We start from the raw sequence: 57671 nt of genomic DNA on the forward strand, positions 1-57671 counted from the left end.
TTACCCAAGATAGAGAAATTATTATTGACGGTGTATTGCAAACTTATCTGATGACCAGCTATTCGGCACGTAAGATGGGCTTAAAAACGACCGGGCACGCAGGCGGTATTCATAACTGGTTAGTCAAGCCAAATCGTACAGGCGGTTTGGATACGCTTCTAAAAGAGATGGGAACCGGTTTATTGGTAACTGAATTTTTAGGCTCGGCAATTAATGCGGTAACCGGCGAATATTCGCGCGGTGCGGCAGGTTTTTGGGTGGAAAACGGCGAGATTCAGTATCCGGTGGCGGAAATTACCATTGCCGGTCAATTGCAAGAAATGTATAAAAATCTGATTGCGGTGGCGGATGATATCGAGCATCGTTCGAATATTCAAACCGGTTCGATTTTATTGGATAAGATGAAAATTTCCGGCGAATAAAAATTTACAATATTGAGAATAATTCTTATTGACATTATTAATAAGATTTCTTAGAATGAACCCAGTTACATTGTTAGGGTAATGTAACAAATGCTAAATAACTTTATCGTCATCTAAAGTTATAAAGCAATTAGGGTAAAAGTAAATTCGTTAGGTTCAAATAGCTAATCCGAAAGGATTAGCTATTTTTTTACAAAAAATTGAGCGAATTTAACCGCTTGTCTTTCAGTTAAAACAAAAGGCGAACAATGCGTTCGCCCTGTAAAATGTTATAAACAGTTTTTATCGCCGCGAGAAAGACTAATAACGCCGGATCGTACGATTTCGACTATTGTCGTTTCTTGTTTTACCGCTTCAATAAACGCATTCAGTTTTTCACTGGTGCCGGCTAATTGCACGGTATAAAGTTTCGGCGTAATATCAACAATTTGCCCGCGGAAAATATCGACCATTCGTTTTAATTCGTCACGAGATGAACCTGTCGCACGCACTTTTAATAATAAGACTTCACGTTCAATATGCTCGGTAGGGCTTAAGTTTGAAACTTTGAACACGTCAATCAATTTATGCAATTGCTTTTCGATTTGCTCAAGGACGTTTTCATCGCCTTGGGCAACGATTGTCATACGTGAAAGCGTTTCATCGTCAGTCGGCGCAACGGTTAAACTTTCGATATTAAACCCACGTTGAGAAAAAAGGCCTACCACACGGGATAATGCACCCGATTCGTTTTCGAGTAATACTGATAATGTTCTACGCATCTGTTCTCTCCGTTTTGCTTAAAATCATCTCATTCATCGCACCGCCACGAATTTGCATCGGGTAAACGTGCTCGGTTTCATCTACTTTTACATCGACAAACACTAATTTGTCTTTGATAGCAAAGGCTTGGGTGAGTTTTTCTTCCAATTCGTTCGGGTGATCAATCGTAATGCCGACATGACCGTAAGCTTCGGCTAATTTGGCAAAATCAGGCAGTGAATTCATATATACCTGTGAATGGCGACCGGAGTAGATCAGATCTTGCCACTGCTTCACCATACCTAAGAAGCGATTGTTTAAGCTCACAATCACAACCGGCGTATCATATTGTTTCGCCGTAGAAAGCTCTTGAATATTCATCTGAATCGAGCCGTCACCGGTTACACATACTACAGTTGCTTCCGGATGGGCGAATTTTACGCCGATTGCTGCCGGTAAACCGAATCCCATGGTACCGGCTCCGCCCGAGTTGATCCAGCGACGAGGTTTTTCAAACGGATAATGGAGTGCGGCAAACATTTGGTGCTGACCGACATCCGAAGCCACATAAGCCTCACCATCGGTAATTTTATGAATTAATCGAATGACTTGCTGCGGTTTGATTACATCTTTACTTACTTCAAAATTTAAGCACTGACGAGCTTTCCATTCATTGATTTGTTGCCACCAAGCGGTCAAATCCGCTTGATTTTTTGCAAGATTTTCTTCTTCTAAAAGGCTGAGAAACTCTTCCAAGACGTTTTTTGCGCTACCTACAATCGGAATATAAGCCGGAACGGTTTTTGAAATAGAAGCCGGATCAATATCCACATGAATGACTTTTGCATTCGGGCAATATTTCGCTAAATTATTCGTGGTACGGTCATCAAAACGTACGCCAATGCCGAGAATCAAATCGCTTTCGTGCATTGCGTTATTCGCTTCGTAAGTACCGTGCATACCGAGCATACCTAAAAATTGTTTGTTTGATGCAGGGAAAGCGCCTAAGCCCATTAACGAACTGGTTACCGGTAAGTTTAACTTCGTTGCAAAGTCGGTAAGTTGCGTTGCACATTCCGCAGAGATAATCCCGCCACCAATGTATAACACCGGTTTTTTTGCCACTAATAGGGCTTTTAATGCCTTTTTAATTTGCCCTTTATGCCCTTGTACGGTCGGGTTATATGAACGTAGCGATACTTCTTTCGGATATTCATAGGTAAATTTATTCGCCGGATTTACCATATCTTTCGGAATATCAATTAAGACCGGACCGGGGCGACCGGTTGAAGCAATATAAAAGGCTTTTTTGATTATTGAAGGAATATCTTCCGGATTTTTGATCATAAAACTGTGTTTAACCACAGGGCGTGAAATACCGAGCATATCACATTCTTGGAAAGCATCCGTACCGATTAAAGCGGAAGGCACTTGACCGGTTAAGATCACAAGCGGGATGGAATCGGCATAAGCGGTGGCAATACCTGTGATCGCATTGGTTGCACCGGGACCGGATGTTACTAATACACAACCGACTTTACCGGTTGAGCGAGCGTAACCGTCCGCCATATGGACCGCGGCTTGCTCATGGCGCACAAGAACGTGGTTAATATTATCCAGCGTATGAATGGCATCATAAATATCTAATACCGAACCACCCGGATAGCCGAAAACGTACTCTACGCCTTCGTCTTTCAAGGATTGAACAACCATTTCTGCTCTGGAAAGTTTTTTCATTGAATCCTCCAACGATTTTTAAGTGAAATATTGTGTTTGCTTTATAATGAAAATGATTCTGCAAAAAAATAAAATGTTTGTCTAGGGGGCGGAAAGCTTTTTTGAAAGCGATATAAGCGGTTTAAAATACTTTTTATTTTGTATATTTGGTATTTTATAAAATGAAATAGTATGATTTAGGCGTAAAAAGTATTTTTAACCAGATTTTATAAAATGAGAAGGATTTAATTTTTTTGTTAAGAAAGGTAAAAATATTCGGAATAGGTAGCGAGAAAAGAAAATAGTGTGAGATTTATCACACTATTTTTAAATACGGTTAATCAATATGATTATTTTCAATTGGATTTGATTGTTCGACGGGTTTATTGGCGATCATTTCTTCCACTTCCGTCGCAAGTTTCGCAATCGCATTTCGATAAGTAATTTCGAGTGTTTCCGTACTGGTTGCGATTACCCCCTGATCAATTAAGAAACCGTCATTAACATCATATACCCAGCCGTGAATCGAGAGTTTCTTACCTCGCTTCCAAGCGGCGGTAACAATAGAACTGCGCCCTAAGTTATAAACTTGCTCGGCAACGTTTAAGCGGGTAAGCATATTGGCACGTTGCTCGGAGGGAAGATTACCGAGTAAATAGCTGTGTTTAAACCACAGATCACGAATATGCAATAACCAGTTGCTGATTAAACCGTAATCTTCGACAGTACCAATTGCCGCTTGGATACCACCGCAGTTGGTATGACCGCAAATAATAATATGTTCGATCTCCAATACATCTACCGCATATTGCACGACGGAAAGACAATTCAGATCGGTATGTATAACTAAATTTGCCACGTTACGATGAACAAAAAGCTCGCCCGGACCTAAACCGGTTAATTTTTCGGCCGGAACACGACTGTCCGAACAGCCAATCCAAAGATAAGTCGGCTTTTGATGCTCGGCAAGTTGTTTAAAATAATCCGACTGTTCGTCTTTCATCCGAGTTGCCCAAGCATGGTTATTGGCAAACAATTTTTCTATCTGTTTCATGGTTCAGCCTTGTTAAAAATTTGTTACTAAATCTTTCTGCATTCTAGCATAGAATAAAAAAGCGGTCGAATTTGTAAAAAATTATACAAATTCGACCGCTTGTAAATCGGGTTTTGAATTATTCAACTAATGATATTTTAGCGGCTGATGCACCGCGTTCACCGTTAATCAGCTCAAATTGTACCTTTTGACCTACTTTAAGGGAACGATATCCTTCGCTCTGAATTTCGGAAAAATGCGCAAAAATATCGCCTTCGACATTATCGCTTGTAATAAATCCGAATCCTTTCGCACTATTGAACCATTTCACGATGCCAACTTCCATAATTCTCTCCTATCTTACGGCATTGATATTACGCGGTGCATTGTAGTCAAAAAAGTGAACCTCACAATCGGAAATGTTTTAAAATTCGAACAAGATCACAAAATTTTTTAAAATACGGAGGTTTCTAAACGCAACGATCCTTTTTCTACAATAATCGCCTTACCGAATTTCTTAACAAGCACTTCTTTCGCTTTAGTTTCGTCGAGCGTATATATCGGCGTAGAGTTTAAAATGCGAGTTAAGCCGTCCATTAGCACCGGTAAAAACATTTGTAATTCGTCTTGGTATTTTGCTGGAGTAGCGGAATAGTTAAGCAAACGTACATCTTGCAAATATAGCGTACCTTTTTCCGCATCATAGTAGGGAACCGTATCCATATTCAGATAAATTTGGGCATCGTATTTTTTCCCTTTGGCTTGCAAGATACCGTCGATCACACCTGAAACGGCGACTTTCTTTTCATCGGTCTGCCCGATTTCGGTAGCAAGATTGTAAAGATGATAATCCAATTGAAATAGCCCCGGGATACCGACTTTGTCTTTTAATGGGATTTTCTCCGCCAAACGGGTTTCAAGATATCGATTGATTTCCTCTTGGCTGATAGTGAATGCCTTTACATTGGCTATTAAGAACAATGAAAACGATATAGCGGTAAAGAGGAGTGTTAAGCACTTTTTCATGATATTTCCTTGTATTCAAGACGGCTTATTCTAGTTTTGTTGTGTGAAAAAGGGTAAAATAATTCTTTTTTAATTTGGATGGGACTATAGCAATTTCATTCAATGAAGGAAATAAAATGATTAAAAAATTTGTCATCTGTCTCTGCGTTTGTGTGATTGCCGGCTGTGCTGTCGGCGGTAGTGCGAGTGTAGGCGGAGGCTCAAACGGTGTAGGTGCGGGTTTCAGTTTAGGAACGGGGATCCGCTTTTAATTTGCAAATCATAAGCGGAATATGACCGCTTGTTGATATGTTTATAGACTGTTTATCTATAAGGAATTTGAATGAAATATGAATTAAAAACGACCAGCGGCAATGCGCGTCGCGGTCGTTTGACGTTTTCTCGCCCGAAAGGCGAATATGTGGTTGAAACGCCGGCATTTATGCCGGTCGGTACATACGGCACGGTAAAAGGAATGACGCCGGAAGAAGTAGCGGCAACCGGTGCGCAAATTTTATTAGGCAATACTTTCCATCTGTGGCTGCGCCCGGGGCAAGAAGTAATGAAATCACACGGTGATTTACATGACTTTATGCAATGGCACGGTCCGATTTTAACCGATTCGGGCGGTTTCCAAGTATTCAGCTTAGGCAAATTACGTAAAATCAAAGAAGAAGGGGTAACTTTCCAAAACCCGATTAGCGGTGAGAAAATTTTCCTTTCGCCGGAAAAATCGATGGAAATTCAATACGATCTCGGTTCGGATATCGTGATGATCTTTGATGAATGTACGCCGTATCCGGCAACCTTTGATTACGCTAAAAACTCAATGGAAATGTCATTACGTTGGGCGAAACGTAGTCGTGATCGTTTTGACGAGTTACAAAATCCGCGTGCGTTATTCGGTATTGTACAGGGCGGTACTTATGAAGAATTGCGTAAGATTTCGGTTGAAGGCTTAGTTAATATCGGCTTTGACGGTTATGCGGTTGGTGGTTTGGCGGTAGGCGAACCGAAAGAAGAAATGCACCGTATCCTTGAATTTACCACACCGTTATTACCGCGAGATAAACCGCGTTACCTAATGGGCGTAGGTAAACCAGAAGATCTGGTTGAAGGTGTACGTCGCGGTATTGATATGTTCGACTGCGTAATGCCGACCCGTAATGCACGTAACGGGCATTTATTTGTCAGTAACGGTATCGTGAAAATTCGTAATGCGAAATATAAAACGGATACCACACCGTTAGATCAGGAATGTGATTGCTACACTTGCAAAAACTATACGAAAGCCTATTTATATCACTTAGATAAATGCGGTGAGATTTTAGGTGCGCGTTTAAATACGATTCACAATTTACGTTATTATCAACGTTTAATGGCACAGATCCGCCAAGCGATTGAAGAAGATCGTTTTGATGATTTTGTAGTGGAATTTTATGCCAAAATCGGTAAGGAAGTTCCGCCGTTACAATCGGAAGTGAATAAATAATTCCAAATTTCTTACTGGCACAAGTTTAGGCTTGTGCCTTTTTGTCAATAAGTGATTAGATAGAGAGGTGATTATGCAACAACTTGAACCGCAACAATTCGCCAGCTGGGCGGAACCGATAGATATGTTGTACGCTTGCCACAGTAAGGTAAAACGTTTTTGTAAACAGCTACAAATTTTACCTGAATATTTGGCAAAAAATGGGGTAAATCAGGCGGTTAAAAACGATGTGCAGCAAATTATCAATTATTTTAACCTTTCCGCACCGTTACATCATGAAGATGAAGAATGTGATTTTTTTTCCGGCATTAATTCAAGTGCAACCGCAGGCTCAAGCCGATATTGATGAACTGGAGAGCCAGCATGAGTCGTTACATCAAAATTGGGCGTTACTATCCGAACAATTGGAAGCATTGGTTGCCGGTACTCGTAGCGATATTGATGTCGATCTTATTGCTCGTTTTGTAGCAGGATATGATGTACATATTGCGATTGAAGAGCCGTTATTTGAACTCGGTCGGACCCATTTGGCGCAATCCGAATTAGAGCGTATGGGTAAAATTATGGCGGAACGTCGTAAAGTCGCTTAATAGATAATGATAAAAACGTATCAATTGGATTTACGTCAATACCGCTGCCCGTTACCGCTATTAATGACTAAAAAAGCATTAAACCGACTAGCGTTAAACGAACGGTTGGTATTATTGCTTGATTTAGCGAGTAGCGTACAAGATTTTGAATTGTTGTGTGAGGAATACGGTTATGAACTCGTGCAAGATACGCAAATCAGCCGGTATCATTCCTTGAGTATTCGCAAAAAGTAAGCGGTTGTTTTTACAAACTTTTTTGCAAAAATAACCGCTTAATTGATAGAAGACTATGACCAACCGTTATGACGTTTACGACGCGGTAAGATAAACGGAATAATTAATCCGAGTAATAAACCTACCGCAAGTACCGAACCGCCATAGATAAACCACTGAATCACAATTTCTCGTTTGGCAGAGTCATGCATCGTTTCCAAATCTCGATTCTTGTTTTTCAGAATATCCAACTCTCGCTTCAATTGAGCATTTTGATCGAGAAGTTGGCTACTTTGCTGTTCGGCTTGTTGGCTGCGGCGTTGCATTTCTAACGTACGTTGTTGCCAATCCGCATCAATCTTACCTAATTTACTACTTAAATCCTGTACTTGCTGTTGCAGTTGAGGAATTAAATCTTTCGGGCTTGCAGTCTGAGAAATTTCAGAGGCAAGCACCCATCCCTCTCGATTTCTGCTATCACGAATTAAAACAAAGCGATCTTTCCGGTCTAATACCGTTACTTTTTCACCGGCTTGAACAGCACCTGAAATTTTGTATTGATCACCCGCACCTTTTCGCATATAAGTACTGAGATTCTCCGTAATATAATCTGCGGAAAATACCGGAGAAGAAAGACCAAGTAAGGTATAAGCAATTAGGATTAACTTCCGTTTTAACATAATCGAGTCCTTTTAGATGAAAGGGAAAGATATGTTTAAACATACTTTCCCTGAACGATAAAATTAATAAAAAATCATTAATAAGATTTCATAGATAACAATTGCAATGATTGCGCCTGCCGGTAATGTGACGACCCATGAGGCAACAATATTACGAATAATACCTAAGTTTAAGGCTGCAATACCGCGAGCAAATCCGACACCTAAGATTGCCCCTACAATGGTTTGTGTCGTTGAAATAGGTAAACCGGTACCTGAAGCGATTACTACGGTAGTCGCACAAGCAAATTCGGCAGAGAAACCGCGGCTTGGCGTTAAATCCGTAATACCGGTACCCATCGTTCCCATTACTTTATAGCCCATGATAAGCATACCGGCTGCGATACCCGCCGCACCTAACGGTAGAATCCATGAAGCCAATGCCGCTTTCCCTTCCACGACACCGCCGCTATGCACGATAGATACCACTGCGGATAACGGACCGACCGCATTTGCCACATCGTTCGAGCCGTGTGCGAATGCCATTGAACAAGCGGTTAAAAGCATTAAAATACTGAATACTTTTTCTACACCACCAAATGCAGCACCTTGAGCGCGTTTTGCAAATGCTTCGCTACGGAAATAGAAGTAACAAGTTACTACGGCGACGGCTGCGATGGCTGAGGAAATAAGTACGGTTTCCGTTGTGGTTAAATGCAAACCGACATGTTTTAAGCCCTTAGTCATAGTCACGATACTTAAAATAAAAGCGGTAAGTGCCATATAGAACGGACCGTACTTTTGTGCATTTTTCATCGGTTCATCAGTATCGAAAATAAGTTTTTGCGTACTAATAAAAATCCAATAAGCGACAAAACCGGCGATAACAGGTGTAATAAACCAGCTACCAACAATCCCGCCCAATTGTTTCCACTGTATGGCTTCGCTACCGACAGTTAAACAGCCGAAACCAATAATTGCCCCGATAATCGCGTGTGTTGTAGAAACAGGCCAACCCATTTTGGATGCGACTAATAGCCAAAAACCTGCGGCGAAAAGCGCCGACATCATGCCTAATACCAGAATATCCGGCTTATCGGCAAAAAATGAAACATCAATAATACCGCTTTTAATTGTTTCGGTTACTTCTCCACCTGCAAGATAAGCACCGGCAAATTCAAAAATCATCGCAATTACGATAGCCTGGCGGGCGGTAATCGTACCGGAACCTACCGATGTTCCCATTGCGTTAGATACGTCGTTAGCCCCGATACCGAAAGCCATAAAAAAACCAAAAATTGCAGTAATAATGACTAAAATATTGCCATATTGCTGAATGAGTTCCATTCTTTTCTCCTACGCTTTAGCTAACATTAGCTCGATTCGTGAACCGACACGTTGAGCTTGATCAGCTAAAATGCTCACTCGTTCAATACATTTATATAAAAACATTACATCAATCGGATTCAGATTTTTTTCTAAACCTAATAGCGTATGACGTAAACTTACTTGAAGTTGATCCGTATCGTCTTCAATTTGATCAAGTTCTAAAATCATATTATTAACAAAATGACGTTCTCGACCACGGAAACCGGTTTCAAGTAATTCGTCCATTTCATCTAACACTTTACGAATTTGGCGACTGGAATCCAGACTACGGAAGAGAAATTGGCGGAATGCGGGCTGCATAATTTCCGGTATGACTAACTGGCGACCGATAATTCGGCCGGAAATATCTCTAGAATAATTAGCTAATTTATCTAATTGCGTAACAATCTCTAATAGATCGCCACGTTCTACGGGTAAAAATAAACCGCGCGGAAGTTTTAAACGAATTTCGCGTTTTAAAGCATCAGCTCGGCGTTCTAAATCAATAATTTGCGCTCTAATATCCGCAGCTTTATCCCAATCACGGTCAAAAGTCGCTTCAAAAAAAGGTTCGAGTAATTCACTACATTCCGTTACTTTAAAAGCAAGTTTTTGTAGTGGAGTAAGCGGCGATTGTGCGAATAAACCAAAAATGTTATTCATTGCCATAAGGTATCTCCGTTGTGAATAAAATTTTACTTGATTTCGTTTTAGACAAAATCTTGTATATTTTACTTTATATAAAATAAAAGATCACGGGGAGGAAGTTAAAAATATGAGAATAAGCGACCTGTTTTGTAAGATTTTTTATACAGTTAAGTCGCTTGATTTTGGGATGCGGTTTATTTCGATTTTGATTAAATATGGTGTATCACCAACCGTTTACCGTGCAAGGTTAATACTTCGGCATCAAGATTGTATATATTTTTTAAATTTATCGGCGTAATAATTTCTTCGGGCGTACCGACCATGGCTATTTGTCCGTCTTTCATCGCTACAATCGTATCCGCATAAGCCGCCGCCATATTGATATCATGAACAACCATAACGGTTGTCAGATTAAGCTCATCGGTTAATTCTCTTAGTAATTTCATCAATACTTTAGCGTGAAACATATCCAGATTATTAAGCGGCTCATCGAGCAAAATATGATGAGTTTTTTGGCAGAATGTCATAGCGATTAACGCTCTTTGTCGCTGTCCGCCGGAAAGTTCATTTAAGAATCGATCTTTTAATGCGGATAGTTCGAAACGTTGTAACGCTTCTTCTACGATGTTTTTGTCTTCTTCACGGATTCTTCCTTGATGATGCGGATAACGTCCGAACATCAGTAAGTCGTTTACCGTAATGCGACTATGAATGACATTATCTTGCGTTAAAATTGCTAAATTTTGAGCGATAATTCGAGAATCGGTAGAGCTGATATCGTAATGATCCAACAAAATTTGACCGCTTTGAATGGATTGCAAACGCGCAATAAGCGAGAGTAGCGTCGATTTACCCGCTCCGTTAGCTCCGACTAGTGCAGTAATACCGCCGTTAGGAATATGTAAGTTGATATTATTTAAAATAGTGGCTTGACCAATTTTATGTGTAATATTTTTAACTTCGATCATCTTATTTCTTCTGCTTTAAAATTAAATAAATGAATACGATCCCGCCGGCAAATTCAATAACAACACTTAACACGCCTTGCATTTTAAGTAACTGCTCAAAGACAGCCTGTCCAAGCACAAGAGTGATAGAGGAGATAATCACCGTCATCGGTATTCTGACACTATGGGCAATTACGGGGCTGATTGCATTCACTAATGCGCATACCAATAATCCTAAAAATAGAATAGGACCGACTAAAGCGGTTGAAACGGCAACCAACAACGCACAACAAACGAGTAATTGTCGTGTAAATTGAGAATAGTTTAATCCTAATCCGATCGCTCTATCTTTACCAAGTAATAAAATGTCTAATTTATGGCGATGATGCCAAATCCAACAAGCGCTTAATATCGTAATACTGACGCTAATCCAAAGCAATGTAGGGTTAGCGGTATTGAAACTTGCAAATGAGGTACTTTGCGCAACCGCGAATTCTTCGGGATCAATCATTCGTTGCAGTAAATTATTTAAACTACGAAATAACACACCGAATATAATGCCGACTAAAATCATTCTGGCAAGATCGGTATTATTTTTATTCAGCGTGCGGAACAATAAGAGTGAACCGAATAACATAAGCGAAGTTTCGATCCCGAATTTACTGATAAGATCCAATTGCGTAAACCCAACACCGCCTAAAGTAAATACTAAAGCCGTCTGTATTAAGAGATATAACGAATCGAAGCCTAAAATACTCGGAGTTAAAATAGGATTATTGGTTAATGTTTGAAATAATAATGTTGAAACGCCGATAGTATAAGCAATGGTTAAGAGTAGAACTAATTTTTTGCCTCTGAACGGTAAGACAAAATCCCAGTTGCCGTTAGCGTTATATGCCATAAAGAATAGGCTACTGGCGAATAAGATTCCGGTTAAAAAAAACAATATATTAGAGGTACGCATTATTTTTTCCCTCTAAACAGTAAATAGAGAAAAACAATCGTTCCGCAAATCCCGAAGATGGTCGAGATAGGTACTTCATAAGGCGCATTGACCACACGTCCGATAATGTCACAAAGTAAGACTAAGTTCGCGCCGAGTAATGCTACTGAAGGTAAATTCTGGCGTAAACGGTCACCGGCTAAACGAGAAATGATATTAGGTACAACTAATCCGATAAACGGAATTTGTCCGACCGTAACTACAACCACCGCGGTAATCATTGCAACCACAATTAACGCAAACCAAGTCATTTGGCGGTAATTGATACCTAAACTGGTACTGATATTTTGACCTAATCCGGCAATGCTGAGTTGTTCCGCCATAATATATACAAGGACGGCTAGCCCGGCTGTTAGCCATAATAATTCGTAACGCCCTGCTAAGATACCGGAAAAGTCGCCTGAGAACCAAACGGATAATAATTGTAAAGAGTCGGTTTCGTATGCGACGAAAGTAGTAATGGCCTCAATAATATTACCGAATACGATTCCGATGAGCGGAACCATCAACTTTTGATGGGGGGGTAATCGACGAAGCAACAGCATAAAAATCCCCATACCGATTAATGCGCTTAACGTTGCAAAGGACATTTTCATAATAAGCGGTGTGGCAGGAAACATTAAGCTGGCAATTAAGATACCGATTGCCGCACTTTGGCTGGCTCCAATCATACTGGGTTCAATAAAACGATTTTTAAGTACGATTTGAAGTACCATTCCGGCAATACCAAGTGTGGCACCGACAAGTACAACGGCAAGCGTTCTGGGTAATCGACTGATAAAAAGTAATTCAAGCTGTTCGGTATGGGTGAAAAGATCTCTCCATTGGAAATCGGCAACCCCTACTGAAATACTCAATAGAAAAAGTAAGACCAGAAATAAAAAATTTAAAGCGGTTAGTTTTTGCATTATTTTTATAGGGATATTAATAATCAACGATGGCACATATATTGAGATATGTGCCATTTATCTATCTAACGGTTAAACTTTTTAAGTTATTTTGAAAATGCTTTTTTGATATTCGTCAGATCTTCACGCATTTGAGTTACACCGCCTGCCGCTAAATATGCGGAGCTACTTAAATAAACCACTTGATTATTTTTCCAAGCGTTTGTTTGATGTACTAATGCATTATCCAGTACTTCGCGAGCCGTTTTGCCTTCTTCACCGATTGCAGCGGTACGATCTAACACGAATAACCAATCCGGATTCACTTTTTGTAATAATTCGAATGATACCGGTTGTCCGTGACTTGTCCCTTTTTGTCCGACGTTTTCAATCGCCATCGGAATATCAAGAGCGGAGTGGATCCAACCTAAACGCCCTTTATTACCGAAAGCAGACATTTTTCCACCGTTTACAATCACAATTAAACCGTTACCTTTGCCTTTTACCGCCGATTTGGTTTCTTGAAGTAATGCTTCGATTTCCGTTTTTAATTGTGTCGCTTTTTCTTCTTTATTGAATAGCTTACCTAAATGTTCGATTTCTTGTAAGCCTGCTTGTAGCGTATTTAAATTGGTCGGAATACTTAAATCAATCGCATTTGAAATGGTTTTTACATCATCTAATTTTGCGGCGGAACGTGTCGCGACAATAATAAGATCCGGTTTTAACGAATTTAATGCTTCTAAATTCGGCTCGAAAAACGTACCGATATTTACCGCTTTTTCAACCGCAGGTTTTAAATAAGGAAGGGTTTTAGTTACATCGGGACTACCTGCGATAGGCACGTCCAAATGAGATAAAATATCAATGGCAACCGCATCAAAAACGGCTAACTTAGCCGGTGTTTGAGTAAACGTTACATCGCCGCGAACAGTCGGAATAGTCACTTCTTTAGCCAATACGGATGTCGTAAGTGTCGCTGCAAGCGTTAAGCCGAATAATACTTTTTTAAACATAATGTACATTCCTTTAGTGAGTAGATGTAATGAAAATGATTAGCAATAATTCTATTCGGATTTTTTATAATGTAAAGTAAAATTTAAGCGGTCGATTTTCACTGAATATTTGCAAATTTCAATTTATGCAAAATTCCGTTAAACTAATTACTTATATCACTAACTAAAAGAGTATGAATATGCCTGAATACACGCCAACTAATAAAGAGAATTCAAGAGACAAGCAAGTGGAACAAATTGCGATTGCTCCTCACTCTATCGAAGCGGAACAAGCCGTATTAGGCGGTATTATGCTCAATAACGAACATTGGGATAACGTATCCGAACGTATTCAAGCCGGTGATTTTTATAACTATGCACATCGTACTATTTTCGAGCAAATGGTGGAGTTGGTACGCCATAATCAACCGATTGATATTATTACGTTAGATCAAGCGTTGAAAGATAAAGGCGTACTACAAGATGTAGGCGGTTTTGCCTATTTGGCAGAGTTATCTAAGAACACGCCGAGTGCGGCGAATATCCTTGCTTATGCCGATATTGTCCGTGACCGTTCGGATCTACGAGGGGTGATTTCGGCCGGTAATCAAATTGCGGAAATGGCCTATCATACCAAAGGCAGAAGTTCAAAAGACGTGCTGGATGAAGCTGAGCGAATTGTGTTTGAAATCGCAGAGAAACGTAATTCGGCGAATGAAGGCCCGCAAAAGATTGATGATATTTTAATTAATACGCTTGCTCGTATCGAAATGCTTTCTAAAAATCGTCATAACGGCGGAGTAACGGGGGTTTCAACCGGTTTCCTCGATTTAAATAAAAAAACCGCAGGTTTACAACCGTCGGATTTAATTATCGTTGCGGCGCGTCCGTCTATGGGGAAAACTACGTTTGCGATGAACTTATGTGAAAATGCTTCGTTACTGGATGTAGAAGATCCGAATGATTTGGACGAATACGGTAATCCTCGCAAAAAGCCGGCGAAACCGGTACTGATTTTCAGTCTTGAGATGCCGGCGGACCAAATTATGATGCGTATGTTGGCTTCGCTCTCTCGCGTGGATCAAACGAAAATCCGAACCGGACAAATTCATGACGATGAAGATTGGGCGAAAATATCCAGTACGATGGCAATCTTGCAAGAGCGCAAAAATATCTATATTGACGACAGTTCCGGCTTAACGCCGACCGAATTACGTTCTCGTGCAAGACGTGTATATCGTGAGAACGGCGGGCTAAGTATGATCATGGTGGACTATCTACAGTTAATGCGTGCGCCGGCGTTTTCCGATAACCGAACCCTAGAGATTGCCGAAATTTCTCGATCTCTGAAAGCGTTGGCAAAAGAATTACAAGTGCCGGTTGTCGCACTTTCTCAGTTAAACCGAAGTTTGGAACAACGCGCCGATAAACGACCGGTAAACTCGGATTTACGTGAATCCGGCTCTATCGAGCAAGATGCGGACTTAATTATGTTTATTTATCGTGATGAAGTGTATAACGATAATTCCGATTTAAAAGGTATTGCCGAAATTATTATCGGTAAGCAGCGTAACGGTCCGATTGGACGAGTGCGTTTAACTTTCCAAGGACAATATTCAAGATTTGATAACTATACAGGCGGAGCCTATGACGATGAGTACTAATCTCTGTGCGATTTATAAAAGCCCGAAAAGAGAAGGAATGTTTCTGTATGTGGCAAAACGAGACCAATTTGACAATGTTCCAGAAGCGTTACGTCAAATGTTCGGTAAACCGCAATTTGTGATGCTTTTTAATTTAAACGGTGAAAAGCAGCTCAAGCGGTCAAAAAATGAAGAAGTTTTGCAAGCGATCCAAACACAAGGCTTTTTCCTACAGATGCCGCCTCCACCGGAAAATTTGCTCAAAACATTCCTTGAACAGCATAAAGGGGGGAACTAATGCACTGCCCGTTTTGTGCCGCGGAAGAAACCAAAGTTGTAGATTCTCGTCTTGCTGCGGACGGTTATCAAATTCGTCGCCGTCGTGAATGTACCAGCTGTAAAGAACGTTTTACGACATTTGAGTCTGCGGAATTAGTCGTACCTTATATTGTAAAAAATAACGGTAACCGCGTTCCGTTCGATGCAAATAAATTACGAGTCAGCTTAAATCGTGCGCTGGAAAAGCGTCCGGTTAGTGCGGATGATGTGGAAAAAGCTATCAGTAAAATTATTATTCAGCTTCAATCAACCGGTGAGAGAGAAGTACCGAGTAAATTAGTCGGTAGCCTTGCTATGGATGCGCTAAAGCAATTGGATAAGGTTGCCTATATTCGATTTGCTTCGGTATATCTCAGCTTTGATGATATTGAAGAGTTTACTAAAGAAATTGAGAAGTTAAGAGAATAGAGAATATTACGAGCATACGACGGTATTTTTGTCGTCTCTTTTAGCGCTTCTATCGAAATGCAAGCGGTTGATTTTTGTTAAATTTTTACAAAAATCAACCGCTTGTTTATATTTGGAGTTTACGTTTATTCAAATAGTCCGGCGTGAAGTGCGCGAACCACTTCGTCCGCTTCGTCATTTTTAATAAGCGTACAAACGTTGTTTGTGCTTGCGCCGTAGCTAATTAAGCGAATATTGAAATTCTCAATCGTATGGAATAACTGTTTAGCCACACCGGCTTGCGTATGTAAATTATTACCGATAATTGCGATTAACGCTAAATCGTTTTCCACTTGTACGTGGCAATAAGCGTTTAATTCGTCCAGTAATTCTTTTGATAACATATCCGCACCGGATGATGCCGAACCGGTTTTATCCAAAGTTAATGCTACGCTGACTTCCGATGTAGTAATTACATCTACCGAAATTTTGTGTTTTGCCAGAATAGCGAACACGTTAGCTAAAAAGCCCTGAGCGTGAAGCATTGATAGGCTGGATAGCGTTAATAATGTTTGGTGACGACGTAACGCAATTGCACGGAACGTCGGGCGCGGTTGCGGATCACGCGTTACCCAAGTACCGCCTTGTTCCGGTGCTTTGCTTGAGCCGACATATACAGGAATGTTGCTGCGTACGGCAGGTAATAAAGTTGCAGGATGTAGCACTTTTGCACCGAAAGTCGCCATTTCCGCCGCTTCGTTAAATGCCATGGTATCAATACGCTGTGCATTTGGTACGACACGCGGATCGGTTGTATAAATACCCGGTACGTCCGTCCAAATTAATACGTCATTCGCATTTAGCACTTCCGCTAATAATGCCGCAGAGTAATCCGAGCCGCCACGACCTAAAGTGGTCGTTTTACCCTCATCATCTCGACCGATAAAACCTTGAGTAATCACGACATTACCTGCTGCAATTAGCGGTTTAATAATCGCATCGGATTGCTGTTGCGTTTTTTCGTCATTTGGTGCGGCTTTTCCATAATTGCTATTTGTCGCGACAATGTCACGCACATCTACCCATACTGCCGGGAAATTACGTTCTTTTAGCAACTGAGTAAAAATTTTAGTGGACATCATTTCACCGTGACAGATTAATTCATCGGTTAAAGCGTTGGATGTCGCAAGACTTGCAGATTCCGCTAATGCGGCGATATGTTGTAATAATTCGTCGATTTCAGCGGAAACTTCACTTTGATTTTGTAATTTTTCAATGATGTTGTATTGAATGGTACGTACCGCATCCAAGATTTCTTCACGACGTTCTTTTTCACAACCGTTCGCTAATTCTACTAAATAATTAGTTACGCCTGCAGACGCAGAAAGTACGACAACACGCGTATTGGCATCTGATGTTACGATATTCGCACAAGATGTCATTGCGTCGAAATTTGCTACACTGGTTCCACCGAATTTTGCAACCGAAAGATGAGACATAATAAGAATTTCCTATAAATCAAAAATAATAGATGATATGTGTAGTGGATATTCGAAAGGAAATTGAGTAGATTAGGCGGTTTGATTTAAGAACCAATTAATCAGAGCACTCCATTTAAACTTGCGTTAAATGACAGCTGATAGGATTCAACCTGACTCAGCCGATGTTCATTCCAGTCTAGTGAATTCACACCTCGGCAAGCACTCCCATCATTTAATCCTCAAACGGCCCTAGTTGCCTTGGATTAAACTGCCTGAGTGTTGCGCCTCTCCCGCAATGATAAAATCATTACTTCCTTCCGTAATAGTACGGAAAGCACGTATAGAAATACCTTTTTCTTATAAAGGTGTCAAACGATATTTATTCGGAATGATAAGAATGCTTAAGGATTGGGCTAATTTGAGAAGAATTAGGCTTGAAAATAAAAGAGGTCGGATCTTTAATTCGGCTTTATAAAAAAATTAAATGTTTCCGGCCTCGATAAGGGAGATTAATTATTTTTCATTTTTTTCCGATGCGGCCGTTTTATGCGCCGCCATTTTTTGGCGGATTTCACGGCGTTGTTTTGAAAGTTCGGCATTGCGAATCATATAGTCGTCCACACGATTTTCATAATCGTCACGCATATTCGCAATAATGGCACGAATGTCTTCCACCGTCATCGAATCGCTAATATATTGATTCAAGTTATCTAAAAGTAATACGCGTTTTTGGTTATCGCGAATTTTGCGATCATTGTCCGCCGTTTCACGATGGAGTTTGTTTTTTAAACGGTATAGATGAACATAATCCAACATATCTTGGAAAGATTGTTTTTTAACATCAGCCATTTGAAGATCCTCTTGGTTAGTAAATATTAAAACTAATCGAATCCTAGACTTTTTAATTTGATTCGTCAAAATGTTTTATTCCACTTTACTTATTTGTTCAAAGAAACAACGATACCGTCAAATTAATGAAGAAATTTTCTATCGATTCGTAGTAAAAATGATAGAATCTTAATATTTATCTTCATCGTTTGTTTATAAGGATATTTTTATGTCGTCGTCTAAACAATTAATGCCGAGAGAGTTTGCTGCGATCGATTTGGGATCGAACAGCTTTCATATGATTGTGGCACGCATTGTAAACGGTTCAATCCAAATACTTTCACGTTTGAAGCGTCGAGTTCGCTTGGCGGACGGTTTAGATGAAAATCGTATTTTGAGTCAAGAAGCGATTACAAGAGGCGTAGAATGTTTAGCGTTATTTGCCGATCGTTTGCAAGGATTTTCTGCGGAAAACGTGAAGGTGGTCGGGACTTATACTTTGCGTCGGGCGATTAATAATGAAGACTTTTTAACACAAGCGGCTGAAGTATTTCCGTTCCCTATTCAAATCATTTCGGGGCAAGAAGAAGCGCGCTTAATTTATTCCGGAGTCAGTCATACTCAACCTGAACGCGGACGAAAGTTTGTGGTGGATATCGGCGGCGGTTCGACGGAGATGACGATTGGCGATAATTTTACGCCGTTACGTGCCGAGAGCCGTCATATGGGATGCGTGAGCTTTGCCAAACGATTTTTTGCAAAGGGCGAGTTAAACATTGAACGTTTTGACAGCGCTTATCAACTTGCAATGGAAAAAATCGAAGATTTGGCTTGGGAATATCGTCAGCTCGGTTGGCAACACGTTTTAGGTTCGTCAGGTACGATAAAAACCGTACAAAAAGTTTTAATTGCGAACGGTTACCGTGACGGATTAATTACGGAAGAACGTTTACAGGCTTTAATCGACGATTGTTTACGTTTTAATTCGTTAAATAGCATCCAGATGAAGGGGTTACTTGAGGAACGAGCCGACGTTTTAGTTCCCGGATTAGCTATTTTGCTCGCGCTTTTCCATACTTTCAGAATCGAATCGATGCGTTATTCCGACGGAGCTTTGCGAGAAGGCGTGATGTACGGGTTAGAGAAAAGTTTTCAAGTCGGCGATATTAGACAGCGTACTGCAGAAGCATTGGCGGAGCAGTTTAATATCGATCAGCAACAGGCGAATCGAGTGGAACATACGGCATTGGAATTGTTCGAGCAAGTGAAAAGTTGGCGTAACCGTCGCCAAACGGCGGAATTGTCGAGTATGCTGAAATGGGCGAGTTTGTTGCATGAAATCGGGATCGTCATCAATCATAACGGCGTTAATAGACATTCCGCTTATATTATTGCGAATCGAGACTTACCCGGATTCGATTTTGAACAGCAGAATTTATTAGCAACCTTAATGCGCTTTCATCTTAAAGGTTTCAAACGTAGCGATATTCGTAGTACCAATCGTTATCAGCATCGCGATATTCTTACCTTACTAAGATTATTCAGATTGGCCGTTTTACTTAATCGTTCTCGTCAAGCGACGGTAACCTCTAAAATCTTAAACTTGCATATTGATAATAACGAATGGTTTCTCTCGTTCGATTCGGGTTTTTTAGCTAAAAATCCTCTCGTTCTGGCAGACTTGGAAGAAGAAAAAAAATATTTGTCTTCTCTAGGCTTAGTACTCAATGTGGGTTAGTCCTGTCAAAGAGGCATAAATGTTTATGCCTCGCGTTTTATAAAATTTTGATCTAGTTCTCATTTTTCCCTTTTCTTCCTTGTTATTTCTAAGATAAGTCTTTAACCTACTATTATTGGAGTATATCTTCATTTATGGAGTGTTTGCTGAATTGATACGGCAATCTATGTAATAGTTAATTTAAGGTAAGGACTGTTAATATGTTATTAGGTGATTTATCTCGTGCGGATTATGCGAAATCGTTACCCCCTGTTTTTGCGCGTTTATGTGAAAAACTTAAAAATTTAGATTTAGTTAATCTTCCCTTAGGTTGGCAGGATCTTGAAGAGGGTGTTCGTATGAACGTGATGGAGTTCGAAACCTCGCCGGCGGAAGAGAAAAAAGCTGAAATGCACCGTAAATTTATTGATATTCAATTACTTATCTCAGGGGAAGAAATGATTGAATATGGTTTGAGCGAACCTGATTTGGCACTGTATGACGAATATCGAGATGAAGACGACTATCAACTTACCGATAAAATCGAACATAAAAACGAGTTGATTTTACAACCGAATATGTTTGCGATCTTTCTTCCTTACGAACCGCATAAACCGGGAAATGCGGTAGGCGGACAAAATAAATTACTTAAAAAACTTGTGGTGAAAGTACCTGTGAGTTATCTATAGGAGGCGCAAATGTCTGCTCGAGGTAAAATATTAGATACAATCGGTGCGTTACAAACCAGCCTGACCAAAACGGAAAAGAAAATCGCATCGGCGATTTTGGCTCAGCCTGAAATTTTAAGTCAGAATTCTCTTTCTGAGGTTGCCAAGCAATTGGATGTCGGTGAAGCTACCTTTATTCGATTTTGTAGAACGCTGGGTTTTAAAGGCTATACCGATTTTAAACTGGATTTGGCCATCGAATTAGCCACGCAAGAAAAACGCAGTAATTCCATTTTTGATACGGATGTATCGGAAAGCGATACGCCGAAAGAAATTGCGGTTAAATTGCAAAGCAGTTTAAATAATGTGATTGCGGAAACAATCAATCTATTGGATTTCCAAGAGTTGGAATATGTGGTTGAGGAATTACAAAAAGCGCAACGTATTTTCTTATTCGGTGTCGGATCGTCGGGGCTTACCGCAGAAGATGCCAAACATAAATTGATGCGTATCGGCTTACAAACCGATGCGGTTACCAATAACCACTTTATGTATATGCAGGCATCATTGTTACGTGAAGGCGATGTTGTGATCGGTATCAGCCATTCCGGTTATTCCGACGAGGTAATCAGTGCGTTGAAAATCGCACGAAAAAATCATGCGAAAACCATTGCGATTACTCATCATATTCGTTCGCCGATTACCAATGTGGCGGATTATGTGTTGATTAACGGTAATCGACAAGGTCATATGCAAGGAGATTCGATCGGGACCAAAATGGCGCAATTGTTTGTACTTGATCTGATTTACTCGCTCTTGGTTAAAGCGGAGCCGGAAAAATCGATTCAGCAAAAACAAAAAACTTTAGACGTAATCTTAGAACAACGCGTTCACGGTCGATAATCGATAAATTACAAGCGGTCGAATTTGCAGAAATTTTTGTAAATTTGACCGCTTACTTTTTTTCCGTAAAAAAGTACTTTTAAAGTAGCGAATATTTTCGCTAGAATGGCTAAATCAGTTTTTAAAAACACACAAAGAGGCAAACACAATGACACAAGTTTATAATTTCAGCGCAGGCCCGGCAATGATGCCGAAAGCCGTTTTGGAACAAGCTCAACAAGAATTATTAAATTGGCAAAATCAAGGGACTTCGGTGATGGAAGTCAGTCATCGTGGTAAATTGTTTATGGAGTTGGCGACACAGTCGGATAAAGATCTGCGTGAAGTCTATAATATTCCGGATAACTATAAGATCCTATTTTTACAAGGTGGTGCGAGAGGACAATTTGCGGCGATTCCAATGAATTTGATCGGCGAAAAGGGTAAGGCTCTTTATTTAAACAGCGGTCATTGGTCCGGAACGGCGGCAAAAGAAGCACGTAATTTCTGCGAAATCAATGAAATCAATATTGTAGAAAAAGATCAAAACGGGATCATTTCCGTTACTCGTACCGATTTCAGCGACATCGCCGATCAATACGATTATGTGCATTATTGCCCGAACGAAACGATTAGCGGGGTGGAAATTCACGAGATTCCGAATGTAGGTAATGCCGTATTGGTTGCGGATATGTCTTCAAATATTCTTTCGCGTAAAATTGATATTAGTAAGTTCGGTTTAATTTATGCCGGCGCACAAAAGAATTTAGGTCCGGCAGGTATTACGATAGTGATTGTACGTGAAGATCTGATTGGTAAGGCGCGTACCGCTACACCGTCTATTTGGAATTACGAAACGCAAGTCAATGCCGATTCGATGATCAATACGCCGCCGACATTCGCTTGGTATTTATGTTCATTGGTATTTAAACATTTAATCAAAGAAGGCGGTTTACCGGCGATTGAAAAACGTAATGAAGCTAAAGCGAAATTGTTGTACGACTACTTAAATAACAGCAACTTCTATCGTAATTATATTGCCGAAACCAATCGTTCGGTAATGAATGTGACATTTACCACCGATAATGACGAATTAAATGCAAAATTTGTGGCGGAAGCGACCGCTTGCGGTTTACACGCTTTAAAAGGACACAAAGTGTTAGGCGGTATGCGCGCATCAATTTATAACGCGATGCCGATTGAAGGCGTGCAAGCGTTAATTGGATTTATGGATAAATTTGCGAAAGAAAACGCGTAATACTTGAGCGTATATAAAAAGAAACCATCTGCCGTGCAGGTGGTTTTTTTACAGGTCGATTTTATGTTTCCGATAAGTTTTAATATATTATTTTATTTTGATATGAAAGGAAAATCCTAACGGATCATTCGCTAAAACTAAGCGTATAACTGTATCGTTTTCTGTTACAATCAAAAAACTTTACTCAACCAAAAAGGGAATATTTATGAATTTTGAAACACTTTGCCTACATGCAGGCTATACGCCGAAAAACGGCGAGCCGAGAGCTTTACCTATCGTACAAAGTACGACATTTACCTATGATAGTGCGGAATCTATCGGGAAATTATTCGATTTAGAAGAAGCGGGCTTCTTTTATACTCGTTTGGCGAATCCGACGACGAATGCGGTGGAAGAAAAAATTGCGGCGTTAGAAGGCGGGGTTGCGGCTATGTGTACCGCATCGGGGCAGTCTGCGGTTTTCTATGCGCTGATGAATTTACTTGAATCCGGCGACCATTTTATTTCCGCATCCAGCATTTACGGCGGCAGTTATAACCTATTCGCACATACGTTCCGCAAAATGGGGATTGAAGTGACTTTTGTCGATCAATTTGCCCCGATTGAAGAATTGAAAAAAGCGATTCGTCCGAATACTAAAGCAGTCTTCGGTGAAACTATCGCAAATCCGGCGTTACGCGTATTGGATATTGAGAAATTTGCCGCATTAGCGCAAGTGGCGGAATGTCCGTTAGTTGTCGATAATACTTTTGCTACGCCGTATTTCTGCCGTCCTTTTGAATTCGGCGCCAATATAGTGGTACACAGTTCATCAAAATATCTTGACGGTCATGCGGTCGCATTGGGTGGGGTGATTATTGACGGCGGAAATTTCGATTGGAATAACCCTAAATTTAAAGCCTTCCACCAACCGGATGAAACCTATCACGGGCTGGTTTATACCGAAACGTTCGGTAAAGCGGCGTATATGGTAAAAGCTCGAGTGCAATTGATGAGAGATTTAGGTGCAACGCCCGCACCGCAAAACAGTTTCTTACTGAACTTAGGGTTGGAAACATTATCCCTCCGTATGAAACAACATTTTGCCAATGCTAAGGCGGTTGCGGAATTCTTAGAAGCGCATCCTCAAGTAAAAAGCGTATATTATCCGGCATTGGCAAGTTCACCGGATTTCGCATTACAGCAAAAATATACGCCTAACGGCTTATGCGGCGTGCTTTCTTTTGAATTAAAAGGTAATAAAGAAACTGCGATGAAATGGCTGAATGCGCTTAAGTTAGTTTCTCGAGAAGTGCATGTGGCGGATATTCGTACTTGTGCGTTACATCCGGCAACTTCTACACATCGTCAGTTAAGTGCTGAAGATCTCAAAGCGGCGAATATTTCCGAAACATTGATTCGTCTTTCGGTCGGGATCGAAACGCTGGAAGATATTCTAGCGGATTTAACTCAAGCATTTGAGCAAGCTGTGTAAAGACTTAATATGAATGTATAAGCGGTCGTAAATTTTCCTAGATTTACGACCGCTTGTTTATGAAGGGAAGAGAGAAAATCAATCCATTACGTTTGTATTAATTTCTTTCCATCTGTAACATATTTTTTACTGGCAAAGATTGGGATTCTCTAATACAATCCGAACACTACTCAATAAAAATAATGTTACAGAGGTAAAAATGCAATTTCTCAACATCGCTAATGAGGGTGTAAAATCCCTTTCTCCTTACCAAGCGGGCAAACCGATTGAAGAATTAGAACGTGAGCTGGGTATCAGTAATATCATTAAACTCGCTTCCAATGAAAACCCGTTCGGTTTCCCTGAAAGTGCAAAACAAGCGATTATTAATCAACTCAATGATCTCACTCGTTATCCGGATGCAAACGGTTTTGAATTAAAAGCGGCAATTTCAAAAAAGTTCGGCGTACAAGCGAATCAAATTACTTTAGGTAACGGTTCAAACGATTTATTGGAATTATTTGCGCATACTTTTGCCGGCGAGCAAGATGAAATTATCTATTCGCAATATGCCTTTATCGTGTATCCGTTAGTGACTAAAGCGATTAATGCGGTGGCTCGTGAGATTCCGGCGAAAAATTGGGGACACGATTTAGAGGCGTTTCTTGCTGCAATCAATGAAAAAACCAAATTGATTTTTATTGCAAACCCAAATAATCCGACCGGAAATTTCTTAAGTGAAGCAGAAATTGACGCTTTCTTAGCGAAAGTACCGGCAAATGTGTTGGTAGTACTCGATGAAGCCTATACCGAGTTTACAGACGCTTGCGAGCGTGTTGATTCATTCGGTTTATTAGCAAAATATCCGAATTTAATTGTTTCTCGTTCACTTTCCAAAGCGTATGGACTTGCCGGGCTGCGAATCGGTTATGCGGTCTCTCACGCTGAAATTGCGGATTTATTAAATCGAGTACGCCAACCGTTTAACTGTAACAGCCTTGCATTGGCTTCAGCGATTGCGGTGATGAATGACGATGCGTTTGTGGAAAAAGTTGCGGAAAATAATCGCCAAGAGATGCAACGTTATGAAGCATTCTGCCAAGCACAAGGTTTGGATTATATTCCTTCCAAAGGTAACTTTATTACGATTGATTTCAAACGTCCTGCCGCACCGATTTACGAAGCCTTATTACGTGAAGGCGTGATTGTTCGTCCGATTGCAGGTTACGGTATGCCGAATCATTTACGTATCAGTATCGGTTTACCGCAAGAAAATGACCGCTTGTTTGCCGCATTAGTAAAAGTGTTGGGATAATTTAGAGAATAAAATGGAAAAAATTACATTAGCACCGATCAGCCGTGTTGAGGGCGAGATTAATTTACCCGGCTCAAAAAGCCTTTCAAACCGTGCGTTATTATTAGCCGCTTTAGCGAAAGGGACGACTAAGGTTACCAATTTATTAGACAGTGACGATATTCGCCATATGCTCAATGCGTTAAAAGCATTAGGCGTTAATTATTCATTATCGGAAGATAAAACCGTTTGTACCGTTGAAGGTGTCGGCGGTGCGTTTAATTGGAAAAACGGTTTGGCGTTATTTTTAGGTAATGCCGGTACGGCAATGCGTCCGCTAACTGCAGCATTATGTCTAAAAGGCGCAACTGAAGCGGAAGTGGTTTTAACCGGCGAGCCTCGTATGAAAGAACGCCCGATCAAACACTTGGTTGATGCGCTTCGTCAAGCGGGTGCAAGCGTTCAATATTTGGAAAATGAAGGTTATCCGCCGGTAGCAATCCGCAATAGCGGTCTAAAAGGCGGGAAAGTACAAATTGACGGCTCAATTTCCAGCCAATTCTTAACCGCTTTACTGATGGCGGCACCGCTTGCCGAAGGCGATATGGAAATTGAAATTATCGGTGAACTGGTATCAAAACCTTATATTGATATTACCTTGGCGATGATGAAAGATTTTGGAGTAAAAGTTGAGAATCGAAATTACCAGACCTTTGTGGTTAAAGGTAATCAAAGTTATCTCTCACCGGAAAAATATTTGGTAGAAGGCGATGCGTCATCCGCTTCTTATTTCTTAGCAGCCGGTGCGATTAAAGGTAAAGTGAAGGTAACCGGTATTGGTAAAAATTCGATCCAAGGCGACCGCTTGTTTGCCAATGTGCTGGAAGCGATGGGCGCGAAAATTACTTGGGGTGACGATTTTATCCAAGCGGAACAGGGTAAGCTTAAAGGTGTGGATATGGATATGAACCATATTCCGGATGCAGCGATGACGATTGCAACTGCCGCATTATTTGCCGAAGGGGAAACGGTGATTCGCAATATTTATAACTGGCGTGTCAAAGAAACCGATCGTTTAACGGCGATGGCGACCGAATTGCGTAAAGTCGGTACAATCGTTGAAGAAGGCGAAGATTTTATTCGTATTCAGCCTTTACCACTCACGCAATTCCAGCATGCTGAAATTGAAACCTATAATGATCATCGTATGGCAATGTGCTTCTCTTTGATTGCATTGTCCGATACGCCGGTAACGATTTTAGATCCGAAATGTACGGCAAAAACCTTCCCAACTTATTTCACTGAATTTGAGAAGTTGTCGGAAAGAACATAACAAGCGATAATAAGCGGTTGAATTTGTAAAAAAATTTGCAAATTCAACCGCTTTTTTATGTATAGGTATAAATTTTAATTCAATTAAATTGCATAAATATTCATTTTGATATACATTTGTCAGAAACAAAAAATAATGAGGAAGTTATGCGTAACACAGAATTAGTTCAATGGTTTAGACAATCCACGCCTTACGTAAATATGCACAGAGAGAAAACCTTTGTGATTATGTTAGACGGCAATGCGATTGCTCACCCGAATTTTATTAATATTACTAATGACATCAGTTTGTTGCATAGTTTGGGCATCAAGCTGGTGATTGTGTTTGGTGCTCGTTGCCAAATTGACGAGTTATTGGCAAAAAATCAGATGAGTTCCGCCTATCATAAGCATATTCGTATTACCGATAGCAAAACGTTAGAAGTGGTTAAGCAAGCGGTCGGCGGATTGCATTATGATATTTTTTCTCGTTTGTCATTACGTTTACCGAATTCTCCGGTACTAAACGTAGTAAGTAGCAATGCGGTATTAGCGCAACCGCTTGGTGTAATTGACGGTGTGGATTACGGTTTAAGCGGTAAGATTCGCCGGATTAATATCGAAGGGATTCAGCAACAATTGGCACAAGATGCAATCGTGGTTATCGGTCCGATTGCGCCTTCGGTTACCGGAGAAATGTTTAATTTACCGTTTGAGGAGATTGCAACGCAAATTGCGATTAAGTTAAAAACGGATAAGCTAATCGGTTTTTGCGATCAGCAAGGGATCTTGGATTCGGAAGGCAATGTATTATCGGATTTACACCCTCGTGAAGCTAAACGTTATTTAACGCAATTTATTGAGTCCGGACAATATCATCATTCCGCCGCACGCTTTTTACAAGCGGCAATCGAAGCCTGTCATGCCGGCATTAAACGTTCACACTTACTGAGCTATAAAGAAGACGGTTCATTACTGCAAGAGTTATTTTCTCGTGACGGTATCGGAACGCAGTTATCGGAAGAGAGCTCGGAAAATATTCGTTTGGCAACTTCGTTTGATATTCCGGGGCTGTTGAATCTGATTCGTCCGCTTGAAGAACAAGGGATTTTGGTTAAGCGTTCGCGTGAACAGCTGGAAATGGAGATCAGTAACTATACGATTATTGAGCGTGACGGTATTGTGATTGCCTGTGCGGCATTGAATCATTATCCGCAAGAAAAAATGGCGGAAATGGCTTGCGTAGCGGTACATCCCGATTATCGTGATTCGTCGCGAGGCGATGTGTTACTGGAAGCGATTAAACGTAGAGCCTATAAATTGCAGGTCGAGAAATTATTCGTATTAACCACTCGAACAACCCAGTGGTTCCAAGAACGCGGTTTTGTGCTTTCTACCACGGACGATTTACCGAAAGAGAAGCGGGAACATTACAATTATCAACGAATGTCGAAGATTTTAATCTTAGAACTCAGTCAGTAAGCGGTTGAATTTTACTAAATATCTGCAAACGTCTTTCCGTAAAAGGAGAGACGTTTTATTTTGTAAGAAATAGAGAAAATTTAACCGCTTGTTACTTCACTAAATATTGATGGCGATCTTCCATTAATTTGCTTAGAAATTCGATGAACACTTTCACTTTAGGCGATAAGTAACGGCGGTACGGATATAAGACGCTAATATCTATCGAATGTTGTTTATATTGCGGTAAAATTTCAACCAAATTGCCGGCACTGATTTCTTCTTTAACCAAAAAGAGCGGTAAATTAACGATACCCTGTCCCGCTTTTGTCATTTGTAACAGGGCATAACCGTTATTGGAAATCACATGTGCGTTAGGTTTGATTTTCATTTTTTGTTCACCGTCCATAAATTGCCATTGCTGATGATTTTCATAGATTAAACAAGTATGTTCGGTTAATTGTTCCAAATTTTCCGGTGTACCTTGTTTGGCTAAATAGTCCGGCGATGCGATAAGTACCAGTTCGGAACGTGCGATGCGTTTGGCTACAATGGAGCTGTCTTCCAACGCACCGATACGCAATACCAAATCATAACCTTCCGCCACAACATCGACACGACGATCACTAAACTCAATATTGAGCTGAATATTCGGATAAGTTGTCATAAATTGCCCTAAATAAGGCGCAACGAAACGTGATCCGAAGTCCATCGGCAGAGAAATTGTGATTTTCCCTTGTAATGTTGAGGTAATATTGCTTACACTATTCTCCGCATCTTTTAATTCGTTAAGAATGGGCAAGCAACGTTGATAATAAAGTAAACCGGCTTCGGTGGGAGTGATCTTACGAGTTGTACGGTGTAATAGTCGTACGTTGAGATGTTCTTCAAGTTGGGCAATCAGCTTACTTGCCATTGCTAACGAGATCTGTTCAAGTTGTGCCGCTTGAGTAAAACTTTGTGTTTCGATTACACGACAGAAAAGATTAATCGCATTGAGCTTATCCATTTTTTATCTCTCTAGATATTGTTTTTTATCATTAGGCTTGCTATTGTCGGTGCATTTTGGGTCAAGTAGTATTAAATATCAACTAAAAAGAAATAAAATCTAATATATTTCTTAAATTATTTATATTTTGGGTAGTTATTCATGGGAAAATCATTGGTTATTGTGGAGTCACCGGCGAAAGCTAAGACGATCAATAAATATTTAGGTAGTGATTATGTGGTGAAATCGAGTGTTGGTCATATTCGTGATTTACCTAAAAGCGGTAGTGAAAGTGAAAAAGGCGAAAAAGCGAAACCGATTTCAACCAAAGGCATGACGGCGGAACAAAAAGCAAAACTAAAAGCAGAAAAAGATCGTGCCGCATTGGTAAAACGTATGGGGATAGACCCTTACCATGATTGGAAAGCGAATTATCAAATTCTTCCGGATAAAGAAAAGGTAGTTTCCGAATTAAAATCTTTAGCCAAAAAAGCCGATCATATTTATCTCGCAACCGACTTGGATAGAGAAGGGGAAGCGATTGCTTGGCATTTGCGAGAGGTTATCGGCGGTGACGACGAACGTTTTAGCCGTGTCGTATTTAACGAAATTACCAAAAATGCCATTCAAAAAGCGTTTGAACAACCGGATCATTTGAATTTAGACCGTGTAAACGCGCAACAAACACGCCGCTTTTTAGACCGTGTGGTGGGTTTTATGGTATCGCCGTTACTTTGGAAAAAAGTCGCACGGGGCTTATCCGCAGGGCGTGTACAATCGGTTGCAGTGAAACTTTTAGTCGAGCGCGAGCGTGAAATTAAAGCGTTCCAACCGGAAGAGTATTGGGAAATTTTAGCCAATACGCTAACGGCTAAAGGAAAATTACCGCTTGATTTAACCGGCTATAAAGGTAAAAAATTCTCGGCAAAAAACCAAAAACAAGCGGATGAGGCGGTAAAATCGTTACAAGGTAGCGAATTTATCGTTTCAGAGATTGATAAAAAGCCGACTTCCTCAAAAGCAAGTCCGCCGTTTATTACTTCAACGCTGCAACAAACGGCAAGTACCCGTTTAGGTTTTGGTGTGAAGAAAACCATGATGTTGGCGCAGCGCTTATATGAAGCGGGTTATATTACCTATATGCGTACCGACTCAACCAATCTAAGCCAAGATGCATTAGCCATAGCGCGCGGTTATATTGAAAATCAATTCGGTGCCGAGTATTTACCGGCTAAACCGAATTTTTATTCAAGTAAAGAAGGGGCGCAAGAAGCGCACGAAGCGATTCGTCCTTCAGATGTAAATGTGAAAATGGCTGATTTAAAAGGTATGGAAAAAGATGCCGAGCGTCTTTATGAGCTTATTTGGCGTCGTTTCTTAGCTTGCCAGATGACACCGGCTCGTTATGATTCAACCAGCCTTACTGTTACGGCAGGCGATTATGAATTAAAAGCGAAAGGGCGTGTATTGCGTTTTGACGGTTGGACAAAGGCATTACCGGTACAAGGTAAAACCGCTGAAGACCAAGTGTTACCGGAAGTCGCACTTAATGAAAAATTAACGTTAGAAGCAGTGCTACCTAGCCAGCACTTTACTAAACCGCCGGCACGTTTCTCTGAGGCGGCATTAGTCAAAGAATTGGAAAAACGTGGTATCGGTCGTCCGTCCACCTATGCGGCGATTATCTCAACGATTCAAGAGCGTGGTTATGTGCGTACCGAAAATCGCCGTTTCTATGCGGAAAAAATGGGTGAAATCGTTACCGACCGTTTAGACGAATCCTTTAGCGATTTAATGAATTACGACTTTACCGCCAATATGGAAGAAACACTCGACCAAATTGCGGAAGGTAATAAAAACTGGAAAGAGGCGCTTAATAATTTCTTCAAATATTTCTCTGAGCAGCTGACTAAAGCCGAATTAGATGAGTTGGAAGGCGGTATGAAGCCGAATAGCCTTGTGCCAACAGAAATTGACTGTCCGACTTGTGCAAGAAAAATGGCAATTCGCACCGCTTCTACCGGTGTGTTCTTAGGTTGTACCGGCTATGCGTTACCACCGAAAGAGCGTTGTAAAACCACAATGAATCTGATTCCGGAGGCGGAATTACTCAACGTGTTGGATGAAGAGTCGGAAGCAAAAGCGTTATTAGCTCGTAAGCGTTGTCCGAAATGCGATTCGGCAATGGATAGTTATGTGATCGATCCGCAACGTAAATTACATATTTGCGGTAATAATCCGAATTGTGACGGTTACGTATTAGAACAAGGTACATTCAAAATTAAAGGCTATGACGGCCCGATCGTTGAATGTGATAAATGCGGTGCGGATATGCACCTCAAACTTGGTCGTTTCGGTAAATATATGGGTTGTACCGCGTGCGATAACACCCGTAAGATTCTGAAAAACGGTGAAGTTGCGCCGCCTCGTGAAGAGCCGACGCATTTCCCAGAACTCAAATGTGAGAAATCGGATGCGTATTTCGTATTACGTGACGGTGCAAGCGGTGTGTTTATGTCGGCACACAATTTCCCGAAATCTCGTGAAACACGGGCGCCGAAAGTTGCCGAATTAGCACAATATCGTGATCGTTTACCGGAAAAATTACAATATCTTGCCGATGCGCCTCAGCAAGATCCGGAAGGAAATGAAGCGATTATCCGCTTTAGCCGTAAAGAAAAACGTCAATATGTGACTTCTGAAAAAGACGGCAAAGCAACCAAATGGATTGTCGATTACCTTGATGGTAAATGGGTAGAACGTAAAAAATAACGAGTTCACAAATGAAAAACCACCGCATAAGCGGTGGTTTTTTTATGGCGATTTGCAACTGATTAACGTGTGTATTGCAAGTAGTTGGCAAGTAGGCTACGTAAGTTTTCCAACCATTCTTTTTTGCCTTGAATACGCTCAAATTGTTGCCAGAGATTGGCTAATACACCATGATTGCGAGGATCTTGCCAGTAAAGACGTGTTAGGCTGACATAACTTGCTGCCAGCGAACGTTGCGCTAATGCAAATCCTTCTATATTACACCAATCTTGCTCGTCCATTTGCAGTTGTACAAGCGGGCGAATTGGCAAAATATTTTGCAATTCGGCATAAAACGGCTGTAACGCTAAATCTCTCTCAAATTGGGCGGTAGCTTGTTGCACAAATTGCTGACCTTCGGCTGAAATCGGGTAGAGCATAATCGCACTGTGATAACCGCTACTGGCTTCTTTTGTCGGGGTAATTTGCACTAACTGAAAACCGCATTGTTGCCAAAAATGCAACAGATGTTCCGTGAGTCCGAAGCTGACCGAAATATAATCTACAAGCGGTCTATTTTGCTGAATTTTTTGCAAAATAAAGTCGGAAATTAACCGCTTGCCAATTCCTTGCTTTTGTAGTTCGGGTTGCACCGCAATACGTGAGATGCGTACCGAACGTAGCTGACAGGCTTCGAGTAAGTTGCCTTGGAAGCAGAGGTATTGTGCGACTAAATTACCTTGCGGGCGGCGTTCTCCCCGCCAAATCGCTTCGGCTAATTCAGGTTCCAAACCACCTTCAGGTACAGCCCAAATGCCACCGACTAAACGTTTATGTTCGGAGAAAGAATGTAGTAACTGATCTTGAGCATCAAATAAGCGGCGTAAATCGCTGGGTGTCGTTTTGTAATGCGCTTCCGCCAGTAAATGATAAAATTCGGCATATTGATTAGCTCCGGTTGGCGGCGACATAATCAATAATTCATCAATAAATTGTTCCAACGGATCATTTTCATCCCAACGTAGCGGTTTACTCAGTTGCCATTCTCGATACGGCTTGGTGAGCTGTTGGGGGAATTTTAGGCTGAAGCCTCGTCCAGTTCCCTCATAATTGTGTGTGGTAGTGGTTAACACCACTTTATCGAAATACTCACAGAGCTGATGTAACATCGGTAACGGTAAACTTGCCGCTTCATCAATAAATAACCAGCTATTTGCTGCAATTTGATTTGCCGCAATTTTTTGTAATAGATGATCGGGTGCAAAAAAAGGAATATTCTGCGCAACAGACTTCCAGAAATTAGGTAAGACCGACTGGCTTCTTGCGGTAATTAGTACCGATTCCGTTTCGGCTAACTGTTGGGCTAATTTACCGGCAAGAGTCGATTTACCTCGCCCACGAGGTGCGGTAATCAAGTGAATAGCTGACGAATCAAGCGGTAATTTTTCAAAGATTTTTTGCTGTTGTGGCGTAAGACTTTCGGTCGCTTGGCATTGAGGCGGCTGTTTTGGCAAGCTAAAATCCGTTTCTTCCAATGTTTGGAATTGAAAACCGAATTTTTGTACCAATGCCTTAAAGTAGCGATAGAAATTCGGTGTGGCAATCACCTTACCGCCATTCCAACGTTGCGAATCAAAATCTAGTTGCTGTTCGAGCGTATCCCAGTTCGGGCAAATAAGGTAGAGTGTGCCTTGAGCCTGAATCGTACCGGCAATAATTGCTAATGCGTCTAAGTTAAGCCATACACCGCCTTCGGCACGCATATCGTAAATCGCATAGGGGTGTTCTTGCCCCAAATACTGTTTGGTTTGGGAGATATTGCCGCTATGAATAACAATGCCCCCGTCAAGCGGAGGCATTTCAGCTAAAATCACCAGTTTACGCATTATTCTTCAATCACTTTTTCTGAAATATACGGATCTTCAAAACCTAAACTTTGCATAATTTCGGTTTCCAAACCTTCCATTTCTTCCGCTTCCGCCTCTTCAATATGGTCGTAACCGAGTAAGTGTAGCGTGCCGTGAATCGCTAAGTGTGCCCAGTGCGATTCTAAGGAGATTTGTTGTTCTTGCGCTTCTTTTTCCACCACTTGGCGGCAAATAATCAGATCACCTAATAACGGCAATTCAATGCCTTCTGGCACTTCAAACAGAAACGAAAGCACATTGGTCGGTTTGTCTTTACCACGATAGGTTAAGTTTAATTCGTGGCTTTCCGCTTCATCCACGATACGAATCGTGATTTCCGTTTCAGGGAAATCTTCGGTTTGTGCTTCGTGCACTAACGCACGTTGCACCCATTGGGTAAATTGTGCTAAAGACGGGAGATTTTCGCTGTTTTCAGTCGCAATTTGTAAATCAATAATTGGTGTTGTCATAAATTCTCAATATATAAAAAACGGAATGTTGTCGAATATTATAAACTTTCCGACACATTCCGTGAATCTAAGGGCGTGATTTATTGCCATTTATCCGCTTCAAGTTGGTCGCTTTCTCTGCCTTCTATCCAGCGGTCACCGTCTTGTGTGGTTTCACGTTTCCAAAACGGCGCACGAGTTTTCAGATAGTCCATGATAAATTCGTTGGCGTGATAAGTATCGCCTCGGTGAGCGGAACTTACCCCAACCAATACAATTTCATCGCCGGTATGCAGTTGCCCAATACGATGAATTATTGCAACACGTTGCAAGTCCCAGCGGCTACGTGCCTCATCCACAATTTTTTGGAGGGCTTTTTTAGTCATTGCAGGGTAGTGTTCCAGATATAAACCGGACACATTATCGCCTAAATTCATTTCTCGTACTTTACCGACAAAAAGCGTGGTTGCTCCAACGCTATGATGTTCGCTTAACCAACGATAAATTGCATTTTGATCAAAGGTTTCTTGTTGAACTTCGATTAACGTCGCGTGCATTTAGCCTCCTGTTACCGGTGGGAAGAACGCGACTTCATCACCGTCTTTGATCGCACTTTCCAGCGGCGAAATACTTTGGTTAATTGCCACTAATAATTTGCCTTTTTCTAAGGCTAATTGCCATTTTTTACCTTGCTGGCTTAAATGTTCACGCAACTGTTCGGCGGTTTCAAACTCGGCAGGGACGGTTAAAGCATCAACGCCAACCAATTCGCGTACCTGTGCAAAAAATAAAACGTTAATCATATTTATCCCTAAATTTAATTTCTATTCCGCATTAAATTCGCCCGACTTACCGCCGCTTTTATGCAGTAAACGAACGTTTTCAATTACCATATCTTTTTGTACTGCTTTACACATATCGTAAATCGTGAGGGCAGCCACGCTGGCAGCAGTTAACGCTTCCATTTCTACGCCAGTTTTACCGGTGAGTTTGCATAATGATTCTATGCGTACTTGATTGGTTTCCGGCAGCGCTTCAAGTTGCACTTCAACTTTTGACAGGAGTAGTGGGTGGCAAAGTGGAATAAGTTCCCAAGTTCTTTTTGCCGCTTGAATGCCTGCAATTCGAGCGGTTGCGAATACATCGCCTTTGTGATGATTACCGGAAATAATCATTTGTAATGTTTCGGCATTCATCGAAACGAATGCTTCGGCACGAGCCACACGGACGGTTTCTTGTTTCATCGAAACATCGACCATATTGGCTTCGCCGTTGGTATTGATGTGAGTAAATTGGTTCATGATAAGTATTTTAATATTAATAACATTGAATCATTGCTTTTTCTGTCACTTTCTTTGCTTCGCCAAAGAAAGTAACCAAAGAAAGGCGACCCTGCTTCACCACTTTTCTTCACTTAGTTGGAATTTGCTTAACGGAACATTTTAGATTCGCTACGCTCAAGAAAAATGTTCCTACAAATATCCAACACGTTCAGGCGGCTCAGAAGGGAACCCGATCAAGCGGTCTCTTTTCGTCAGATTTTTGTAATTTAGCCGCCGATTGAGGCGAGGTTATTTCGAATCCCACCATCACCAATATGCAAATAATGATGTTCCCGTTTACCTTGTAATGCTGCTTTTAAACGTGCCTCCAATTGCGCTTGTTGGGTATCTTCCGAGAGTAAATCTCGCAAATCGATGCCTTCCTCACCGAATAAGCAAAGGTGCAATTTACCGAGTGCCGAAACACGTAGGCGGTTGCAGCTGGCGCAGAAGTTTTTCTCATACGGCATAATCAAACCGATTTCGCCTTGGTAATCAGGGTGTGAAAGCACTTTCGCCGGGCCGTCTGATAATGCTTTTGGCTGTAATTGCCAGCCTTCTTGTAACAAGCGTTGCATTACCGACTGACCGGATAAATGTTGCGCTTGGAAAAAACTGTCCATTTCGCCGGTTTCCATTAGCTCGATAAAACGCATTTGAATCGGTTTATCTTTAATCCAAGCGAGGAATTTATCTAATTCGGGGGCGGTGTATTGTTTCATTAATACCGCATTCACTTTGATTTTGCGATAACCGATTTCAAATGCTCTATCAATGCCTTTGAGGATCGATTGCAGCTTATTTTCACCGGTGATTAGCTGGAATTGGCGTGTATCAAGGCTATCTACACTCACGTTAATATCGGTAATACCGGCTTGTTGCCATAAATCGATATCGCGTTCCATACGATAACCGTTAGTAGTCAAAGCTACTTTTTTAATGCCGTTCGTTTGCGAAACGGTATGCGCAATTTCTAAAAAATCTTTACGTAAAGTCGGTTCGCCACCGGTAATACGCACTTTTTCCGTGCCAAGATCAGCAAAAGCACGCACGACACGTTGAATTTCGGATACGCTTAAAAATTGCTGCCTATGTGAAGGAGGCTTATAGCCGTCCGGCAGACAATAATTACAGCGAAAATTGCAGACATCGGTAACGGATAAACGTAAATAAACATATTGTCGTTCAAAGCGATCAATAAGCTGAGAAACATTATCCGCCCCAACATTTTTAATTGGAATGGATTGCATTGGACACCTTTCTAAACACGAGAGGAACAACAATTTCTTGAAATTCCCTTGAATCAGCTACGTATAAGCTAATTACAGGCATTGCTACCATATTCTTACAAAAAGCGGTCGAATTTAACGAAAATTTGTAAAACGACCGAGAAGTTAGGTTCACAAGCTCGGAGTCTGTTGATAAATATTGTTATTCTAAAGTGCGAAGGCATTTCATGCAATAGTCAGAAAGCAGTATTGTACGTCTAAGGCTTAATTTACATACAAAACTGACATAATTTGATCTTAAACAAGGGACACTTTTATATAAGTGCTAATCTTTTACTACTAAAGAGTTATTTTTTTATGTGGGGAAATGTATGTCTAAATTTAAATTATCACTGGCAGGCGGAGTGATTTGCGCCGTATTAGGTGCTGTAGCGTTATTTGGCGTACAGTCGGTAATGAAAGCGACCAGCTCTACCGAATTTTGCGTAAGTTGCCATTCGATGAGTCATCCGCAAGCGGAATGGGAAGGTACGGTACACTTTTCAAATCGTAAAGGAATTCGAGCGGAATGTTCCGATTGCCACGTTCCGCAAGACGGTTTGCATTATGTAAAAGCTAAGGTAATTGCCTTGAAAGACGTATGGCATACCTTTGTCACCGATAAATTGCCCGATCAAGAAGCCTATGAAAAACATCGTTTGGATATGGCGCAACGTGTTTGGGCGGAAATGAAAGAAACCGATTCGGCGACTTGTCGTAGTTGCCATTCATTTGAAGCAATGGTGCTTACCGAACAAAAAGAAGCGGCACAGAAAATGCATAAGTTGGCACAAGAAACCAACCAAACCTGTATCGACTGCCATAAAGGTATTGCCCACTTTATGCCGGAAATGCAAGTAGATAACAGTGCGGCATTGGGCGAATTAACCAAACACGCCGGACAATTTAGTGCGAGTGACAAAACATTGTATAACTTGGCGATGGCGCCGGCACAAGTGGCACAGGGCGGAGAAATTCGTTTATTACCGTTTGCGGAAGTATCACAATGGAAAGAATCCGGTGATAAAGTGTCAGGTACGATTAAAGGCTGGCAACAAGCGGGGGCGGAAAGCATTATTTATATGGGACTAGGTCAGCGGATTATGGTCGGTTTAGTCGCAGATGAAGCAAAAGATAAACTCACGGTTCATCAACCGGTTCATGACAATGTGACCAATTCGGACTGGAAAGAAGTCAGCGTTGAAGTGTCATTACCAAAAACAGCATTAACTGCTGATATTCAAGCGCTTAATCATTTCGGCGATAATTTAAATCAAACCCATTGTAGCGGTTGTCATGCGCCGATTGGTGCGGATCACTATACGGCGAATCAATGGATCGGTGTAGTGAATTCCATGAAAGATCGTACTTCAATGACGGCAGATGATGTGCGTGCCGTGACTATCTATCTACAACGTAACGCAAAAGATGTTGCGGGTAGTTTACACTAATTTTATTTAACTTATAGGATACCGAGCTTGTATGCCTAAGTCGCTGATAAGGGATACAAGCCTGTGGCAAGCGGTCGAAATTCACAAAATTTTTGCAAAATCAGACCGCTTACCACACCGGATAGTAAAGAAATGCACTATCCCCTCGTGTTTAGAAAGGTGTCAAATTTAACTTAACTTTCAGAGGGTTATGCATATGAAAACTCAAGAAAAAATTAATGCAAGTCGTCGAGGTTTTATCAAAAATACTTCTCTCGGTCTTGCGGGGACATCTTTGGCGGGCGGTGGTGTTAATGCCTTAATTTCAACAGAAGCGGCCGCTGCGGAGATGCAAACCGTGATGACGGCAGCACACTGGGGGGCGTTAGGTGTCGTGGTTGAAAACGGTAAAGTGGTTAAATCCGGTCCTGCGATGCCTCCGTCAATCGAAAACGAATTACAAACAGTTGTGCCTGATCAAGTGCATGGTGAAACCCGCGTTAAATATCCGATGGTACGTAAAGGTTACTTAGAAGGTAATAAAGATACGACTTTACGTGGTCGTGATGAGTGGGTACGTGTTTCTTGGGATAAAGCGTTTGAACTAGTTGCCAACGAAATGAAACGTGTGCGTGACGCACATGGCCCAAGTGCAATTTTCGGCGGTTCTTACGGCTGGTATAGCTCAGGTTCATTACACGCAGCCCGTACGTTATTACAACGTTATCTAAACATTACCGGCGGTTTTGTCGGCGTGAAAGGAGACTATTCCACCGGTGCGGCACAAGTGATTATGCCGCACGTATTGGGAACGATCGAAGTGTATGAACAACAAACCAGCTGGGAAGTTGTTTTAGAAAGCACGGATGTGATCGTGTTATGGTCGGCAAACCCGTTAAATACGTTGCGTATTGCTTGGACTTCGACTGATCAACAAGGTTTGGAATACTTCAAAAAATTCAAAGAAAGCGGTAAGCGTATTATCTGTATTGACCCGGTAAGAAGCGAAAGTTGCGAATATTTAGGCGCAGAATGGATTCCGGTTCATACGGGAACGGATGTAGCGTTAATGTTAGGTATGGCGCATACTTTAGTCGCAGAAAATAAACACGATAAAGAATTCCTCAAAAAATACACCAAAGGTTACGAGCAATTTGAAAAATACTTGCTTGGTACGGAAGATAAACAGCCGAAAGATGCGGAATGGGCAAGCAAAATTTGTGGCGTACCGGCGGAAACCATCAAAAAATTGGCATTAGAGTTACAAAGCAAACGTACGATGTTAATGGCAGGTTGGGGTATCCAACGCCAACGTCACGGTGAACAAAGTCACTGGATGTTAGTGACATTAGCGGCAATGTTAGGTCAAATCGGTTTACCGGGCGGCGGTTTCGGTTTAAGTTATCACTATTCGAACGGTGGTGCACCGACTGCAGCCGGTGGTATTTTAGGATCAATTTCGGCAAATCCGACAACTGAAGCAGGGGCAAAAACTTGGTTGGATGAAACGGCTAAATTCTCTTTCCCGCTTGCTCGCATTTCCGATGCGTTATTAAATCCGGGTAAAACCATTGACTATAACGGCACAAAAGTGACTTATCCGGATATTAAAGTAATTTGGTGGTCAGGCGGTAACCCGTTTACGCATCACCAAGACACCAATACCTTAGTAAAAGCGTGGCAAAAACCGGACAGTGTGTTTGTCACCGAATGTCACTGGACACCAACCGCACGTATGGCGGATATTGTTTTACCGGCAACCACAAGTTATGAGCGTAACGACTTAACGATGTCAGGCGATTATTCAATGATGAATATTTTCCCAATGAAACAAGTTGTTCCGCCACAATTTGAAGCGAAAAACGACTATGATATTTTTGCAGAGCTTTCAAAACGTGCAGGTAAAGAACAAGAATTTACCGAAGGTAAATCGGAAATGGATTGGTTAAAAGGTTTCTATCAAACTGCATTTGATGCGGCACGTAAAAACCGTGTGTTAATGCCTAAATTTGAACAGTTCTGGGCGGATAACAAACCGGTTACCTTTAAAGCGACTGAAAAAGCGAAAAAATGGGTACGTTATGAAGAGTTCCGTAACGATCCGTTACTCAACCCATTAGGTACACCATCAGGCAAAATTGAAATTTTCTCTGATGTAGTGGCGAAAATGAATTACGATGACTGTAAAGGTCACCCGACTTGGATGGAACATGAAGAGTTCGCCGGTAATGCAACAGCAGAAGCACCGCTTGCGTTAGTTACTCCGCACTCAAAATATCGTTTACACAGTCAATTAGCTTACAGCTCGTTACGTAAACTCTATGCGGTAAATGATCGTGAGCCGGTATTAATTCATACCGAAGATGCGGCTGCTCGTGGTATCGCAAACGGCGACATCGTGCGTATTTTCAATAAACGCGGCCAAGTGTTAGCCGGTGCGGTGGTAACAGACGGTATCATTAAAGGTACGATCGCGTTACACGAAGGGGCTTGGTACGATCCGATGGATCTCGGTAAATCGGAACAACCGCTTTGTAAAAACGGTAACCCGAATGTGCTAACTCGTGATGAAGGTACGTCAAAATTAGCACAAGGTAACTCACCGAATACCGCAACGGTACAAGTAGAGAAATTTACCGGCGTTGCACCGGAAGTAACGGTATTTAAAGAACCGAAATATACCCAAGCATAGTGTTATAGAATAAGTAAACAAAACGCACTAAAGTGAAAGGCTTTAGTGCGTTTTTATATTTATATTAACTGAATGACAAGCGGTTATTTTTTTTAATTTTCTTGCAAAGGAAAAGCAAAAATAGACCGCTTTATTATACTATTTCCAGTATTTTTTCTTAGAAGTTTGTCCGATACCTACGTTAAAGCTATTGGTTGGATCTAAATCTTTATAGAATTTACGTAACGTCGGTTTCGCTTCATATAAATGCCCGACGTTATGTTCCGCCGGATATTGTGCGCCGCGTTTATCCAACAAGGCTAACATTTCGTGTTCTAAAGCCATGCAATCTACGCCTTTTTTCACAATATAATCCTGATGGAATACGTGGCACATAAAGTGTCCGTAATAGAGCTTATGTAAGATTTTTTGATCGATTTCCGGCGGTAATACCTCAAACCAGTCCTGATCATTACGGCGTAATGCAATATCTAACGCTACAATATCTTCTACCTCATTTTCGTGCGTTGCACGGTAACGAATAGCAGCAGAGGCTACCGCAAAACGGTGTAACATTGCCGCTTGTGTTTCCACTGCATTACATTCGAAATAACCGCCTTTATCGCTTTCGGAAAAATATTGTTTTAAATATTCACGAGCCTCGGCAACGCCGGTTCCGCCCATTTTCAGAATTAAATGGTGTTCATACTTTTCACGATATTGCCATAAACTTTGCGGTAAATGTTCCGGTAAACGTTTAGATAACGCCTGCATAAATTTATCGCTTAAATGATGAGGCAAGAACGAGAATTTTTTCGCAATACGGTCGGCATTGGCTTTTAAGGCGAATAATTTCGGTAACCAGTGCGTACCGAATTTTTTAATGACCCAGAACGTATCTTTACCGTAACGCGCGGCAATATCGAACGCATCACGATGAATATATTCACCGGAAATCGGTAATTGCTTAAAGTTGGCAAGCATATGACGGCGTAAATCGTTTAGGGTAGCGGTGTGATTTGTACCTATATAGAACACGGCGGTTTGCTTTTCTAACGGGAAAGTATCTAAACGCACGGCAAACACGGCTAATTTACCGGCACTACCGGAGGCTTCATAATGGCGATTCGGATCGGCATTAAAGCGAGCAGGGGAGTCTTCATCAATTTTACGGACGTGATCACAATAAGTATGATCATGACCTTTACCGCAATCGAGTTGAATATCTTTGCGTTGATAGCGATTATTTTGCAGATTTTCTAAAATTTCTTCCGGCGTTTCGCCTAAATCAATGCCTAAGTGATTTTTAAGCTCGAGCTCGCCTTGTTCGTTTAGTTGAGCAAATAACGCCATTTCAGTATAAGCCGGACCTCGTTGTACCAATGCACCGCCAGAGTTATTACATACGCCACCAATCACCGAAGCACCGATACAAGATGAGCCGATTACGGAGTGAGGTTCACGTCCGTGCGGTTTCAGTTTAATCTCTAAATCATTTAAGGTTGAACCCGGTAGGCACACTACTTGTTCCGCATTGTTAATTAACTGGATACCGTCCATTCTCATCGTATTGATGATGACAATTTCTCGGTCGTAATCGTTACCGTTCGGCGTTGAGCCGCCGGTTAAGCCGGTATTGGCGGCTTGGCTGATCACAATGACATCGTGACGTACGCAGGCTTTTAATACTCGCCAATATTCTAATAATGTTGCAGGGCGCACCACGGCAAGTGCTTTTCCCGTCCCGAAACGATAGCCGCTACGATAAGCTTCGCTTTTAGCCGCATCGGTAATAATATGTTGAGAACCAACGATTTCGGTCAGTTGTGGAATCAGTAAATGTGCAGACATGATAAGCCTCCTTAGTATAAAATTAACAAAATCATAACAAAAGATGGCTAAATGTGTAATAAATTTTATGCTATATTTAGCATTATTTTTTAAGGAGAAACGATGAAAAACAAATTTATCTTATTTGCAGCAATTAGCGGCTTTTTCTGTATTGCTTTCGGTGCTTTTGCTTCTCACGGACTAGCTAAAATATTAGAAGCAAAAGCGTTAGATTGGATTGATACCGGTCTTCAATACCAAATGTTTCATACCTTAGCTTTATTGGCGTTAGGTTTGTTCCAGTTAGTAAATTCTGCACAAAATCCGCCCGCTTGCAGAGCGAAAGCCTTAAACATTATCGGTGGTAGTTGGATATTAGGCATTTTGTTATTTAGCGGTAGCTTATATGCGTTAGCATTATTCGGACAACGATTATTTGTGTGGAGTACACCGCTTGGCGGCGTATTTTTTATGATCGGTTGGGCGGCATTAATTTTTGTGAGTTTACGTGCTAAAAAAACCGCCTAATCAGTTAGAATAGGCGGAAAACATTGTTTTTGGTTTTATGGTGTCAGGTATTGACTTGCCAACGCAATCAAGGCTAGAATGATTCCGACATCAATTTTGATTGACAATTGCAATTTACCTTCGTTACAGGTTAATTTAAATTGCATTTTATAGTTCCTGTCTAATGAGTTAATCAAAAGCAGGTCAAACACAAAATCCCTGTTGCCGCAGGGATTTTTGCATTCTCCCTGCCACCTACTGTTTTCACATCACTGCAAAAACAATACCTGTTATTATATCCATATTGTATTTTTAATCAATTATTTGTTTTTCCTATCAAAATAGTACGCAAAACGCTATACTAATCGCATTTTTCATCCATTAGAAAACCTATGAATAAACTAGCATTATATTGCCGAGCGGGATTTGAAAAAGAAACCGCCGGTGAGATTACCGATAAAGCGGCACAACTTGGCGTGTTTGGCTTTGTGAATTTAAAAGAAAATAGCGGTTATATTATTTTTGAATGTTATCAAGCAGGTGATGCTGATCGCTTAGCCAGAGAATTAAAATTCGAACAACTGATTTTTGCTCGTCAAATGATTGTAGTCGGCGATATGTTACAAGACTTGCCGGCAGAAGATCGTATTTCACCGATTGTAGCCCAATACCAAGCGTTAAATCCTCGCCACAGTTCGGATATTTTTGTTGAAACGCCGGATACTAACGAAGCAAAAGAATTACTGACCTTTTGCCGTAAATTTACCGTACCGCTACGTAATAGTTTGAAAAAACAAGGTTGGCTAACCAAGTCTGAACGTGCAAAGGGTAGTATTGGTTTACATATTTTATTTGTGCGGCCGGGTTGTTGCTATGTCGGCTATGCCTATAACGATAATAAGTCGCCGTTTTTTATGGGGATTCCCCGTTTGAAATTCCCAGCGGAAGCCCCAAGTCGCTCGACCTTAAAATTAGAAGAAGCGATCCTCACTTTTATTCCGGAAGCGGAAGAGAAAAAACGTTTTACCGATGAAATGACTGGGGTGGATTTAGGTGCTTGCCCGGGCGGTTGGACTTATCAACTGGTTAAACGTGGCGTATTCGTGTATGCGGTGGATCATGGCAAAATGGCGGCAAGTCTGCACGAAACCGGACGTATTGAGCATTGTCCTGAAGACGGTTTTAAATTCCAACCGCCTAAACGTAAAACTATCGACTGGTTGGTGTGCGACATGGTGGAACAGCCGATGCGGATTAGTAAATTAATCGGTAAATGGTTAATTAACGGTTGGTGCCGTGAAACGATTTTTAACTTGAAATTGCCGATGAAAAAACGTTATCAAGAAGTGCAACTATGTTTAGCGTATCTTGAAGAAGAACTCGAAAAACAAGGCTTTTGGTTTAAGATTCAGGCAAAACATCTCTATCACGATAGAGAAGAAATTACCGTACATATTGCGGTCATGGGGAAACGATAAGATTAATATATTAGGATTTATAAAATGGCTAGAGAAATCAATTATCAATTAGGTGTATTGAATGTTGCAATGCACAATCATGAAAATGCAGAACTCTCATATGAGAAATTATTTGCATTAATTTTGGATTTAAAATTATCAATAGAATTAGATGAAACTCACAAAGTTAGTATTGGAGTAATAAATTTACATAAAAAGTTTGAAGGAAAACTATACTTTTCAGGTATGTTTTACAAATATGCAGCGATAGATCCAAATCGCGACTGCTTGAATACTGAAAGTAATGATTTTGCCTCAGATGAGGATAAAGCATCGATATCTATTCCTGAAAATTTAAAGCCTCATTTTACAAAGATCCCATTCGTATTTATTCCGAAAGGGCATAGATTGTATGTACAATCAAAGCATCTAAATACCAATTTTAGCATTAGAAGTGCTGAAAAAATTATGAAAAAACTGTTAAGCCATGAAAAAATTGTAGAATCATTGGGAGTTGTGGAAGTAACTATAGAACCTAGTTTAAGTGTAGTTGATGAATTAATAAATAATAGTAATTTAACTAAAATATGGTTAGAAATAATACGACCTAATCCAGATGATTTAGATGATGAAGAGAATAAAGTTCTTGAATTAATGGATAAGCGTAATCTTAAAAAAATGAATAAAGAGTATATATCGAATAAAAATGAGAAAATAGTTCTAGATGATACTCTTAAAACAGAGATCCAAATATCTTCATCTAATGGTAAGGTAAAAGCTGAAGAAATAAATTATGATGGTACTAAAAAAACTATTTCTACATCAGAAAGTCCGTTAGTTGAAAGTGGAGTATATCTTTTAGAAAAGAATACTGATAAGTCTAGAGATGAAATATTTATTCGATCTTTTTTAACAAGAGTATTTGAGATACATAAACGATTTATTAAAAGCTGGAGTAAATGATGAAGCCCTTGAAAGATAGCTATATAGGAGTCTTTAAGATCTTCCGATATTACTGGAAATCTTACGGAGGAGTATCTGCCCTTGTATTATCTCCTTATTTACATTTAGCTATTTTGCTTCTACCTTTATCGTATTATCAATGGACTCATAGAGATTGGTGGGATCTTAGCCTCGCTATTCTTCCTAATTTATTAGGCTTTTCTTTAGGCGGATTTGCTATTTTTTTAGGATTAGGAGATGAAGTTTTTCGTTCAATATTAGCAACAAAAGATACAAACTCTAAAAGCTCTACATATGTGGTCGTATCCGCAACATTTGTCCATTTTATTATTGTGCAAGCACTAGCCATTATGTTTGCTCTAATAGCTAAATCTTTAGCATTTTATCCATTTTGGATGACGCAAGAAATATTTTGCTATTTCAAGTATATTACTCCAATCTTTTGGGGAGTAGGCTATTTACTGTTATTGTATTCTATTACATCTATGATAGCTGTAGTTATGGCTATTTTTCGTTGTTCTAAATGGTATGAAACTTTCATTGAGAAAGATAACAATCAACAAAATGATCTATAGTTTTCAGGAAAAATGATAGAATCAAGTTATTACTAAACAATAGAATTAAGGAATAAATATGACATTAAAAATCGGGATCGTCGGTGCCGGCGGTCGTATGGGACGCAATCTGATTACTGCGGTACAAAATGCGGAAGGTGTGGAGTTAGGAGCAGCATTTGAACGTAAAGGTTCAAGTTTAGTCGGTGCGGACGCCGGTGAAGTGGCGGGCATTGGTGCAACAGGGGTAAAAATCAGTGATGATTTAAACCAAAATACCCATTTTGACGTATTAATTGACTTTACTCGTCCGGAAGGTACGCTCGAGCATATTAAATTTTGTGTGGTGAACGGCAAAAAAATGGTGATCGGCACCACCGGTTTTGATGATGCGGGTAAACAAGCGATTCAAACGGCGGCAGAGCAAATTTCGATTGTGTTTGCTTCTAACTATAGCGTAGGTGTGAATCTCGTATTCAAATTATTAGAAAAAGCGGCAAAAGTGATGGGCGATTATTGCGATATCGAAGTGATTGAAGCTCACCACCGTCATAAAGTCGATGCGCCGTCCGGCACGGCATTGTCAATGGGCGAACATATCGCCAAAACGCTTGGACGTGATCTCAAAACACACGGCGTGTTTGCTCGTGAAGGCATTACCGGCGAACGTAAACGTGATGAAATCGGTTTTGCAACCATTCGTGCCGGCGATGTGGTCGGCGAACACTCGGTATGGTTTGCTGATGAAGGTGAGCGTGTAGAAATTGCCCACAAAGCCTCAAGCAGAATGACGTTTGCCAACGGTGCGGTGCGTGCGGCAAAATGGTTGAATACAAAACAAAACGGTCTGTTCGATATGACGGATGTACTGGATTTGAATAACTTATAACTAATTGAAATATTAGAAAGGTTACACCTAGCGTGTCCCTATTGGTAAAATTGCAAGAATTGTGTGTAGGGGCGCATTGAGTGTGTCCAAAATAAACTCAAAAAGGAATGAAAATGACCAAATACAGTAACATTGAAACCACATTAGTACAGTTAGGCAACCGCACCGACCCTAGAACGGGAGCGGTAGCCACACCGATTATTTTATCGACCGCTTACGGCCGTGACGGCTTAGGCGAATCTACCGGTTGGGATTATACTCGTACCAAAAACCCGACTCGTGCCGTGTTAGAACAAGGTATTGCTGATTTAGAGGGGGGGGATGCCGGTTTTGCAATGGCATCGGGTATGGCGGCAATTCAGTTAGTGATGTCGCTTTTCAAAGCGCCGGACGAATGGATTATTTCAAGTGATGTTTACGGCGGTTCTTACCGTTTATTCGATTTCAGCCATAAACACCACAATACGGTAAAACCTGTTTATGTAAATACTGCAGATTTAGCGGCGATTGAAGCGGCAATCACGCCGAACACTAAAGCGATTTTTGTCGAAACACCGTCAAACCCGTTAATGGAAGAGTGTGATGTGGGTGCTATTTCCAAAATTGCGAAAAAACATAACTTAATGTTGATTGTCGATAATACTTTCTTAACCCCGATTTTATTCCGTCCGATTGAACATGGTGCGGATATTGTGATTCACAGTGCGACGAAATACCTTTCCGGTCATAACGATGTGTTAGCCGGTTTAATCGTTGCGAAAGATTCGGAAGCAACCAAAAACGAAGCGGGTCAAAATCTTTCGGAACGCTTATTTTACTTCCAAAACTGCGCCGGCGCTGTGCTTTCGCCGTTTGATTCTTACCTTGCGGTGCGTGGCTTAAAAACCCTTGCATTACGTATGGAACGTCATCAATCGAATGCAACCGAATTAGCGAAGTTCTTAAGCGAACAACCTGAGATTGACAGCGTACTTTATTCGGGCAAGAGCGGTATGCTTTCATTCCGTTTACAAAAAGAAGAGTGGGTACCGAAATTCTTAAAAGCGATCAATTTAATTACCTTTGCGGAAAGTTTAGGCGGTACGGAAAGTTTTATCACTTATCCTTCCACCCAAACGCATATGGATATTCCGGAAGCGGAGCGTATTGCACGCGGTATTACCAATAACTTGTTGCGTTTCTCGGTCGGTATTGAACACGTTGAAGACTTAAAAGCGGATTTACGTCAAGCATTCCAACAATTAAAATAAACGGATTGGCATAACATTTCGGTGTTATGCCAAATTTGTTTTGATTTTACTATTGATTGTTATTATCATCTGTTTCCATTTTTCTTAAAAGAGCTTAAACATTATGAAAAAACACCATGTTGAAACCCTTATTTCTCGTGAAGAAGTTCAATCTCGCATTATCGAACTCGCGAAAGAAATTAATCATTATTATGAACACGCACGCTGTGAAAATCTGGTGGTCGTGGGGCTATTACGTGGTTCTTTTATGTTTATGGCGGATTTGGTGCGTTTGATTAATGTGCCGGTTGAAGTGGATTTTATGACCGCTTCCAGCTATGGTTCCGGTACGGAGTCGAGCCGTGATGTGAAGATCTTAAAAGATCTTGACGGTGAAATTCACGGTAAAGACGTGTTAATCGTCGAAGATATTATTGATACCGGTTTTACTTTGAGTAAAGTGCGTGATATTTTGAATTTACGCGAGCCTCGTTCGGTAGCGATTTGTACCTTACTGGATAAACCTTCTCGTCGTGAAGTGGAAGTGCCGGTCGAATGGGTCGGTTTTGCGATTCCGGATGAATTTGTCGTAGGTTACGGTATCGACTATGCACAGAAATATCGTAATCTTGATTTTATCGGTAAGGTTGTAATGGACGCATAGTTGCAATCTTTTACTAAGATTTGACCGCTTGTAAGGCTTAAGTGAACTTCAAGCGGTTTTCTTTTACTAAAATTTTACGCATTATCACATAGAATAGTAGGGAATATTATGATTTGGAAAAAAACGTTATTGACGCTACTTGTCTTAAGTTCTTCAGTATGGGCGGCAGAGAAAAAATCTCATGCGCAAAAGACATTTAGCGAAAGCGAGGTAACCGCATTAAAAGCGGAATGGCTTGCCGAACAGAAAACGCAATGGTTACAACAAGCGGGACAAAGAGAGAAACAACGGGAAGCCTTTTTAATTGCCGATAATTTGCTTAAAACGGCGATCTCAAGCAAACAATTTTCGGCGGAAACGCAGCGATTGGTAAATGCCCTTATTCGTTCATTAGATACGTATCCGCTTAAACGTGATATTGATTGGGCGGTATTAAAAGCCAAAATTGAGAGTAAACAAGTTACGGCGGACGATATTCGCGCATTTTCGGCATTATATCCGAATTCACCTTATCAAAAGCAATTCGAGCAATTGCCTTTTGCGCAATTATATGAGCAGCAAAAATGGGCTGACTTATTAAAATACAGCGAAAAAGTTACGCCGGTCGGAATGGATAATCAGTGTAGGGTATTGACATCGCAATTCCAACTATTATCGGAAAAGTTGCAATCGGAATCGCCGCAAGCGCAAACGGAAAGTAATAGGTTTCTTATTGCCGATTTATTGGCGCAGTTTGAAAAATTATGGCTAAAGACGACCGCTTTGCCGTCTGAATGCACGGAATTGGAAAGTTATTGGAAAGCGAAGTCAGGTATTACTGCGGAGAAAATTCGTTTAAAAGCGGTGCATTTATTTGATAAAAATGCAAAATCCGAATTGAGTAATCTGTTGCCGATAGCAGAGAATCAAACGCCGGAACTTAAAAATTGGCTGGTTACGGTGGAGCAATTAGCTAAACAACCGACAACATTGCCCGCTTTTATCGAACAAGCCACGGCGGATGAACAGAGCCGTATGATTGCCAATAAGGCGTTTCCGCAGTTTATGAGAACAATCGCCGAGAATACGGGAAATCCGGATTTTGCTCCTTATCAAACGTGGGCGGATAAATTGGGCTTATCCGCTGAGGAACAAAAGGCTTGGAAAGTGACTTTCTTAAATCGTTTGTTTGATAATGAGAACGGCAATTTCCAAATATGGCGAGATCAGCAGATCCAACAATTACAAGCGGATAATCTGACCGAACGTCGGATTCGTTTAGCCATTTTGCAGCAAGCGCCGTTAGCCGACTGGTTATCATTGTTATCGAATGAGGCTAAGAGTAAGCCGGAATGGCGTTATTGGGCGGCAAAAAACGAAAAAGAAGCGAAAAAACGAGAAGCATCGCTTATCGCTCTGTCTAAAGAGCGCGGTTTTTATCCGATGTTAGCTGCACAGTTACTCGGAAAACAGTATGTGCCGACGCAAGGATTATTGTTGAAATCGGATGTACAAAGCCGTTTACAGCCGCAATTTGATCGCATTAAAGAATTACGTGATTTACAGCGTTTTGCACAAGCTAAAACGGCTTGGATTGAATTACTGGATGAACTTTCCGTCGATGATAAATTAGCGGTTACCGATTATGCCAAACAACAAAATTGGTATGATTTGGCGGTGGAAGGTACGATTCAGGCAAAAGCATTCGATTATTTATCGCTGCGTTTGCCGAATGCCTATTCCGATTGGTTTGAACTGAATTTGGAAGGTAAGCCGATAAGCAAAACCTTTGCGATGGCGATTGCCCGTCAAGAAAGTGCATGGAACTTCCAAGTCAGATCGCACGCTAATGCCTTGGGATTAATGCAAATGCTACCGAGTACCGCACAAAAAACGGCGCAAGATAATCAACTGCCTTATCGTAATGAACAGGATTTATTACAGCCGTTTAACAATATTATGTTGGGTACGACACATCTTGCGGAGCTTAATGCAAAATATCCGAATAATCGTTTTCTGATTGCCGCCGCTTATAACGCCGGAGCAAGCAGGGTGGAGCGTTGGCTTGTCAGAGCAAACGGAAAACTTGCTTTAGACGAATTTGTCGCTTCTATTCCGTTTTATGAAACGCGCGGTTATGTACAAAATGTCGTCGCTTATGATTATTATCAACAGCTGCTACAAAAAGTAGAGAAGCCGATAATGTTTTATAAAGACGAATGGCAGAGAAAATACTAAGTTTGAAAAGCAAGTGGATTAACCTACTTGCTTTTTTTAGCGATAGATAAAAAGTGGTTATCACGAATATACGAAAATAGTGATGAAGCGTATAATACAAGCGGTTAAATTCTTCAGCGATTTTACAAAATAATTCAAAAATTCAACCGCTTATCTTATCCCTATCTTATGAGGTTTATAATGGGAGACGTTTCAAATAAAGGCTTGGCATGGATTGCCGCACTAGCGTTATTTATGCAAGCATTGGACGCAACTATTCTTAATACCGCCTTACCGGCGATTTCCGACAGTCTGAAAGAATCGCCGTTAGATATGCAAATGGCAATTATCAGCTATGCTTTGACCGTTGCCGCTTTGATTCCGTTAAGCGGCTGGTTAGCGGATAAATTCGGCACATTACGCGTATTTCGCAGTGCGATTTTGTTATTTGTATTAGGATCCTTCTCTTGTGCGTTGTCTTGGTCGTTAAACAGCTTAGTAGTGGCTCGTATCGTACAAGGTGTCGGCGGAGCATTAATGATGCCGGTTGCTCGTTTGACGATTATTCGTAGCATACCGAAAACGCAACTGGTCGCTACTTGGAATTTAATGGCGATGGCAGGTTTAACCGGACCGATCCTCGGGCCGATTTTAGGCGGCTGGTTGGTTACTTATACCTCGTGGCATTGGATTTTCTTAATTAATATTCCGATCGGATTGCTAGGAATCGCTATTGCCGGCAGATATATGCCGAATCTCACACAACCGCCGCGTAAATTGGATTGGATCGGTTTCTTGCTATTTGCAAGCGGTTTAGTCGGATTAACGCTCGGTTTAGAATTTGCGGCGGAAGATACGGATAATGTTATGAGAGCCGTACCGATTTTAACGGTCGGTTTTATTCTTATCTGTGCCTATTGTCTTTATGCTTACCGAGTAGCGGAGCCGCTATTGCCTCTGGCGATGTTTAAGATTCGCACTTTCCGCATCGGTATTTTATCCAATATGTTGATTCGGTTAAGCGGTTCCGGTATCCCGTTTTTATTACCGTTAATGTTACAAGTCGCTTTTGGTTATAGTGCGGATATCGCCGGTTGGCTTATGGCACCTTTAGCATTAAGTTCGGTTCTGGCAAAGTCGTTTATCGGTTCGGTATTAGAAAAGCTGGGTTATCGAAACGCCTTATTGATTAATGCGTTATTGATGACGTGCGCCATTATCGGAATGTCGTTCTTAGACGCTCAATCACCGCTTTGGCTATTTATTTTATTGGTGATGTGGTTCGGGACTTGTATGTCGTTTATGTTTACCGCAGTAAATACTTTGACGGTGTGCGATTTAAGCGATCAATACGCCAGTGCCGGTTCAACCATGATGAGTGTGGTTCAGCAAGTCGGTATCGGAATAGGAATAGCGGTATCTGCCGTGATTCTCGGTATGTATCGTGCGAATATCGGTGAAACGGACGCATTATTAACGCAGGCATTCAGTTATACTTTCCTTACCTCGGCAATATTCGGGTTAATATTGGCACTTAATATTGCCCGTTTAGCTCAACAAGACGGCAATCATTTACATAGTAAAACGGCATAAAAAAACGGTCTTAATGACCGTTTTTGTTTAAATCTAGTTTAGAGAAAACTCTTTGGTTGTTGATTCGTATTTAATCCCGGAATTTGAACCTTCCGCTCCGTTAAAATAAACGTTTTTAGATTGCGAACAAGCACTAATTGCCAAAATGCTTGCGACTAACAAAATCACTTTTTTCATATTGCCTCGAATAGTGTAAAAAAGCAGCCGTTTTTGACCGCTTATTATCAAAATTAAGCCGTAAAGCCTTCTTTTAAACTTACGGTTAGGTTAAACACTAGATTTTCAGCCGAACCGTCTTTACTGTCTAAGCAGTAATAGCCTTCACGTTCGAATTGGTAGCCTTGTTCCGCTTTCGCATTAACGAGGCTCGGCTCAACGAAGCCGTGTTTGATTACCAGTGATTCCGGATTTAATACCGTATTAATATCGTCTTCTGCACCCGGATTCGCTACCGTGAATAAACGATTGTAAATACGGAATTCCGCCGGTTTATTATCTTCTGCAGATACCCAGTGAATCACACCTTTTACTTTGCGGCCGTCAGCCGGGTTTTTACCTAACGTTTCCGGATCATAAGTACAGAAAATCGTGGTAATTTTACCGTTTTCGTCTTTTTCTACACGTTCGGCTTTAATCACATACGCATTACGTAAGCGTACTTCTTTGCCTAATACTAAACGTTTGTACTGTTTATTCGCTTCTTCACGGAAGTCCGCTTCATCAATATAAAGTTCACGAGTAAACGGTAAATCGCGCTCGCCTAATTCCAGACGGTTCGGGTGATTCGGTGCTTTTAGGATTTCTTTATCACCAAAGTTTTCAATCACAACACGAACTGGGTTGATTACTGCCATTGCACGCGGTGCGTTTTCGTTTAAATCTTCACGAATACAAGCCTCAAGTGCAGAGTATTCCACTACGTTATCTTGTTTGGTCACACCGATACGGCGGCAAAATTCACGTAATGAAGCAGGAGTATAACCACGACGACGTAAACCTGAAATGGTCGGCATACGCGGGTCATTCCAACCGTCCACCGTACCGTCTGTTACCAATTTCAATAATTTACGTTTAGAAGTGAGCGTACCTTCTAAATTTAAACGAGAAAATTCGTATTGGTGCGGTAATGGACGCTCGATAGAAATATTTTCAAGCACCCAATCGTATAAACGGCGGTTATCTTGGAATTCAAGCGTACATAACGAGTGAGTAATACGTTCAATCGCATCTGAAATACAGTGTGTGAAATCGTACATCGGATAGATGCACCATTTATCACCGGTTTGGTGATGGTGAGCAAATTTGACACGATAGATAACCGGGTCACGCATTACGATAAACGGTGATGCCATATCAATTTTGGCACGTAAACACGCTTTGCCTTCTTCAAACTCACCGTTTTTCATTTTTTCAAATAACGCTAAGTTTTCTTCCACGCTACGGTCACGGTATGGGCTGTTTTTGCCCGGCTCAGTTAACGTACCACGATATTCACGCATTTCATCTGGTGATAATTCGCATACATAAGCTAAGCCTTTATTGATTAATTCAACGGCGTAAGTATAAAGTTGGTCGAAGTAATCTGAGGCATAGCGTGGTTCGCCCTCCCATTTAAAGCCCAACCATTCCACATCTTGTTTAATGGAATCCACATATTCCACATCTTCTTTTACCGGGTTGGTGTCATCAAAACGTAAGTTACATTTGCCTTTGTACTCTTGAGCGATACCAAAGTTTAAGCAAATCGATTTTGCATGACCAATGTGTAAATAGCCGTTTGGCTCAGGCGGGAAACGGGTGTAAACGTTATTATGCTTACCGCTTGCTAAATCTTCATCAATAATATGGGTAATAAAATTGGCTCGAGTTTCTGTTTCAGCCGTTAAAATGTCTTCGCTCATAATTTTCTCTAGTTTTTGAATAAAATAACAATAAATTCTACACGTTTTGAGTTGCCAGCTCAAGCAGTTAGATGTTGGCAGTAATTTGCAAATATTTAAGAAAAAATAACCGCTTTTCTTTTAATGCTAGATTTTCTTCGGATGTTTAAATTGGATTAAATAATCTTAATTTTAATATGGGTATTGAGTCTGCTACAATATATTTTTTAAAAGGAGTCTTTCAATGAATTATTCAAATAAATCAAGATTAAATTTAGCTGATTTTATCGTGTTATCAGTCTTGTTTTTCGGCTATTTCTCTGCGGTGTCGATATGGGGATATTTTTATGCACCTGTACTTGACCCAATTTCTGCGTCTTCATTTTCCGATGAAGCTAACTGGTTTACGATCACTATAGAATTATGTGTGTTAATTGTCGCATTTATCTACCTTTATTTAAGACGGTTTGATTTTTCTCTTATTCCGATATCAGTAGGAAAAAGTACCTTGCCTTGGGCATTAGGCTTAGTGCTCTTAGGCGCATTACTCAGTGATACTCTGCTTTACGGTGGTTATTGGCTTATCAGTGGGGAAAATCCTTTCCTAGGCGTTGCTAAAGTTGAATCGTTTGTTTCTCATATTAGTATAGGTTTACTGGTGTTTGCTTTCGTTAATGGATTTTACGAAGAGCTGTTTTTTATGGGATTGGCATTCGCGGTTAAGCCGGAACATACTCAAAAGGCGCTGGTTTTAAGTGTATTTGTACGGTTTATTTTCCATATTTACCAAGGGTTAGCTTCCGCTTTTGCCATAGTATTAACCGGTGTTGCCTTTATTTTATTGCGTAAAAAAGTCGATTCTATCGTACCGTTTATTTTAGCTCACGCTGTTTTTGACCTGTTTGGTGCGGGGATTATTGGCTTATTGTTAAGCTTATAGCCTCAATATATCCTTCTTGAAGCGGTAACTTGGGGAAAGCACTGCATCAAAAGCATATCCGAAAGGTGTTTTAGCTGAGGCTAATAACAATACAAGCGGTCAAATTCTTTGCAAAAGTTGCAAAGAATTTGACCGCTTGTAAAAATTATTAATCGTTTTGATTATTTCACACGTGAAACATATTCGCCAGAGCGGGTATCGACACGGATTACTTCACCGATTTGAACGAATAATGGCACGTTTACTACCGCACCGGTGCTTAATGTGGCCGGTTTGCCGCCGGTACCTGCAGTGTCGCCTTTTAAGCCCGGATCGGTTTCAACGATCTCAAGTTCAACGAAGTTTGGTGGCGTTACCGCGATTGCAGAGCCGTTCCATAAAGTGACGATACATTCTGCGTTATCAACCAACCATTTAACATTGTCACCTAGTGCTTTGCTATCTACAGAGATTTGTTCAAACGTTTCAGGGTGCATAAAGTACCAGAAATCACCATCGTTGTAAGAGTAGTTGTAGTTAGAATCAACAACATCAGCAGCTTCAACAGTTGAGCCTGATTTAAAGTTGATTTCTAATACTTTACCGGAAATTAATTTACGGATTTTAGTACGGGTAAATGCTTGGCCTTTCCCCGGTTTTACGAATTCGTTTTCAACGATAACACAAGGTTCACCATCTTGGATAAATTTTAAACCTTTTTTAAAGTCGTTAGTGCTGTAATTAGCCATTGGTTCCTCAATAATTAACAAGAAATTAACAAAATTTAGAAATCCGCTATTGGATTTGTCAAAAAGACCCATATAATACAGCAATTAGCGAAAGATCTCTAAAAGTTTTTACGCTATACTTCAAAAATCTTGTTTTATAAGGGAAACTCAATGAAAAAAGTTATTACGCTTTCTGCCGTCATCGCATTATCTATCGCAACCGTTGCGGAAGCAAAGCGCGGCGGTTCGTCTCGTTCGGTAACGGGTAAACCGATTGCGGCACAAAAAACGCAGTCTATTCATTCAAATACGCAAAAAGATGCGACATTTGATAATACGCAAAATCGTGCGATCCCGAATCAACAACAAGCACAAGCGAGCGGCGGTAACCGGTTAGCGAGTTTTGCAACCGGTGCGGCGGCAGGTTATGTGTTAAGTGAAATGCTTGCGCCGACCGAAGCACAAGCGCAAACTCAGACACAGCAAGCTGCGGCGACAACTCAGCCGCAAGCGGTTGAAAATGCACAAAATGCTGCAAATACCGCACCGGCTGCAGTAGCGACATTTAAGAGCATTGGTGGTCAAGTTGATCCGTTCTTAGTTGAAAAAACAGACGGCTATCGCCGTTATTGTATTTCTGGCGTGCAGTATTTAATTGCAGCCCAAGGTAGTCCGTCTGCGCCGGTTGTAATGGTTAATCCAAACGGTTCACCGCTTGCGTGTAATTTAGTACAATAATTTCTAATTTTGCGGAGGGGCGTAGTATTACGCCCTTTTTTGTTTTTTATTAATATTTAGGGTGTATGCAATACACCTCTACGAATTATGCAACCAATCCTAATTGAATCTTCCAAACCCGAATGGCTTATTGAATTAGCGCAGGCCTTTAATGATCCTACCGCATTATTAGAATATCTTGAGCTGAATCCGCAAGCGTTTGAAACGGCAATAACAGCACGTAAATTGTTTGCATTACGTGTGCCTCGTCCGTTTGTGGAAAAAATGCAAAAGGGCGATAAAAATGACCCGCTTTTT

54 protein-coding genes, 1 pseudogene and 3 riboswitches (2 of these 58 running past the window's edge) are annotated in these 57671 nt (G+C 40.9%); of the genes and pseudogenes, 31 read left to right on the forward strand and 24 right to left on the reverse strand.

Annotated features, from left to right (window positions below; genetic code table 11):
* A protein-coding gene (gene pmbA, locus DY200_RS03000; RefSeq protein WP_115586874.1) for a metalloprotease PmbA crosses the window boundary here: on the forward strand, nucleotides 1–422 show its 3' end. 928 nt of this gene lie to the left of the window's left edge; only the last 422 of its 1350 coding nucleotides appear in the window; its start codon lies off the left edge, out of view; the stop codon is at nucleotides 420–422.
* A 269-nt stretch (nucleotides 423–691) separates the two neighbouring features.
* Here the strand turns inward: pmbA and ilvN are convergent, their stop codons facing one another.
* The 5 genes from ilvN to DY200_RS03025 all read right to left on the reverse strand — a co-directional run bounded on the left by ilvN (nucleotide 692) and on the right by DY200_RS03025 (nucleotide 4938).
* Nucleotides 692–1183 carry an acetolactate synthase small subunit gene (gene ilvN / locus DY200_RS03005; protein WP_005597116.1) on the reverse strand — a complete coding sequence of 164 codons (492 nt, stop codon included), beginning with the start codon at nucleotides 1181–1183 and terminating at the stop codon, nucleotides 692–694.
* Complete coding sequence (locus DY200_RS03010; protein ID WP_115586875.1) at nucleotides 1176–2900, reverse strand: acetolactate synthase 3 large subunit; 1725 nt, start codon at nucleotides 2898–2900, stop codon at nucleotides 1176–1178. Before DY200_RS03010 ends, ilvN begins: the two co-directional genes overlap by 8 nt.
* 316 nt (nucleotides 2901–3216) lie before the next feature.
* Nucleotides 3217–3933 carry a carbonate dehydratase gene (gene can / locus DY200_RS03015; protein ID WP_005597113.1) on the reverse strand — a complete coding sequence of 239 codons (717 nt, stop codon included), beginning with the start codon at nucleotides 3931–3933 and terminating at the stop codon, nucleotides 3217–3219.
* Nucleotides 3934–4051: 118 nt separating this feature from the next.
* Nucleotides 4052–4258 (reverse strand): cold shock domain-containing protein CspD, encoded by a 207-nt coding sequence (gene cspD, locus DY200_RS03020; RefSeq protein ID WP_005597111.1) that lies wholly within the window; start codon nucleotides 4256–4258, stop codon nucleotides 4052–4054.
* Nucleotides 4259–4365: 107 nt separating this feature from the next.
* Nucleotides 4366–4938, reverse strand: a complete 573-nt coding sequence (locus tag DY200_RS03025; protein WP_115586876.1) for a YceB family lipoprotein — start codon at nucleotides 4936–4938, stop codon at nucleotides 4366–4368.
* A gap of 116 nt (nucleotides 4939–5054) precedes the next feature.
* Here DY200_RS03025 and DY200_RS10825 point away from each other — a divergent pair, with 116 nt between their 5' ends.
* The 4 genes and pseudogenes from DY200_RS10825 to DY200_RS03040 all read left to right on the forward strand — a co-directional run bounded on the left by DY200_RS10825 (nucleotide 5055) and on the right by DY200_RS03040 (nucleotide 7233).
* Nucleotides 5055–5189, forward strand: a complete 135-nt coding sequence (locus DY200_RS10825) for a hypothetical protein (protein ID WP_005597107.1) — start codon at nucleotides 5055–5057, stop codon at nucleotides 5187–5189.
* A 71-nt stretch (nucleotides 5190–5260) separates the two neighbouring features.
* Nucleotides 5261–6409, forward strand: a complete 1149-nt coding sequence (gene tgt / locus DY200_RS03030; RefSeq protein WP_115586877.1) for a tRNA guanosine(34) transglycosylase Tgt — start codon at nucleotides 5261–5263, stop codon at nucleotides 6407–6409.
* A 73-nt stretch (nucleotides 6410–6482) separates the two neighbouring features.
* Nucleotides 6483–6999, forward strand: a pseudogene (locus DY200_RS03035) (hemerythrin domain-containing protein).
* Nucleotides 7000–7005: 6 nt separating this feature from the next.
* On the forward strand, nucleotides 7006–7233 hold the full coding sequence (locus tag DY200_RS03040; RefSeq protein WP_039709087.1) for a sulfurtransferase TusA family protein: 228 nt from the start codon (nucleotides 7006–7008) through the stop codon (nucleotides 7231–7233).
* Nucleotides 7234–7286: 53 nt separating this feature from the next.
* Here DY200_RS03040 and DY200_RS03045 read toward each other — a convergent pair whose 3' ends face one another.
* The 7 genes from DY200_RS03045 to DY200_RS03075 form a co-directional block, all read right to left on the reverse strand.
* A complete protein-coding gene (locus DY200_RS03045; protein ID WP_005597098.1) occupies nucleotides 7287–7892 on the reverse strand; it encodes a TIGR04211 family SH3 domain-containing protein in 606 nt (201 codons plus the stop codon).
* 63 nt (nucleotides 7893–7955) lie between these two features.
* A complete protein-coding gene (locus DY200_RS03050) occupies nucleotides 7956–9218 on the reverse strand; it encodes an inorganic phosphate transporter (RefSeq protein WP_115586878.1) in 1263 nt (420 codons plus the stop codon).
* Between the two features lie 9 nt (nucleotides 9219–9227).
* A complete protein-coding gene (locus DY200_RS03055) occupies nucleotides 9228–9908 on the reverse strand; it encodes a TIGR00153 family protein (protein WP_005597094.1) in 681 nt (226 codons plus the stop codon).
* A 188-nt stretch (nucleotides 9909–10096) separates the two neighbouring features.
* Nucleotides 10097–10855, reverse strand: a complete 759-nt coding sequence (locus DY200_RS03060) for an iron ABC transporter ATP-binding protein (RefSeq protein ID WP_115586879.1) — start codon at nucleotides 10853–10855, stop codon at nucleotides 10097–10099.
* A 1-nt stretch (nucleotide 10856) separates the two neighbouring features.
* Nucleotides 10857–11798 carry an iron chelate uptake ABC transporter family permease subunit gene (locus tag DY200_RS03065; protein WP_115586880.1) on the reverse strand — a complete coding sequence of 314 codons (942 nt, stop codon included), beginning with the start codon at nucleotides 11796–11798 and terminating at the stop codon, nucleotides 10857–10859.
* A complete protein-coding gene (locus DY200_RS03070) occupies nucleotides 11798–12745 on the reverse strand; it encodes an ABC transporter permease (RefSeq protein ID WP_115586881.1) in 948 nt (315 codons plus the stop codon). Before DY200_RS03070 ends, DY200_RS03065 begins: the two co-directional genes overlap by 1 nt.
* 86 nt (nucleotides 12746–12831) lie before the next feature.
* Complete coding sequence (locus DY200_RS03075; RefSeq protein WP_005597086.1) at nucleotides 12832–13740, reverse strand: siderophore ABC transporter substrate-binding protein; 909 nt, start codon at nucleotides 13738–13740, stop codon at nucleotides 12832–12834.
* Nucleotides 13741–13919: 179 nt separating this feature from the next.
* Between DY200_RS03075 and DY200_RS03080 the strand changes: the two genes are divergently transcribed.
* From DY200_RS03080 to nrdR, 3 genes are read left to right on the forward strand one after another with little or no spacing between them, the layout of a single operon-like run.
* Nucleotides 13920–15383, forward strand: coding sequence for a replicative DNA helicase (locus DY200_RS03080; RefSeq protein WP_005618968.1), 1464 nt, complete (start codon nucleotides 13920–13922; stop codon nucleotides 15381–15383).
* Complete coding sequence (locus DY200_RS03085; protein WP_172539923.1) at nucleotides 15373–15660, forward strand: YcgL domain-containing protein; 288 nt, start codon at nucleotides 15373–15375, stop codon at nucleotides 15658–15660. The genes DY200_RS03080 and DY200_RS03085 overlap by 11 nt, the downstream gene beginning before the upstream one ends.
* Nucleotides 15660–16109 carry a transcriptional regulator NrdR gene (nrdR, locus tag DY200_RS03090; protein WP_115586883.1) on the forward strand — a complete coding sequence of 150 codons (450 nt, stop codon included), beginning with the start codon at nucleotides 15660–15662 and terminating at the stop codon, nucleotides 16107–16109. The genes DY200_RS03085 and nrdR overlap by 1 nt, the downstream gene beginning before the upstream one ends.
* 125 nt (nucleotides 16110–16234) lie before the next feature.
* On the opposite strand, the gene lysC is transcribed toward nrdR, so the two are convergent.
* Together lysC and DY200_RS03100 are read right to left on the reverse strand one after the other, a co-directional pair.
* Nucleotides 16235–17587: a lysine-sensitive aspartokinase 3 gene (lysC, locus tag DY200_RS03095; protein ID WP_115586884.1), complete on the reverse strand. Its 1353-nt coding sequence runs from the start codon at nucleotides 17585–17587 to the stop codon at nucleotides 16235–16237.
* Between the two features lie 96 nt (nucleotides 17588–17683).
* Nucleotides 17684–17867, reverse strand: a riboswitch (Lysine riboswitch).
* A 215-nt stretch (nucleotides 17868–18082) separates the two neighbouring features.
* Nucleotides 18083–18418 (reverse strand): DUF496 family protein, encoded by a 336-nt coding sequence (locus tag DY200_RS03100; protein ID WP_005597075.1) that lies wholly within the window; start codon nucleotides 18416–18418, stop codon nucleotides 18083–18085.
* 208 nt (nucleotides 18419–18626) lie between these two features.
* Here DY200_RS03100 and ppx point away from each other — a divergent pair, with 208 nt between their 5' ends.
* The 8 genes from ppx (at nucleotide 18627) to argA (ending at nucleotide 28462) form a co-directional block, all read left to right on the forward strand.
* Nucleotides 18627–20135, forward strand: coding sequence for an exopolyphosphatase (gene ppx, locus DY200_RS03105; RefSeq protein WP_005597073.1), 1509 nt, complete (start codon nucleotides 18627–18629; stop codon nucleotides 20133–20135).
* A gap of 200 nt (nucleotides 20136–20335) precedes the next feature.
* On the forward strand, nucleotides 20336–20803 hold the full coding sequence (gene nanQ / locus DY200_RS03110; RefSeq protein ID WP_005597071.1) for an N-acetylneuraminate anomerase: 468 nt from the start codon (nucleotides 20336–20338) through the stop codon (nucleotides 20801–20803).
* 9 nt (nucleotides 20804–20812) lie between these two features.
* Nucleotides 20813–21685 carry a MurR/RpiR family transcriptional regulator gene (locus DY200_RS03115; protein WP_005597069.1) on the forward strand — a complete coding sequence of 291 codons (873 nt, stop codon included), beginning with the start codon at nucleotides 20813–20815 and terminating at the stop codon, nucleotides 21683–21685.
* A gap of 148 nt (nucleotides 21686–21833) precedes the next feature.
* Nucleotides 21834–22922, forward strand: coding sequence for a 3-phosphoserine/phosphohydroxythreonine transaminase (gene serC, locus DY200_RS03120; protein WP_115586885.1), 1089 nt, complete (start codon nucleotides 21834–21836; stop codon nucleotides 22920–22922).
* 205 nt (nucleotides 22923–23127) lie between these two features.
* Nucleotides 23128–24396, forward strand: coding sequence for an O-acetylhomoserine aminocarboxypropyltransferase/cysteine synthase family protein (locus DY200_RS03125; RefSeq protein WP_115586886.1), 1269 nt, complete (start codon nucleotides 23128–23130; stop codon nucleotides 24394–24396).
* Nucleotides 24397–24595: 199 nt separating this feature from the next.
* Nucleotides 24596–25690, forward strand: coding sequence for a histidinol-phosphate transaminase (hisC, locus tag DY200_RS03130; RefSeq protein WP_115586887.1), 1095 nt, complete (start codon nucleotides 24596–24598; stop codon nucleotides 25688–25690).
* Nucleotides 25691–25703: 13 nt separating this feature from the next.
* Entirely contained in the window at nucleotides 25704–27002 is a 1299-nt protein-coding gene (aroA, locus tag DY200_RS03135; RefSeq protein WP_115586888.1) for a 3-phosphoshikimate 1-carboxyvinyltransferase, read from the forward strand.
* Between the two features lie 146 nt (nucleotides 27003–27148).
* Nucleotides 27149–28462, forward strand: a complete 1314-nt coding sequence (argA, locus tag DY200_RS03140; protein WP_115586889.1) for an amino-acid N-acetyltransferase — start codon at nucleotides 27149–27151, stop codon at nucleotides 28460–28462.
* A gap of 91 nt (nucleotides 28463–28553) precedes the next feature.
* Here the strand turns inward: argA and DY200_RS03145 are convergent, their stop codons facing one another.
* Complete coding sequence (locus DY200_RS03145; protein ID WP_115586890.1) at nucleotides 28554–29450, reverse strand: LysR family transcriptional regulator; 897 nt, start codon at nucleotides 29448–29450, stop codon at nucleotides 28554–28556.
* Between the two features lie 141 nt (nucleotides 29451–29591).
* On the opposite strand from DY200_RS03145, the gene topA reads away from it, so the two are divergent.
* Nucleotides 29592–32201 (forward strand): type I DNA topoisomerase, encoded by a 2610-nt coding sequence (topA, locus tag DY200_RS03150; protein ID WP_115586891.1) that lies wholly within the window; start codon nucleotides 29592–29594, stop codon nucleotides 32199–32201.
* A gap of 62 nt (nucleotides 32202–32263) precedes the next feature.
* Here topA and DY200_RS03155 read toward each other — a convergent pair whose 3' ends face one another.
* The 6 genes from DY200_RS03155 to moaA form a co-directional block, all read right to left on the reverse strand.
* Nucleotides 32264–34066, reverse strand: coding sequence for a tRNA(Met) cytidine acetyltransferase TmcA domain-containing protein (locus DY200_RS03155; RefSeq protein WP_115586892.1), 1803 nt, complete (start codon nucleotides 34064–34066; stop codon nucleotides 32264–32266).
* Nucleotides 34066–34557, reverse strand: a complete 492-nt coding sequence (gene ybeY / locus DY200_RS03160) for an rRNA maturation RNase YbeY (protein WP_115586893.1) — start codon at nucleotides 34555–34557, stop codon at nucleotides 34066–34068. The genes DY200_RS03155 and ybeY overlap by 1 nt, the downstream gene beginning before the upstream one ends.
* A gap of 80 nt (nucleotides 34558–34637) precedes the next feature.
* On the reverse strand, nucleotides 34638–35093 hold the full coding sequence (gene moaE, locus DY200_RS03165) for a molybdopterin synthase catalytic subunit MoaE (protein WP_115586894.1): 456 nt from the start codon (nucleotides 35091–35093) through the stop codon (nucleotides 34638–34640).
* Nucleotides 35094–35339, reverse strand: coding sequence for a molybdopterin synthase sulfur carrier subunit (gene moaD / locus DY200_RS03170; RefSeq protein ID WP_005597031.1), 246 nt, complete (start codon nucleotides 35337–35339; stop codon nucleotides 35094–35096). It abuts the gene before it with no gap.
* Nucleotides 35340–35360: 21 nt separating this feature from the next.
* The gene (gene moaC / locus DY200_RS03175) at nucleotides 35361–35837 is read right to left on the reverse strand and encodes a cyclic pyranopterin monophosphate synthase MoaC (RefSeq protein WP_005597027.1); all 477 of its coding nucleotides are present in this window, start codon (nucleotides 35835–35837) and stop codon (nucleotides 35361–35363) included.
* A gap of 248 nt (nucleotides 35838–36085) precedes the next feature.
* On the reverse strand, nucleotides 36086–37108 hold the full coding sequence (moaA, locus tag DY200_RS03180) for a GTP 3',8-cyclase MoaA (RefSeq protein WP_115586895.1): 1023 nt from the start codon (nucleotides 37106–37108) through the stop codon (nucleotides 36086–36088).
* Nucleotides 37097–37284, reverse strand: a riboswitch (molybdenum cofactor riboswitch). It overlaps the preceding gene by 12 nt.
* A gap of 174 nt (nucleotides 37285–37458) precedes the next feature.
* Between moaA and DY200_RS03185 the strand changes: the two genes are divergently transcribed.
* Together DY200_RS03185 and torA are read left to right on the forward strand one after the other, a co-directional pair.
* Nucleotides 37459–38577 (forward strand): NapC/NirT family cytochrome c, encoded by a 1119-nt coding sequence (locus DY200_RS03185; protein ID WP_115586896.1) that lies wholly within the window; start codon nucleotides 37459–37461, stop codon nucleotides 38575–38577.
* Nucleotides 38578–38584: 7 nt separating this feature from the next.
* Nucleotides 38585–38755: riboswitch (molybdenum cofactor riboswitch) on the forward strand.
* Between the two features lie 18 nt (nucleotides 38756–38773).
* Nucleotides 38774–41248, forward strand: a complete 2475-nt coding sequence (gene torA, locus DY200_RS03190) for a trimethylamine-N-oxide reductase TorA (protein WP_115586897.1) — start codon at nucleotides 38774–38776, stop codon at nucleotides 41246–41248.
* 138 nt (nucleotides 41249–41386) lie between these two features.
* Here torA and dld read toward each other — a convergent pair whose 3' ends face one another.
* A complete protein-coding gene (gene dld / locus DY200_RS03195) occupies nucleotides 41387–43078 on the reverse strand; it encodes a D-lactate dehydrogenase (protein ID WP_115586898.1) in 1692 nt (563 codons plus the stop codon).
* 102 nt (nucleotides 43079–43180) lie between these two features.
* Here dld and DY200_RS03200 point away from each other — a divergent pair, with 102 nt between their 5' ends.
* From DY200_RS03200 to DY200_RS03240, 9 genes are all read left to right on the forward strand, one after another.
* Nucleotides 43181–43585: a DUF423 domain-containing protein gene (locus DY200_RS03200; RefSeq protein WP_115586899.1), complete on the forward strand. Its 405-nt coding sequence runs from the start codon at nucleotides 43181–43183 to the stop codon at nucleotides 43583–43585.
* Nucleotides 43586–43956: 371 nt separating this feature from the next.
* Complete coding sequence (gene rlmM, locus DY200_RS03205) at nucleotides 43957–45042, forward strand: 23S rRNA (cytidine(2498)-2'-O)-methyltransferase RlmM (protein ID WP_115586900.1); 1086 nt, start codon at nucleotides 43957–43959, stop codon at nucleotides 45040–45042.
* Nucleotides 45043–45066: 24 nt separating this feature from the next.
* On the forward strand, nucleotides 45067–45984 hold the full coding sequence (locus DY200_RS03210; RefSeq protein ID WP_005607568.1) for a DUF4747 family protein: 918 nt from the start codon (nucleotides 45067–45069) through the stop codon (nucleotides 45982–45984).
* Nucleotides 45984–46559 carry a hypothetical protein gene (locus tag DY200_RS03215; RefSeq protein WP_115586901.1) on the forward strand — a complete coding sequence of 192 codons (576 nt, stop codon included), beginning with the start codon at nucleotides 45984–45986 and terminating at the stop codon, nucleotides 46557–46559. Before DY200_RS03210 ends, DY200_RS03215 begins: the two co-directional genes overlap by 1 nt.
* A gap of 58 nt (nucleotides 46560–46617) precedes the next feature.
* Nucleotides 46618–47427 (forward strand): 4-hydroxy-tetrahydrodipicolinate reductase, encoded by an 810-nt coding sequence (gene dapB, locus DY200_RS03220; RefSeq protein ID WP_115586902.1) that lies wholly within the window; start codon nucleotides 46618–46620, stop codon nucleotides 47425–47427.
* Nucleotides 47428–47540: 113 nt separating this feature from the next.
* Complete coding sequence (locus DY200_RS03225) at nucleotides 47541–48677, forward strand: methionine biosynthesis PLP-dependent protein (RefSeq protein ID WP_115586903.1); 1137 nt, start codon at nucleotides 47541–47543, stop codon at nucleotides 48675–48677.
* Nucleotides 48678–48780: 103 nt separating this feature from the next.
* Nucleotides 48781–49320, forward strand: a complete 540-nt coding sequence (hpt, locus tag DY200_RS03230) for a hypoxanthine phosphoribosyltransferase (protein WP_115586904.1) — start codon at nucleotides 48781–48783, stop codon at nucleotides 49318–49320.
* A gap of 108 nt (nucleotides 49321–49428) precedes the next feature.
* A complete protein-coding gene (locus DY200_RS03235) occupies nucleotides 49429–51537 on the forward strand; it encodes a transglycosylase SLT domain-containing protein (RefSeq protein ID WP_115586905.1) in 2109 nt (702 codons plus the stop codon).
* A 180-nt stretch (nucleotides 51538–51717) separates the two neighbouring features.
* Complete coding sequence (locus DY200_RS03240) at nucleotides 51718–53109, forward strand: DHA2 family efflux MFS transporter permease subunit (RefSeq protein ID WP_115586906.1); 1392 nt, start codon at nucleotides 51718–51720, stop codon at nucleotides 53107–53109.
* A gap of 230 nt (nucleotides 53110–53339) precedes the next feature.
* Here the strand turns inward: DY200_RS03240 and glnS are convergent, their stop codons facing one another.
* Entirely contained in the window at nucleotides 53340–55010 is a 1671-nt protein-coding gene (gene glnS / locus DY200_RS03245; protein WP_115586907.1) for a glutamine--tRNA ligase, read from the reverse strand.
* Between the two features lie 223 nt (nucleotides 55011–55233).
* On the opposite strand from glnS, the gene DY200_RS03250 reads away from it, so the two are divergent.
* Nucleotides 55234–55929 carry a CPBP family intramembrane glutamic endopeptidase gene (locus tag DY200_RS03250; protein ID WP_027074529.1) on the forward strand — a complete coding sequence of 232 codons (696 nt, stop codon included), beginning with the start codon at nucleotides 55234–55236 and terminating at the stop codon, nucleotides 55927–55929.
* A 161-nt stretch (nucleotides 55930–56090) separates the two neighbouring features.
* Here DY200_RS03250 and efp read toward each other — a convergent pair whose 3' ends face one another.
* Nucleotides 56091–56657, reverse strand: a complete 567-nt coding sequence (gene efp, locus DY200_RS03255; RefSeq protein ID WP_042803166.1) for an elongation factor P — start codon at nucleotides 56655–56657, stop codon at nucleotides 56091–56093.
* Nucleotides 56658–56807: 150 nt separating this feature from the next.
* Here efp and DY200_RS03260 point away from each other — a divergent pair, with 150 nt between their 5' ends.
* Both DY200_RS03260 and epmB read left to right on the forward strand, forming a co-directional pair.
* Entirely contained in the window at nucleotides 56808–57374 is a 567-nt protein-coding gene (locus tag DY200_RS03260; RefSeq protein ID WP_115586908.1) for a hypothetical protein, read from the forward strand.
* A gap of 87 nt (nucleotides 57375–57461) precedes the next feature.
* Nucleotides 57462–57671: the beginning of an EF-P beta-lysylation protein EpmB gene (epmB, locus tag DY200_RS03265; RefSeq protein ID WP_115586909.1), read on the forward strand. Its footprint extends 792 nt past the window's final position; 210 of the gene's 1002 nt are visible here — the first part of the coding sequence; its start codon is at nucleotides 57462–57464; its stop codon lies off the right edge, out of view.

The sequence above is a fragment of the Actinobacillus lignieresii genome, from assembly GCF_900444945.1.
Lineage (GTDB): Bacteria > Pseudomonadota > Gammaproteobacteria > Enterobacterales > Pasteurellaceae > Actinobacillus > Actinobacillus lignieresii.

Bases quoted from the DNA above. Each gene is read 5' to 3' on its own strand.
- ilvN (WP_005597116.1), bottom strand. From the start codon at position 1,183: ATGCGTAGAACATTATCAGTATTACTCGAAAACGAATCGGGTGCATTA.
- DY200_RS03010 (WP_115586875.1), bottom strand. From the start codon at position 2,900: ATGAAAAAACTTTCCAGAGCAGAAATGGTTGTTCAATCCTTGAAAGAC.
- can (WP_005597113.1), bottom strand. From the start codon at position 3,933: ATGAAACAGATAGAAAAATTGTTTGCCAATAACCATGCTTGGGCAACT.
- cspD (WP_005597111.1), bottom strand. From the start codon at position 4,258: ATGGAAGTTGGCATCGTGAAATGGTTCAATAGTGCGAAAGGATTCGGA.
- DY200_RS03025 (WP_115586876.1), bottom strand. From the start codon at position 4,938: ATGAAAAAGTGCTTAACACTCCTCTTTACCGCTATATCGTTTTCATTG.
- DY200_RS10825 (WP_005597107.1), top strand. From the start codon at position 5,055: ATGATTAAAAAATTTGTCATCTGTCTCTGCGTTTGTGTGATTGCCGGC.
- tgt (WP_115586877.1), top strand. From the start codon at position 5,261: ATGAAATATGAATTAAAAACGACCAGCGGCAATGCGCGTCGCGGTCGT.
- DY200_RS03040 (WP_039709087.1), top strand. From the start codon at position 7,006: ATGATAAAAACGTATCAATTGGATTTACGTCAATACCGCTGCCCGTTA.
- DY200_RS03045 (WP_005597098.1), bottom strand. From the start codon at position 7,892: ATGTTAAAACGGAAGTTAATCCTAATTGCTTATACCTTACTTGGTCTT.
- DY200_RS03050 (WP_115586878.1), bottom strand. From the start codon at position 9,218: ATGGAACTCATTCAGCAATATGGCAATATTTTAGTCATTATTACTGCA.
- DY200_RS03055 (WP_005597094.1), bottom strand. From the start codon at position 9,908: ATGGCAATGAATAACATTTTTGGTTTATTCGCACAATCGCCGCTTACT.
- DY200_RS03060 (WP_115586879.1), bottom strand. From the start codon at position 10,855: ATGATCGAAGTTAAAAATATTACACATAAAATTGGTCAAGCCACTATT.
- DY200_RS03065 (WP_115586880.1), bottom strand. From the start codon at position 11,798: ATGCGTACCTCTAATATATTGTTTTTTTTAACCGGAATCTTATTCGCC.
- DY200_RS03070 (WP_115586881.1), bottom strand. From the start codon at position 12,745: ATGCAAAAACTAACCGCTTTAAATTTTTTATTTCTGGTCTTACTTTTT.
- DY200_RS03075 (WP_005597086.1), bottom strand. From the start codon at position 13,740: ATGTTTAAAAAAGTATTATTCGGCTTAACGCTTGCAGCGACACTTACG.
- DY200_RS03080 (WP_005618968.1), top strand. From the start codon at position 13,920: ATGCCTGAATACACGCCAACTAATAAAGAGAATTCAAGAGACAAGCAA.
- DY200_RS03085 (WP_172539923.1), top strand. From the start codon at position 15,373: ATGAGTACTAATCTCTGTGCGATTTATAAAAGCCCGAAAAGAGAAGGA.
- nrdR (WP_115586883.1), top strand. From the start codon at position 15,660: ATGCACTGCCCGTTTTGTGCCGCGGAAGAAACCAAAGTTGTAGATTCT.
- lysC (WP_115586884.1), bottom strand. From the start codon at position 17,587: ATGTCTCATCTTTCGGTTGCAAAATTCGGTGGAACCAGTGTAGCAAAT.
- DY200_RS03100 (WP_005597075.1), bottom strand. From the start codon at position 18,418: ATGGCTGATGTTAAAAAACAATCTTTCCAAGATATGTTGGATTATGTT.
- ppx (WP_005597073.1), top strand. From the start codon at position 18,627: ATGTCGTCGTCTAAACAATTAATGCCGAGAGAGTTTGCTGCGATCGAT.
- nanQ (WP_005597071.1), top strand. From the start codon at position 20,336: ATGTTATTAGGTGATTTATCTCGTGCGGATTATGCGAAATCGTTACCC.
- DY200_RS03115 (WP_005597069.1), top strand. From the start codon at position 20,813: ATGTCTGCTCGAGGTAAAATATTAGATACAATCGGTGCGTTACAAACC.
- serC (WP_115586885.1), top strand. From the start codon at position 21,834: ATGACACAAGTTTATAATTTCAGCGCAGGCCCGGCAATGATGCCGAAA.
- DY200_RS03125 (WP_115586886.1), top strand. From the start codon at position 23,128: ATGAATTTTGAAACACTTTGCCTACATGCAGGCTATACGCCGAAAAAC.
- hisC (WP_115586887.1), top strand. From the start codon at position 24,596: ATGCAATTTCTCAACATCGCTAATGAGGGTGTAAAATCCCTTTCTCCT.
- aroA (WP_115586888.1), top strand. From the start codon at position 25,704: ATGGAAAAAATTACATTAGCACCGATCAGCCGTGTTGAGGGCGAGATT.
- argA (WP_115586889.1), top strand. From the start codon at position 27,149: ATGCGTAACACAGAATTAGTTCAATGGTTTAGACAATCCACGCCTTAC.
- DY200_RS03145 (WP_115586890.1), bottom strand. From the start codon at position 29,450: ATGGATAAGCTCAATGCGATTAATCTTTTCTGTCGTGTAATCGAAACA.
- topA (WP_115586891.1), top strand. From the start codon at position 29,592: ATGGGAAAATCATTGGTTATTGTGGAGTCACCGGCGAAAGCTAAGACG.
- DY200_RS03155 (WP_115586892.1), bottom strand. From the start codon at position 34,066: ATGCGTAAACTGGTGATTTTAGCTGAAATGCCTCCGCTTGACGGGGGC.
- ybeY (WP_115586893.1), bottom strand. From the start codon at position 34,557: ATGACAACACCAATTATTGATTTACAAATTGCGACTGAAAACAGCGAA.
- moaE (WP_115586894.1), bottom strand. From the start codon at position 35,093: ATGCACGCGACGTTAATCGAAGTTCAACAAGAAACCTTTGATCAAAAT.
- moaD (WP_005597031.1), bottom strand. From the start codon at position 35,339: ATGATTAACGTTTTATTTTTTGCACAGGTACGCGAATTGGTTGGCGTT.
- moaC (WP_005597027.1), bottom strand. From the start codon at position 35,837: ATGAACCAATTTACTCACATCAATACCAACGGCGAAGCCAATATGGTC.
- moaA (WP_115586895.1), bottom strand. From the start codon at position 37,108: ATGCAATCCATTCCAATTAAAAATGTTGGGGCGGATAATGTTTCTCAG.
- DY200_RS03185 (WP_115586896.1), top strand. From the start codon at position 37,459: ATGTCTAAATTTAAATTATCACTGGCAGGCGGAGTGATTTGCGCCGTA.
- torA (WP_115586897.1), top strand. From the start codon at position 38,774: ATGAAAACTCAAGAAAAAATTAATGCAAGTCGTCGAGGTTTTATCAAA.
- dld (WP_115586898.1), bottom strand. From the start codon at position 43,078: ATGTCTGCACATTTACTGATTCCACAACTGACCGAAATCGTTGGTTCT.
- DY200_RS03200 (WP_115586899.1), top strand. From the start codon at position 43,181: ATGAAAAACAAATTTATCTTATTTGCAGCAATTAGCGGCTTTTTCTGT.
- rlmM (WP_115586900.1), top strand. From the start codon at position 43,957: ATGAATAAACTAGCATTATATTGCCGAGCGGGATTTGAAAAAGAAACC.
- DY200_RS03210 (WP_005607568.1), top strand. From the start codon at position 45,067: ATGGCTAGAGAAATCAATTATCAATTAGGTGTATTGAATGTTGCAATG.
- DY200_RS03215 (WP_115586901.1), top strand. From the start codon at position 45,984: ATGAAGCCCTTGAAAGATAGCTATATAGGAGTCTTTAAGATCTTCCGA.
- dapB (WP_115586902.1), top strand. From the start codon at position 46,618: ATGACATTAAAAATCGGGATCGTCGGTGCCGGCGGTCGTATGGGACGC.
- DY200_RS03225 (WP_115586903.1), top strand. From the start codon at position 47,541: ATGACCAAATACAGTAACATTGAAACCACATTAGTACAGTTAGGCAAC.
- hpt (WP_115586904.1), top strand. From the start codon at position 48,781: ATGAAAAAACACCATGTTGAAACCCTTATTTCTCGTGAAGAAGTTCAA.
- DY200_RS03235 (WP_115586905.1), top strand. From the start codon at position 49,429: ATGATTTGGAAAAAAACGTTATTGACGCTACTTGTCTTAAGTTCTTCA.
- DY200_RS03240 (WP_115586906.1), top strand. From the start codon at position 51,718: ATGGGAGACGTTTCAAATAAAGGCTTGGCATGGATTGCCGCACTAGCG.
- glnS (WP_115586907.1), bottom strand. From the start codon at position 55,010: ATGAGCGAAGACATTTTAACGGCTGAAACAGAAACTCGAGCCAATTTT.
- DY200_RS03250 (WP_027074529.1), top strand. From the start codon at position 55,234: ATGAATTATTCAAATAAATCAAGATTAAATTTAGCTGATTTTATCGTG.
- efp (WP_042803166.1), bottom strand. From the start codon at position 56,657: ATGGCTAATTACAGCACTAACGACTTTAAAAAAGGTTTAAAATTTATC.
- DY200_RS03260 (WP_115586908.1), top strand. From the start codon at position 56,808: ATGAAAAAAGTTATTACGCTTTCTGCCGTCATCGCATTATCTATCGCA.